This is a genomic window from Halalkalibacter sp. AB-rgal2 (assembly GCF_041821005.1).
Classification (GTDB): Bacteria; Bacillota; Bacilli; order Bacillales; family Bacillaceae_D; genus Halalkalibacter.
In genome coordinates, this window is the sequence record NZ_JBGUAV010000030.1 from 1 (window position 1) to 52,464 (window position 52,464).

Below are 52,464 nucleotides of genomic sequence, written 5' to 3' on the forward strand. Positions count from 1 at the left end.
TGGTTTTTACCTTTTCCCTTTAAGCAATGTGCGAAACCGTTGCCTGTTTTGAGAAGATTGATTGAGTGGGTTTCTCGTATCAATCGAGCAACGAGTGAAGCCATTGCTTATCAAATCAAAGGTACTGAAAAAGTTGATTTCTACTTTTTCAATGGCCTCAGGGAAGGGCAGGTTGAAATCCACCGGCGCAGCTGGTTAGTTCAACGCCCGCCTGCGGAAAGCGTGCCCCCCATCCCAGGAGCGCGGACAAAGCTCCCTTTCAAGTCCGAAGTAAACGAGCGCTTTTTCAGTGGCCTCCTTTTCATCCGCCACGTTCGCACCTTGTTCGGATACTCAACTAAACACTTTCATTATCACCCAGCATCGTTTGAATATAATTTATTGTACAATACTATAGAACAAAGATAGAGCTTTCTTGCCGATTAAGAAAGTCCCAATCGCATACGCTTCAGCTTCTTCTCGTAATTGAATTCTTGTATTCGTCGCACCATCAAATACTTGAAATTGATACATACTTTCAGTAGAAGTATCTGTCGTTCTTAGAAATAAAGCCGCTTCTGCTAAAGCATGATTACCTCTATACATGACTTCATAAAATGAAACAAAGCCATGCATCACACCGTTATAACGATAATTGACGACAGGAACTCCACTTTCAGCGAGCCTTCTTGCATATTCTTCTCCTTCATCACGCAAAGGATCAAATTCTGCGGTAATAACGATCGCTGGAGGCAACCCTTCCAAATCAGCATTGAGTGGAGAGGTATATGCATGGCTCCATAGCGATTCTTGAGGTGTGTATGTGTCCCGCGCTCTTAACATCACACTTCTTGATAACAAATAGTAACCGCTATCATATTTATAACGCGAATCGAAATCAACATCTTGAAACGTGGTTAACGGATAAAACAATGCCTGAGACTGTATATCTGGTCCATTACGATCACGGGACATCAATGATACAACCGTGGCTATATTTCCCCCTGCACTATCACCTGCTACTGAAATATGATTTGGATCACCGCCAATAGAAAACGCATTCATATAAGCCCAATTTAAAGCGTCATAACTGTCTTCAATGGCTGTTGGAAACGGATATGTTGGTGCAACTCGATATCCTACAGCAATCACAATGCTATTTGTTCTTGTTGCCAAAGCTCGAACAATGTTATCATGAGTTTCAATATCGCCATAGCCTTCCATAAATGCTCCACCGTGATAGTAAAGAATTATCGGGTGAGAATCGCCTTCTATCGGTCGATACATTTTACTCGTAATTGTACTGCCATCAGCTACAGGAATTTCGACGTATTCGCGTGTAAATCGAGCCGAACCCGAGGACGTTAAAAACTGAGGCGCTTTCATATCAGTTGTTACTAAATTTTCGTTAATCGCCTGTAAAACAACGGCTGTTTTCGGAGGTACTCGTCCTGCCTCTGTATGGGTCCAATAGTGAACAATCAAAACAACTGAAAGAGCACATACGATCAATGTTAGAGAAGATATCATGACAAAGATGCGCATTCTGTGTAAGTTTCGTTTCATCATATCCACTCCTCTCTCTTTAGTATTAGTATATCAGAAACTATCCATAATAGTGAGTTTTTTTCTCATATTTTTTCATACTTTCACATATTATTAGAACCTTTATATACTTCTACTACGTTTTTACGACAAAAAAATCACGGAAGAAGACCATTATCTTCTCCAGTGACTCTTCTGTTCGATTCAATTTCCCCAATTTTCTTTTATAAATATATCCCTACCTGATTGTTCGCGATCAGCCTTATATTCTTCTGGCTTTTTTTTATAAAAATCTTGATGATTACCTTCTGCTAAATAAAATATTTTAGCTGGTAATATCTGTGTAACAATTGGTTTGTTGAACCGTTTACTCTTCTCAATCTCTTCTTTCGTTTGTTGCGCTAAATTCTTTTGCTCATTTGTATGATAAAAGATCGCCGTTCGATATTGCGAGCCTCGATCATGAAATTGTCCAGTAGGATCAGTAGGATCAATTTGTGGCCAATAAAGATCCAATAGCTGTTCATAAGAAAACAATGTCGGATCATACGTAATTTGAACAACTTCATAATGCCCAGTTGTTCCTGTTTTCACCTGTTCATAGGTTGGATTCTGCACAACTCCACCCATATAACCAGACTCAACACTAATAATGCCTGGTAGCTCATCAAAGGGCTTAACCATGCACCAAAAACAACCACCTGCAAAAGTAGCTTTCTCCATAAATATTCCTGCTTTCTCGTTAAATTATTCTTACTTATAGGCAAATGCCTAACCAACATCACGGCGAATGACTAGGGTGCTAGTGACTGTTAACATAAAGGAAGGTCGGTAATGTCCTCATAGAGAGCCTTACTGCCTCTTTATTTTTGTTCATACACAAATTCAATTTCTTCGTTTTTTCGACTATATTTCACCTTAAGATGATGACCATCAAAATACCATAAATCTTCCTCTTCAATATAAAATGTTATACCTTCAACCTCTGTTTTTTCTCCAACCTTCTCTGGACTTTCCTTACTTATCCCTAACGAAAAACCACTTTGTAATGACCCACACCCTCCATATCTCGCAAAAATACGAATAAACGAATGCTCTTCATTATTTAAATCGAATTCATCCTTGAACCACTGGATAGCAGGTTTTGTTATTTCAATATTCAATGATCTCACTCCCTACTTCACTTTCCATACATCATAACAATGATCGTTCTTGTTTGTCTAATCAAGCGCCTATAAAGTTTCCTGAAGGAAACTTTATTTCCTTTGGACATATTATAAAGAAAAAGGAGTTTTAATATGAGCACAAAACAAAAAACAGTCTATTGTGCACATCTATTCACCAAACTAGGCCTTATAAATGAACAACAAAAAAAAGATATTTTAAAAACATTACACCAAAAAACTCACTAATACGTTCCGCACGTATGAGTGCTATAACGATGAAAGGTGACTGTAGAAGAAAGTTACTCCTTTCTACAGTCACCTATTATTTACGCTAATTAAGCAGCTCGTCGAGCGTTTCAACTAGCTTCACAATCTCTGGTTTACTAATTTGTGCAGATGCACCTACACTTTCACCTTTATGATACAGATCATTTGTAATTAATGATGAAAAAATAATAATCGGCAAGTGTTTAAGAGACTGAGTTTCTTTAATTCTTTTTGCTAAATGATGACCATCCATTTGCGGCATCTCAATATCTGTAATAACAGCGTTAATTCGTCGGTCAATATCACTTTCATTTTCTTTTGCTAACAACTCTAAATATTCCCAAGCCATCTTTCCATTTTCAAAAAATTGTATACTATCATAACCCGCTTCAAACAATGTGTCATGCAACAATTTTCTAAGAGTAGGAGAATCTTCTGCAACTAATATTTTTTTCTGAGAACGCATTCTCGGTCCCATTGACTTTACTTGTTCGACACTCAAGCCTGATTCTGGATTAATATCAACGACAATTTTTTCAAAATCGAGTAATAAAGGCATTTCATTTTCCATCTTAACGATTCCGATTGTTTGCGTAATCCCTTGAGATAATTCACTTGGCTTCTCAATTTGTTCCCAAGAAATACGATGAATTCTTGAAACACTATGTACATGAAAAGCAACTTTTAATTGATTTAACTCAGCAATGACGAATTTATCTTCATTAAGACTTTCTGAAGGTGGAGCATTTAATACTTTTGCTAAATCGATTACAGGAATAACCTCTTCTCGTAACCTTATTACACCTTCAACATGTTCATGCTCATTAGGAGTCTCTGTAATCGGTAAAGGGTTAATAATCTCTCTTACCTTTAGGACATTTATACCAAATGTTCCTTTTCCGACTTTAAAAAGGATAATTTCTAGTTCGTTCGTTCCTGTCTCAAGCAAAATATTGCTCTTTTCCATATCCATTCCTCCATTTACCGAAACTAATTTCCTACTTATAGTTTATAGGAGAATAGATAGAATCAGCAACAATAATTTTCAAAAATTTAAACGAATTAATACAGGTTGCATATGGACATGAAAAAAATGCCCTGAAAGCTAAGCTTCCAAGACACTTTTATCTTAAACAAAACGGTCAATTTCACTTTCTTCTTTTAAATCTTTAATGATTAAATTAAGTTCTTCTTGTTCCTTCTGGCTTTTCAGGTATTGTTCAATATCCTCACGATACTCATCTAGTGTAGGAGCCTCTTCACCAGTATTAGCTACTAGCTCTTCATAAGTAGCTTCAATTTCATCCTCAGTAATGTCTGGAGTTGAAATCTCTTCGTCAATAAATTTAGCTCTAAGAACAAGATCAATAAAATCTTCACGCACATCATCCATTGATAAGCCTTGCGCATCTAACATCTCATTCAGCTCTGTCTCTTCAATTTGCATACTATCTAAGTACATCGCAATTTCTGCATCCACTTCTTCCTCAGTTGCTGTTATTCCTCGTTCTTCAGCTACTTGAATAATGAGTTCTTCATCTACTAATTTCTCTAAATATTCTCGCTTTGCATCGTTCATATAATTCTGTGCTTCTTCAGTACCCATATCAACGCCCTGCATTAATAGGTTGTTTGCTTCTTGTTGCAATAAAGCAATATATAGATCACGATCTAGTTCCTGACCATTTACCGTAGCAATTACCTCAGGAATATCCTCTTCATTAAACCCTAAATCTATATCCTGCTCAATTTCTCCATTATCTCCATTTACATCTCCCTCAACTTGTTCAGGTTCATCACCACCACAAGCAACTAATGTTAAAGCTAGTACTGTTGAAAAAATGACTGTATAAAATTTCTTCATGTAACTTCATCCCTTCTTAAAATTCTATCGCAAGTGTAACATACGTCATCATATGGTTTCATACTTGTTCAACTGTAATTATTCTTCTGAGATCAAAAATTGAAAAAAACTATAACATTTCCTTGCCGATAAACGCGATCAAACCAATATTGACGATAACTAACATGTAGACGTTTCAAAAAGTATGTAAAAATAAGGTTCAATGATTAAATCATCATTGAACCTTATTTACACTCAATGTCTATCCTACGTTATAAGAAAATGTTTAATATTCTTATAAAATAATTTCTCCAAAAAAGAAGAGGAAAATTTTTTTTCAAGCTCTTCACCTAGTTGGTAAAAGTGACCACTATGTTCTAAACCACTAACATAAGAAGGAATCCCATCAAAATCAGATCCAAATCCTATATGATTCGCTGCACCGAGCGAGCAAAAATAATCAATCTGTTCGATAATATGTGAAATTGATGCATGCCCATTATCTGCTAAAAATAAAGGGTGAAATACAATCCCAATATATCCATCCTTTTTTATTAATGCTTTAATCTGATCATCAGCTAAATTCCGTCTATGATTGCACAATCGTTTTGCATTTGAATGACTTGCAATCGGCTTATGAGCCAACTCAATAACATCCCAAAACCCTGCTACACTCAAATGAGAAACGTCTGTTAACATTTGATTTTCATTAACAAAGTGTACAATTTCTTTGCCAAAGCTCGTTATTCCAGCCCCACGATCTTCGCCAATTCCATCAGCTGCTAAGTTGGCCTGATTCCAAGTTAAACCGACAGATAAAACACCGAGGTGTCGCAATATCGATAACTTGTTTAGATCATCTCCAATGGCATCAACACCTTCTAATGTCAATACCGCTCCGATCTCATTTGGTTGGATATCATTTATTTCCTGCCAACTTTTTATATGCTTCATTCTTGGTTGAGTTAATACTTGATTGTAAAAATGATCAACCTGCTCTAAAACCACTTGAAATTTCTGATCTTGTTTGATCCACGGTTCAACAAATATCGCAAAAAATTGTACCTTCACATTCCCTTGTATTAATCTTTCATAGTTCGCATCGATCTCTTTTGAGTGTTGAAAGTTTCGCAATGGTTGTTCCCATAGCTTTAATAAAGCATCACAATGACTATCAGCCACTACGTATTTCATAACTTACCCCCACCTTTCCTTTTATGAAACAATCACCTTTCGTAAAATGACACATACATATAAAAGTAGCTACTACTCAACAATGAGGTGAACACCATGTCTGAAAATCATCCTTGGATCAAGAAGCTTCCACAAGGATACCAAGACTTTTTACAATCAATTGATGACTTTTTCCAACAAACCTCCTCTACTTTGCCAGATCACTCTATATTTCAACCAACATTTCCCGTTTATATATCTGAAGAAAATCAGCAATGGCGTGCGGATGTTGAATTACCCGGTGTAAAGAAAAATCAAATTAACTTAGACATATACAACCAATCGATTCGGATTCAAGTAATTGAACAAGAACAAACCGTGATCAATGATGAGCAAGCCGGTCGTACCGAACAGTATGCAACTAAGAGTGTACGTGAACGCATTCTTTATGTTCCATTCACATTTCACGAAAAGGATGTAAAAGCATCCTATCAGAACGGTCTACTTACTATCAAAATCCCACACAATCGAAAACAAATTACGATTGAATAGGAGGAATACTTGTATGTTTCATATGAAATCACCTTATTACGAGCAGCAACCTAGACCTTATCACCCTGTTAATCATCCCTTCCCACAGCATATGACAAACGGACGGGTACCATTTCAACATAGACGACAACCTTTTCAACAGCCCTATCATCAACATATACAGCACCAGCCAAGCTCTTCACCCAAAAAACCGTCGTTCGTAAAATCGATATTTATGAATGAGGAAGGTAAGTTTGATATGAACCGTACCGTTCAAACCGTTGATCAAGTGGTCAAGACCGTCAACCAAGTGAGTCCGATTATCAAGCAAGTCAGCGGTCTCTTTCTAAAGAAGTAACGAAATAAACGAAAGTGCACGGAAAAAGTTTGATTTTTAACTTTTTTGGTGTCATCAAACAAACCACCTACGTTAGTAAAAAACTTTTCGTAGGTGGTGTTATAAAAAGAAGTACTTCACACTGATTTTAACGATAAACCATATGCTAATGTTTGATTTGTATTGACCATTTTCAAGCCTTGAGAAGGGACATAATCAACCTTAATATAGTTCCCAATTTCATCTATCGCCTTCGTATTATAAATAAAAGGAAGACCCTTTAAAGAAACTTCAAGATCATCTTCACTTTTTTTATCTAACACAATATCATAGGCAACCATCGTACTGCACTCAAATGTATCGTAAGCACGTACTCGAATTTTTTTACCTTCTAACGACGTTTGTTTGAAAAAGTCAACTGCAGATGGTGTTACTTGTATATCCAACAACAAAACCCCCTTATATCGTTATGAAACTATTTCTTTATTGATTTCTACGCTAGCATCATAAAACCGTTTAAATACAATTAATGAGCAAGTTCCAAATAATGCACTAATGGACATGAAGACGTAAAGCTGATTCATTGACGTTATATCAATGAGGTGTCCACCTAATAGCGAGCCAATAATACCAGAAAGCCCAAAGACAATTGTAATGAATAAAACGTGTCCAGTCGCTTGTAAATGCTTCGGAATCAAGAAGTTTACAAATTGGAATGCAGTTAAATACAGTAAACCAAAGGTAACACCATGTAATGCTTGAAGTGGTAGTAATATCCACGGCTCACTCAGTAAGCTTAACATAAACCAGCGACACGCATAAATAAAACCTGCAATGATGACAAAGGTTAATGGTGACCACTTTCTAAACCAATAGGCACTTGTAGCAAAAACGATCGCTTCTGTTGAGACTCCAATAAACCACGCCCAGCCAATCATCGCCTCTGGCCCACCAAGTTCAACAATGTACAAACCTAAATACGTATCATTTGCACGGTGAGTAACCGAAATGAAGAGAACACAGCCTAAAAACAGCAGAAGGGCAGGGTTCATGCTTAACTTAAAAGCATCAATGACTGTAACGGGTTTGTTCGTTTGCGGAGCATCTTGAATGTTTAAAGCAAAGAAAAACGATATAATAGCCATTGTCAACATTGGGTACATAATATTTTCAACACCAACGATGCTTAATAAATAGCCCGTAAGTAAAGAAGTAATTCCAAACCCTAACGAACCCCACATGCGAATTCGACCAAAACTAATTCGTTGTACATGGGCCGTTTGCTGTGCCAAAGAGTCACCTAATGCTGTTGTCGGTGAAATAAAAAGAAAAAGAACAAACATTAAAACCATAAAACCTAAAAAAGAATCAATAAACAGAAACATTATAGACGATATAATTACACCTATAATAGCAACAAGAAGCATCCGTTTAATGCTTTTATATTTATCACTCATATATCCCCAAAACGGTTGGGCTATAATAGTCGCTAAAGGACCAATGGCCATTAATAATCCAACCTGAGAACTAGATAAACCCTCCGCTTGAAAATAAACCGGAATATAACCAACAATAATCGTCATCGTGGAATGAATAAAGAATAAATAGGCCATTAAACGATGCGCTGATTTCTCATGCAAAAAAAACTCTCCCCTCTTACCAAGACACAAAAAAAGTAACTTTTTTTGTGTCCATCCTCTTACCCACAGCAACTCAAGCCTTTTTCATTTGAATGGACTTTTTTAAATTCTGTCTTACTCACAAAAAAGAAAGAGCCGACCTTAGGTTACAAGGACTGACTACAACAACCCTTCCTGTTCAAATAAATAGTCATAAGGGATATCTAAAAATAAATACAAATCGCCTGAAATTGGAAAGGAATACGTCCTTATCCGTTCATCTCGTTCGATATCCGTATACAAATCTGATAATATACCTTTTTTCTCAATACTCATACGAACAATATTTTCCAAAAAGTATGGCCGCCAGCTCCAGTTTTTGTAGCGCCCTTCTTCTATTAGTCCCCATGCATTCTCCTTATCTTTTTCTGCGTTCGATGACTGTTGGAACCCTTCAGCATCACATATGTAAAGACGGAATGCGTATCGGTCACACTCTTTCGCTGCTTTCATTAACATTTCATCAAATGTATCTTTTGTTGTCATTAGTTTCAGAGATTCACGCAAAATAAGATTCAATTCATTTGTTAACGAAACTTGTGCTTCTATTTTTTTTCGCTCGAATGTCATGAAATGGGTAAAACTCTTTCTTAAGCGTACTGTACTACAATCTAAAGGGACGAGGGAAGTACGAGGGCTTTGAATAAACTCTCCTTGATAATAACGTCCCCCATTACGCCATGCATAATTCAATTGGTTGAAATTCGATATTCCTTCAAATAATAACGTAGCTCCTATTTTCCTTGAGAGCATCGACAATGTTTGATGAACTTCTCCAAACATATGAGGTAATTCCTCTTCATCAATAAATGAAACTTTTGCTTTTAAAACATTCGGCTTCAACATGACAATATGATCAAGTCGGCTAGTCGATTGCCCAATCTCCGTAATAACAATTCGAAATCCTAAACTTTGCAAATAAAAAAAGAAGTGCTTATATTCATTAGCCTTATCAACTAATTCATCACTATGAAATTGCAAGGCAACCTGATTATAATTTAACCCTTGCTGTTCCAATTGCTCCATTCTTTTCAAAAAAGTTTCACCATTATCTTTAATTAGTAGTTCAATATCATATTGAAAATACATGATGGCCGATTGCTGCTCAGCTTGTAATTCTTTTAGCACAAGTCTGTGAATATAATCGTGTAACTCCAATCGGTATTCATCAGGGATGTTAGAATCACGAAAAAACCAATCTAAAGGTATGAAATCCTTCCCATTCTGAAATTGAGGGATTACTTCATATCCAATCACTAATTGCTTATCCGCACTTACAACTGCTTGAAAGTAAGGAGTAATATTATCTTTATTCATGATAATATCTAATGGATCCATACAACTACCTCCTTGAAATACGGCAAACATAAACGATACTATAATTATAGCATACGTTATGATAAATCGCTTTTTTGCACAGTTTTCTCATTTTCAATAAATGTAAAAATAAGTTTTGTCACTTGATCTGGTTTCTCTTCTGGTACTAAATGACCCGTTTTCTTTATTGAAGTAAATACAGCATTAGGTAAGTCAACGCTTAATCTTCTTCCAATACGAATCGGAATAACTTGATCTTCCTCTCCCCATATGAGTAGAATTGGATGATCTATATGATTTAAATCTTCTCTTGAAAGGTCTCCTTCACGATGCCGCATTAAACCAAGTAATGCATCAAAAAATTGGGTTTCAGAGAATGGCCTCGTGTACTCTGTGATCGTTTCTTGGTCAATCAGCTTTTTGTTATACACAACTTGCAGCAATGATTGTTTATAATCCTTTCCTTCAATCCAGCGTCTCATAACAGATTTAGCAAACGGTAAATATGAGGCATACACGAGTGGCTTTCGCACCCTTTTTAAATAACCTGAGCTAGACATAAGAATCATTTTCGAGACCAAATTGGGCTCTTGTAGAGCAGTATATAAAGCGACCTGTCCCCCCATAGAATGACCAACTAGCATCACATTCGTTAATCGAAATAAGTGACAGAAGGAAATAATGACATTAGCATAGTTATGAAATGAATATTCAAAGTCTTTTCGTTTACCACTTCGGCCAAAGCCAGGTAGATCAATCGCGTAGACGTCATAATGTTTTTGTAAGCTCGGTATGATTTTTCGAAAGCAATAACACGATGAAACAAACCCATGAATTAAAATGAGCGTTCCTTTTGAATCACCTTTCGCTTCACCAAATTGATAATAAACGTCCGTTTCATTAAGAAACACTGTTGATTGAATGACTTCTTTCTCCACTTGTACACCCCATTTCATACTTACCACCATTCACCTATATCCTAGTTTGCCTAAAACAAAAGGAACGTATGCTTTTGACTCTTTATTCTCATTCAAGCAGAATTGAAGGATGGAATAAATCATCTGGCAACCGTTCCTTTAAAATATAGGTTCCATTATTCACCATTTAAATCAAATGGCGTTTCTTGATACACGTAATAATTAAGCCAATTCGAAAACAGTAAATTGGAATGAGCACGCCACCGTAATCGAGGGAGCTTTTCACTATCATTGTTAGGGAAGTAATTTTCAGGCACATGGATGTCTAAACCCTTTTGACGATCTCGCTCATATTCATCTCTTAACGTACATACATCATACTCTGAGTGACCTGTTACAAAAATTTGCTTACCATTCTTTGACGCGACAATATATACTCCTGCTTTATCAGATAAGCTTAATATATCTAAATCTGGAACCTTCTCAATATCTTCTTTTCTCACGTCAGTATGTCTTGAATGAGGTGCCAAAAATTCATCATCAAACCCTCTAAGAAGCTTCACATTTTGCTTTTCAATCGAATGAGTGTATATACCAAATACTTTTTCGTTTAAATGATATTTTTGGACATCATAATGATAATATAAGCCTGCTTGCGCTCCCCAACATATATGAAGAGTTGACGTCACATTATTTTTACTCCAGTCCATTATCTTCGTCAATTCTTCCCAATAATTCACCTCTTCATATTCAAGCATCTCAACTGGAGCACCTGTAATAATCATACCGTCATACTTCTTCATCTTAATATCATCAAATGTCTTATAAAACGCTTGTAAATGTTCATGTGACGTATTTTTTGAGACATGAGTACTCGGAAATAAAAACGAAACCTCCACTTGAAGTGGTGTATTTCCTAATAAGCGAAGTAATTGTGTTTCCGTTGTTTCTTTTATCGGCATTAAATTTAATATGACAATTTTCAAGGGACGAATATCTTGACTATATGCGCGACTATCATTCATCACAAAAATATTCTCATTATTTAATATTTCTTTAGCTGGTAAATGATCTGGAATTTTAATTGGCATTGACACTTACTCCTTTAGCTTTACTTCATATGTATGAGTTGATTCAATTATTTTCATACTACTTACAATAAGACATAAATAAAAAATAGATTATTTCGATAATTCACCTTATCATGAAAGAGAAGATTATGCAATTCTTACCATCCTTAAAAGGAAGTGATAATATGAACGTAAAAATTGAATGGACATATCGTATGAAAAAAAAGAAATACCAATACATGATGACATCAGAGTGGTTGACGATTAAAGATGCTTATCATCTATTGATAGATCTTGAGCAATCAGGTCGAATGGTTTCTTATAAAGCAATTGATCAATACGATACTTCATGGACTTTGAAAGATTTCAAGAAATATTTACAACAGGAACAAACCATGCCACATACCGTTCAAGTATATATAGATGGAGGCTTCGATCCACATACAAAGAAAGCGGGAATTGGCTGGGTGATTTATTATGAGCAACATGGAAGCAGCTGGCGCCATCGCCAAAACGACCGATTAGAATTACTAGAGGACAACAATGAAGCGGAATATGCGGCTCTTTATCGCTGTCTCCAAACATGTGAATTCCTTACGATAACAAACCAAGCTATTGTGATCTATTCTGATTCTTTGACAGTCGTCAAACAAGCATCAGGTGAATGGCCTTGCTATGAAGAACATTTTCGTCAATGGTTAGACCGTACTGATGAGCTAGCTCAACAATTAGGAGTCCAGCTTGACTATGTTCTAGTTGAAAGAAACAAAAATAAAGAAGCCCATAAACTCGCTACACAAGCATTGAATGATATATTAATCGAAAGCAAGCAAGAACAAACCTAATGATCGGTTCATTCTTGCTCTGTTTTTCTACCTTTAAAATTTCCACCATTCATCATACACAGTTACTGGTAGCTGACGCTTGTGTTCTGTTTTTCTGTAACGTTCTTCAATTTGTTTCTTTATTGTTTCAGGCACTGACTTGCCTTCTAGATAGTCATCCAACTGATCATAACTCATTCCTAATGCCACTTCATCTGGTAATCCTGGCTTATCATCTTCCAAATCAGCAGTAGGTGCCTTTAAATATAAATGCTCAGGTGCTCCTAGCTCTTTTAACAATGCTTTTCCTTGTCGTTTATTTAAACCGAAAATAGGAGTAACATCACAAGCCCCATCACCGTGCTTTGTAAAAAAACCAGTAATCGCTTCAGCTGCATGATCGGTTCCTATGACAAGACATCCAAAATGCGCAGCCAAATCGTACTGAACTTTCATTCGCTCTCTTGCCTTCGTGTTTCCTTTATTAAAATCGGATAATGGCTCACCAGTTGCAAGTTCAAATGCTTCTATCGATGCGTCTACAGCAGCTTTTATATTAACCGTAATCGCCTTTGTCGGTCGGATAAAACGAATAGCATCTTGTGCATCCTCTTCATCTTGCTGAACACCATATGGTAATCTCGTCGCATAAAATGCATATTCCTTTGAAGCTTCCCGATTTAACTCATCAATAGCCATTTGAGCTAGCTTTCCAGTTAACGTGGAGTCTTGTCCTCCCGATATGCCTAAAACGAATCCATTTGCACCTGTATGTATTAAATAGTCCTTCAAAAACTTTACCCTTCTTTGAATTTCTTCCTTCGGTTCAATAGTTGGTTTTGTTTGTAAATCAGACATAACGATTTGTTGCTGAGTCGTCATTAATCTCATCCTTTCCATTCAATAATCGGTGTAGTTGATCAATCTGTCCTTCCTTCAAAAGAACGTCTTTCTGAACAGTTCCGACTAAATCAAAATGAGGGTATACATCTCTTTGATGAATCCATTCTTGCTTTAAACCATATTGCCTACCCCATTCAATCAAAGCTTGTCTATTTGAGCAAGCGACTTTCGTTACCGTCGTACAATTCGGAAAACGGTCATCCAGCCAATAATGAGTCAAAAAAGCAATCTCACCGTTACTCGCTTTTTCTTTCCATTCCATTAATTTCGTACGTGAAATCCCAAAAGCCATTTTCTTCCCCTTTGATTTCTATTTATTTCAATAGTATAGCATAAGAGTAAGAATACTGTCTTATTTGAACAATAGAAAAAGCGTGTATCGCATTGTCTACGATACACGCCATAAAGGGTTATGAATTACTCATTTTTATATCCAGTTTGTCTAGCCCGCTTTTCATCTTCCATCTCTGCTTCAAATGCTTCAATGCTTTCTTCTCGACGTTCGTTTTTAGCGCGTACATCTTGTTTTTGTTCATTTGACATGTTCGTTTCAGCAATTGCCTCCTCAGCCGCTTCAATATTATGCTGAGTATTTCGTTTCATTTCTTGTAACTTTTCTACATTATCATTTCGGTTATCCGGCTTAGCCATTCCTTTCTCCCTCTTTCCTATGAGAATTTATTACACAATTAGTATGGAAAAAAGAGTAAAGATTATACGAAGGCCCATGAAAAAGTTGTGGTTTTATTTTTTCAGTTCTTCATACTTACTAAACCATTCGGGGAAAGCTTTCTTAAATGCAACAGGCTTGAAGTTTTCTTTCTTCACTACGATGTGTGTCGTTTGACCCTCAACACAAAGTTCTCCTTTTCCATTCACAATACTGTAGCCATAAATCGTTTTAATTCCATCATTCAATTCAATCCAAGTATGAACATAGGCCCGATCACCATAACGAATTGGCTTCTTGTATGTAGCTTGGACATCATATACTGGTGCAAAATATCCACTTTTCTCCATCTCTATATAACTATACCCCACCTCAGCTATGAGACTCGCTCGACCTAATTCAAAATACTTTAAATAGTTAGCATGATAAATGACACCCATCATATCTGTATCTGCATACAAAATTTGAATTTCCTTTTTAGAAATATACAAAAATATCGTCCTTCCTTTATTTAAATATCTTCTTCCGTAATAGTCATTAATGCTTCTTTCGTTAACAATTGTGACGCACTTAATCGAACGGATTGAGACTGAACCGCTTGTTTAAATCGATCTACCGCAAAGCGTGCTTGCCCCGTATGAGCCTCATCCAATAGAGCTCTCATTTTCTTTTTTGCTTCTTCTGTTAAGATATATCCAGCTTTTTTTGCGCTTTTTTCAACAATTTCCATTAATTCATTTGCTGTGTACGGATGAAAATGTACAGTTTTTTTGAAGCGTGAGCGAAGCCCTGGATTACTCTCAAGTAATTCGTTCATTTCTCGTTCATATCCAGCAATGATGACAACGAGATTTTCTTCATGCTCCGTCATCTCTTGAACGAGTGTTTGAATCACTTCTTTACCGTAGTCTCCTTGTCCACCACTTAACAGACTATACGCTTCATCGATAAATAACACTCCGCCTAATGCGTCTTTAATTTTTTCTTTCGTTTTCTCTGACGTTTGACCAACATAACCAGCAACTAGGTCAGCTCGACTAACGACAACTACATGACCTCGCTTTAATAAATCTAATTCATTTAATGCTTTAGAGAACAGCTTAGCTACTGTTGTCTTACCCGTTCCTGGTTCACCCGTAAAAACAGAATGTAGTTCGAGTGGTAGCGTTTGAAGCCCTTCTTCACGACGCCTTTGTTGGATACGGACGAACGAAGCGAGAGAATGAATTTCTTCCTTAACATGATCTAAACCAACCATATCATTCAGTTCATCTAACGCCCTTTTCTCCTCAGTTCGTTTCTCATCTGTTTGGAAATCTTCTGCATGAAGCAAAACAAAATCATCAGCTTCTGCAGATGGAATTGATACTTTCGCTCCTTTTTGAAAGATTGCTTCGAGAATGAATGATTTTGTCGTACGGGCATTTCCAAATGAGTCATCTACCTTCGCTTTTTCTAATCTCTTTTGCAACTCATACGTTGCTTGAGTTGTAAGAAGAAAATCATTTTCAACTGCAATCATCTCGCCAATTTCTAGCAGTTCATCTATCGTATAATCATCAATATGAATCATGTTATGTTCAGGAAAACGGCTTCTTAAACCTGGATTCGCTCGCAAAAAAGCTCTCATTTCTACTGGGTAACCGGCTAACACAACTGCAAATGACCCTGCCATTGGTCCTGTCATTGCTGCTACTATTGTATCTATTGCCGTTTGTCCATAATCATTAGCTGAAGCTCCTGATCGTTTTAAGCTGTATGCCTCATCAATAAATAAAACACCACCTTTTGCTTGTTCAATCAGCTTCATCGTCTGCTCTTCTGTTTGACCAACATAGGCACCCACTAGCTGAGAACGGTCGACCTCTAATACATCTGGTCTTTGCAAAAGACCTAATTCATAATAAATTTTGGCGATTAAACGAGCAAGGTGTGTTTTACCAGTACCTGGATTACCGGTTAAAATCATATGTAGATTTAGTCCATCCTTCGATTGATACCCTTTCTTTATTCGTTCTTGCTGGTAATCTAAATATTGATAAAGCTTCTTAATTCGCTTCTTAACTTCTTCTAATCCAACCATTTTTTCCAATTCATTAATTGCAGTTATATGTTGTTCCTCATTAACGTTACTCATTAAATCATGCCACTTTTGACTAGTCGTTTCAATTTGCTTAATCATGTTCAATAGCTCACCATAAAGCTGGACAGAATGATAGATGCCTTGTAATGAATCCAAATACCTTTTTGTCGTTTTCTTAAGCCTATTAAGCATTTCTGCTAGTACATCAACTTGCTCCTTAATCATTCTTACTTGCTCTATACGTGAATCTTCAGAATGACTTATCATTCGATCCGAAATCTTATTCCATACGTTCTTAATGTCATGCAATTGATGCTCAAAGTCAGCAATCATTTTAAAGTAGCTACTGGCCGTCTCCTTCTTTGTTACACTATTATCTGTCTCTCGAATTGGTGGAAAGCGAGTTGGTATCGGTAATTTTTGCAGCATCGAGAAAAGCTGTTCAACGTACATCTCTAATACTTCTTGACTAGTCGGATCTATTTTATTCACATTTTCTAGCCATTCATTCGTCATTGCATCGACAAAACCGATACGCTCAAATCGAGACTTAGCTAACAATATGTACAATGTAGACAACATATCGGATGGAAAATCATCATACTTCTCTGCTTGATTCATTAATTGCCATATGTCCGCTTCACGTAGATTCTCATTTCCCGATTGTAAACTCTGTATGATATGAATAATCTCTTCCTTTGACCCTTTCTCCCGTAGCAACTGTATCACCTACTTTGTTGTTGTATTATTTTGACTAATACGTGATTCCTCTAAAATCATTAAAACAGTTTTTATGTCATTTGTTAAGACAAATGCGCTGCCTGTATTGCTTATAGAAAAGAGTGCCTGCCTCCTTAATGGCAGTACACTCCTTCTTCCATAACATTACGTGCATATGTCTCAATTACTGTACCATCCTCCGCTAAAAAGTCAATTGGATGTTGATCATCCCAAGTGTCATTCGTTGAAGTGACATTTAAAAAAACTTCATTTTCTAACTGAGCAATATACGATCCGCCTTCATAATGAATTTGAACACGTGCGACATCTTCCGGTTCTTGAATCATTCCAAATGTCACATACGTATAAGCAAAGTCATCATCATGCCAATTCCCACTCTGAACACGGAATGTTCGAATTTTTTGTTCTTCCTCTCTAACAGAAGTCCCTCCAATGGTTAACATCGCAACCGGAAGACGCTGGTAACCGTCTTCAACTTTGACTAAACGTTCTACCACTAAATCATCGTCATTTACGGTGTAAACAACATAACGTTCATTTTCAACTTCCATTTCTTTAAGTACGGCCAACTCCGTCGACTCTTCGTAGTTTTGCATAAGTGCTTGTTTTAAAGTAGGATAAACCGTTTCATCAATCTGATTGTCTCCAACCTCAACGAACATCATAAAGCTAAAATAAACCCCGATCATTGCAATCACAAACGATATAACCGATCGATTGTTTGTTTGTTTTTTAAACAATTGATATAGACCATATAAAAATAATAGACAGCTTAATACAAGGATGATAATGGCGATGCTCGAAACAGTTAAATGAATTATCCCTATTTGAACTGCATCCCCTATAAAAAGCTGCATCAAAGGTGTAATAGATTCTGTTTGCAAGGTCCTCACTACTTCATGTGGAGGTGTCTGTTCAGTCATAATACCTGAAATGAGTAAAATAACAAAAGCTAGAACAGACTCGATTTTAAATGACTGTTTTGTTAAGCCGGTTTTCGTGATCTCCGCCTTCATCCCAAGCACTAGATGGTGGAAACCAAAAGCAAGCAATGGCAAGAAAATTAAATGCTTAATCAGTAACAGTTGACCATATGTTAGAAGCCACGATTGAACGTACTCCGGAACAATAGCCCCCATTAGCAGAAACCCTGAGAGGATAATCGCAGAAACTGAAAACGCCGCAGTAAGTGAATACCATTTAAAGAAAGACGAAGGAATTTTATCATCATCTGAAAACCACGAAACTACGGCTAATATGCCAATCCATATGGTAACAGCTAAGAAATGAATATAATTCCCCATAAATCCGCCCCAGCCTGCAATGGAAGCTGCATGAGACGACCAGCTAGCTACTCCAACAAGTAAAACCGCTAAAATAACTTGTTGCCAACCATTTTTTTTATTCTTCAATAGGATTAAGATGAAAACAATCATAATCGATAGGAACCACGCTTGACCTACTGAATATTCAAATAAAACGGTTTGAATACTTTCTAGCCAAGAAAGGCCAAATTGACTTGACAACACCCATACGACTCTACCTACAGGAACTGCTAACAGTAAAGGTGTAATAGATATAGAAATAAAATATACCTTATCTCCGACAATTTTGGGTCTTCGTTTTTGCGAAATCGCCTGTAAAATTGCATATCCGACTACAAATGATAAACAAACATACAAAAGCCAGTTTGCAATGGATTCAATCATTTATCGTCTCTTCTTTCTTAATAGAAAAATAATCGTTAGAATAATGATCACACTAACAATAACAATAGGTAAGACAACCGAATTTTGATCATCATCTCTATCATTTTCTTCTTCCATAATCTCTTCGCTTTCTTCAATCACTTGCCCTGTCTCAGCCTCATCCTCAACAGAAGGAGTTTGCTCTTCTGATATCTCTTCCAATTCCTCATCTATCTCTTCTTCTAACGGTGCATCAACGACGAATGAAAAAGATCCTTCCGTTGTATGAGTATCTTCACCTAAAGCTTGCCATTGCACTTCATACTCTCCCGATGGAAGCATGTCATCTAAGTAAATGGTTAGCACAGGACTTTCCACTTCTACGGTGCCTTCAACTTCACCTTCTTCACCAATAACGGTTGCTGTACTAACATTCTCAATTCCAGCATTAAATGTTAAGACAATTTCCTCCACTATTTCTACCTTCTCACCTTCACTTGGCTCTGACTCTTCTACGTACGAATGCCCAGATGCAATGGTTGGTAGTAGTAATATCACGCTGAGACAAATCAATGTTAGTACATAACTTTTTCTTTTCATTTTAAGCACTTCCTTACTTTATATTTCTTAAAATTTTCATTTGTTTACTATACAATTAGTTTTGTTACATAATAAAATGATTGATTTTCGACACCATACGAACATTATTTCAAACGTACAGACAAAACTATGCAAACGTGAGAAAATAGTTACGTTACACTTTGTAGAGAGGAAGAGATATGTGAAAAAGCTCATTATCTTAATTGGATACATCATCATCGGTTTTCTAATTTACCAATATGGCGAATCTCTACTCCATTGGATTCGCACTGGAGGAACAGATTATGTCTTCCTGACCATTATACTAGCAACGCTTTTTTCCTTATTCCCTATCATACCTTACCCGATCATTGGCGGCATCCTAGGGGCTGCGTACGGTCCGATTATTGGTAGTAGCATAACATGGATAGGCTCATCTCTTGCTTCTATTTTGATGTTTAGCTTTGTACGTTATGGTTATCGTGACTGGGGAAAAAAATGGTTATACCATAATGACTATGTCGCAAAACTAACGGTCTTATTTGAACGAAATGCCTTTATGACCATATTTCTAACACGACTGATCCCGATTATTCCATCGATTATCGTGAATATTTATTCTGCATTAAGTAAAGTGTCCTTTGTTCGTTATACCATTGCTTCCTCTTTAGGTAAAATGCCTTCAATGATTCTGTTTGCTGTTGTTGGTAATACGATTGTAAACGAACCAAAAGATCTATTATTTATTGCTGTATTTTATGGAACATTCTTAGCAGTCGTATACTTCTTCTTTCGCCTATTCAAAAGAAGAGAACAAATCGGCTAGAGACTACTACTCATAAAAACAATGATACGTTTTCTTAAACTGTACAATATCGAAAAAGCCACGTAACCTATTAATACACCGAGAGTATTTAAAATAACATCATCTATATTGGCTACACGATGTGTAAATACGAACTGGCTAACTTCTATACTTATTGACGTTAAACATCCTAAAACCATTACAATAATTATCTTTCGTAATCGTGAAAATAAAGCTGGTACTAAAAAGCCAAAAGGCAGGAAAAGAACGATGTTCCCAATTAATATGCGAATTGGATCGATCATGCTTGGACTAAATAAACCGATTCGGTATATACTTCGAAACGGTATTATATTATAATTGCGGCCACCTGGACCTGCAGGACCGAGGGAGGCTCCATAGTTCCATGCTAGCAATGTAATGTATAATAAACTAATGATATAAATAATAAAGATAAATGTTAGAATTTGATGACGCTTCAACTTCCTCCCCCTTTTCACATACTCGTCCTAATATGTTTTTATGCAATAGCCGTATGATTCAGACGCATCAAATTAACATTTTACCATATAGGCTTCATATTAACATGCATTTTTGAAGAAAGTGTGAAATAAGGAAAATACGACAGAAGGGCGCTTTTAAACAATGCGCAAAACCGTTGAATGAAGGGCATTGAAAAAGTCGATATATACTTTTTCAGTGGCTTCCGCGACAGCGTCTTTTCTTTAAACCGACGTTCGGAGTCGTTACAGCGGTTTTCAGTTTTTCTGAAAGTGGGGTTCTTTCAGAAAACATCTAACGAATGAAGCCGTCACTCTCCTTTGAGTTTGCCGACACCAGCTATGCTTTTCCACATTTTTTTCATCGAATTTTATAAATTCTTATTCTGTGAACAAAAATAAAGGTCTGCCTTAAAAGATTCAATGCATCTTTTAAGACAGACCTTTCATTTATTAACCTTTAGGAGGTATATAGTTAGGCTGCTTCGAACTTTTTGTATTCATTTTTTTTCCATTATTTCGGTTCGATTTGACAGGTTGAGTCCCTGGATGGTCGGGACGGAATTGGGCAAAATTTGATTTTGTAGACGTACTTTTCATACAGATCCCTCCTCATTAATAGCATTACTCCAAGTAGGAATCCTTATGCCACCCTTATATATCCAAGTGATTAAGAGCCCTTTTCTCTTCCCAACGCTTCTCTATACGCTCTAATTCCTTTGGATTATTTAAAAGCTGCAATCGATTTTCATAAATTAAAGTAGCTAATGATGGTTTTTTCCTTCTTTTCATAAATGTCACCTCTTCCTTTTTCTACCCATTTTTTACGAAGAGGTTTTTTTTATACATTCATTGAAATATTTTTAGGACTAATATATGTTTGCCCTGCTTCATCAATCGTCATAACGAAAATGTCCTTTGGGTTTGCATACCCTTGCTTATGAATCTCATTACGCAACCATTCAATCGTTCCAACTTTTTTCACATTAGCCTCTATAATTTCACCATCTTCAATTAACACGGTTGAATACCCTTTTGAAACAGTATTCTTATTCATATCTCGTAAAGTTACACTTTCATAACTTGACTTCTTTATAACGCTGATTTGCCCATTCATTTCTAATATCGCGTAATCAATCTCAGTTAAATCACTAGCACTACTTAAACGCAAATCCATCATAAACGCTTCTAACGTAATTTTTGCCTTTCTTAGCTCTTCGTATAGAATAACACCATGTCTCATTAAAATAATTGGTTCGTCCTCAATGACACGTCTGAAACGTGGGGCCTTCAAGGCAAAATAGGATAGTCCGAGATGCAAAGCTGCAATCGTTGCTGCTGCACCAACAGGGCCTCCTAATGGTAAAGAACCATCTGTCAACGGTTCCCCTAAAATGTCCCCAATGACGACACCGAAAATGAAATCAAGTGCATCAATAGAGCTCATTGAACGCTGGCCTAACACTTTTACAATAAGAAAGATATAAACATAGACGACTATTGCACGTATCACAAAGCCCCACACGGGCATTGCTTCGCCTCCGGTCCAAAATTCGAACAATGGAAATCCCCCGTTACTGGCTATTTTTGATTATTATCCATCTTTCGCGCTTCCATTTCAGCATAAGAAGCAAATTTATTTTCTGAATCATTTTCCTTACCATACTTTTTTGCATTATTATTACGTTGTGCATTCGCATTTCCTTTTTTTTGTTTACCCACTTCTCAACTCACTCCTTATATTTAATAATCTTAGTTTGCACACCGTTTGAAATCTTATGTGCCACAACATAAAAAGGATGACCGAAAGAATTTGTGTTCACTCTTCTTTCGATCATCCTAATATGGATTCATTCATTCAGTTGTTAATAGTTATTATGCTTTGGCATCAACAAGCTTGTTGCGAAGTACCATTTGTAAAATACCACCATGACGATAGTAATCCATCTCTACTTCACTATCGAAACGAACGACTACTTCAAATTCAGTTGTTGCACCATCCTTAGCTGTTGCAATAACTTTCACAACATCACGTGGTCTCACATCATTCGTAATTTGAACATCAATCGCTTCTTCGCCTGTTAAGCCTAATGTTTCCGCACTTTCACCTTCCTTGAATTGTAACGGCAATACACCCATTAGAACAAGGTTACTTCGGTGAATTCGCTCATAACTTTCAGCAATAACCGTCTTAATACCTAGAAGATTTGTTCCTTTAGCTGCCCAGTCACGTGAACTTCCCATTCCGTAATCCTTACCAGCTAAAATCGCAAGACCGGTTTCTTCTTCTTTGTATTTCATTGCTGCATCATAAATCGCCATTACTTCTCCAGTTGGCCAATAAGTTGTATAGCCACCCTCAGTACCCGGAGCAATTTGGTTACGAATACGGATGTTCGCGAACGTACCTCTCATCATCACATCGTGGTTACCACGTCTTGATCCATATGAATTGAAATCTTTTGGCTCAACGCCTTTAGAAATCAAGTACTTTCCTGCTGGCGTATCTTTTCCAATCGCACCTGCTGGCGAAATATGGTCAGTAGTAACCGTATCACCAAACTTACCGATCACACGTAGTGAAGATAGTGGCTTAATATCTTCTGGATCAGGAGATAAATCTTCAAAGAACGGTGGATTAGCAATATAAGTAGAATCATGATTCCACTTATAAAGCGCATCGTCCGTTGTTTTAATTTCATTCCAGCTTTCATTACTATCAAAGACATCATTATATTCGCGACGGAATAAGTCAGGAGTGACTGTTTCTTTAACAACTTCGGCAATTTCTTCAGCTGATGGCCAAATATCATTAAAATAAACATCCTTGCCATCTTGGTCTTTTCCTAAAGAATCGTTGCGTAAATCAATGTCCACTGTTCCAGCTAGTGCATATGCAACAACTAAAGGTGGTGACGCAAGGTAATTCGCCTTCACTAATGGATGAATACGACCTTCGAAGTTTCGGTTACCTGAAAGAACAGATGTAATCGTTAAATCATTTGCAGCAACCGCTTCTTCGATCTCATCAGCGAGCGGACCTGAGTTCCCAATACATGTCGTACAGCCATAACCAACAATGTTAAACCCTAACTTCTCCATGTATGGAAGTAGACCCGAATCAGTTAGATAGCCTGTAACAACTTTCGAACCCGGAGCTAAAGAGGTTTTGACGAAATCAGGTACTTCAAGACCTTTTTCAACTGCTTTCTTCGCAACAAGCCCCGCACCAATTAGTACGTATGGATTTGATGTGTTCGTACAGCTTGTAATGGCTGCAATCGCAATTGAACCAGTCTCCATAGTCGTCTTATGACCATCATTAAATGTCACTTCAACTTTTTTATCGAATTCAGATTCTGATAAGCCAAGTCCTTGTGTTCCTTGAGGTGCAACAACCGCATCACGGAATGACTTTTGCATATCATTCAGCTCAATTAAATCTTGTGGACGCTTTGGACCCGAAAGGTTCGCTTCAATCGTACTTAATTCAATTTCAACAATGTTTGTGTATTGCGGATCAGGCGTCTCACCTGGAACATAGAATAAATCGTTTGCTTTACTATATTCTTTTACAAGCTTAATCTGCTCTTCAGAACGACCTGTTAAACGCATGTAATTTAACGCTTCTTCATCTACTGGGAAGAAACCACATGTTGCCCCGTACTCAGGTGCCATATTGGAAATAGTCGCACGGTCAGCAAGCGGCATTACTGCTAATCCAGGACCAAAGAATTCAACAAACTTCCCAACAACCTTCTTTTCACGTAGTACTTGTGTAACCTTTAACGCAACATCAGTTGCAGTCGTTCCACTTGGAAGCGTGCCTGTAAACTTAACACCAATGACTTCTGGTACAGGGAAATAAGAAGGCTGACCAAGCATTCCTGCCTCAGCTTCAATACCTCCAACACCCCAACCAAGTACACCAATACCGTTAATCATTGTCGTATGAGAGTCCGTTCCGACTAGAGTATCAGGAAAAGCAACTGTTTCTCCATCTTCTTCAACAGAGTGTACAACATTAGCCAAATACTCCAAGTTAACTTGGTGAACAATACCTGTAGCTGGTGGTACTGCACGGTAATTATCGAATGCCTTTTTTGCCCAGCTCAAAAATTCGTAACGCTCTTGGTTACGTTGGAATTCAAGGAACATATTATGTTCTAATGAATCATCTGTTCCAGCTCTATCAACTTGAACAGAATGGTCAATAACGAGATCAACCGGAATTTCAGGATTAATTTGATCAGGGTCTCCACCCATGTCTGCCATTGCTTTTCTTAGTGAGGCTAAGTCAACAACAGCTGGAACCCCAGTGAAGTCTTGAAGAATAACTCGAGATGGCTTAAATGGTACATCAATATCTTTTAATTTGTCACTTCCCCAATTTGCCAGGTTTTCAACATGTTCTTTCTTGATAACATAACCATCATATTGACGAAGTACAGATTCGAGCAAAACTCTTACCGAATAAGGTAAACTTGAAACGTTTCCAATCCCCGCATCTTCTAAGGCTTTTAAAGAATAATAGTTAATTGTCTTTCCATCCAGAGAAAAGGATGAACGTGCCTTAAATACATCATTTTTTTGCGACATATGTATGCCCCTCCTTTACAAAACTATCATACATCAACTTTTTTCTCTTGTCTAAATATCTGGACTTACTAGTTAATGAAGCGCTTTAATCATTAACTTGCAAATAACCCTATTTAAGAATATCAAAAGTTAAGGCAAGAATAAACGTCTTTTTGCATTTTTTCTCAAACATCGTCAAATTATGTAGTCACTTTGAGCTAATCCACTGGAAAACCACCTAAAACTTTACACATCAAACATGAATATTCACTTACTAAAAACAAAAACTACTAATGGAGGTGACAACCTTGGTTAAAAAGAAATCCAAACATCAAGTGACATCGATGACTGCTAAAAGTGCCCAAGGGAAAGATGCTGGTATAAATAGTGGGTTCATGCAGGAGTCAGCTGGAGAGCCCTTAACGGAAATGCAGAAACAACATAATAAAAAAACAAAAAAACGCCAGTAAGAGGTGATATGCACAATGACAGAGCATAATACGTATTCAGAACAAAGAAGAAACGCCCAAAAAAATCATCAATCCAATAGTCAGCCAGGTCCGTTAAGTGGGTCAAAAAAGGTGAAAAAACACAACCATACCCATCAAGCACACGCTGGAAGAAATTAAATAGCATAAGCTGTCCAAAAATTATTCATGAATGAGAGATTAAAAACATGGCGGTGCACATCAGCTACTCCAGAAACAAACTTCGCTTACCACAGGAAGTTCCTCGTACTACGTGAGGGCACTGAAAAGTAAGCTCCAAAATAATATAAACTTTATCTAAATCTAAAAAGAGAAAATCGACGCTGTCGGGATAGGGCGCTCTCCTGCAGGCGGGCGCTGAACGAACTGGCCACGCCAGTAGATTTCAGCTTATCCTTTCCTGAGGCCATTGAAAAAGTCCTTTCTAGTAACTCAAGGAAGAGTAATGGCTCCGCTCGTTGCGCGCCTTGCTATGAGAAAACCACTCATTGCAATGCTTTCAAAATCGGGCAACGGCTACGCACATTACTTCAAAGCCACTGAAAAAGTTAAAACCAAACTTTTTCAGTGGCCTTTCCTTTCCTCCTGCTGGAGTCGGCAACCCATCCCGTCCGCTTGAGATTCATTTCACATCTGTTTTCCCCGCGTCTCATCATAAAAGAACACTTTGAAATATTACAATAAAGTCGTTTAAAACTCTCAGTTTTCTTCTACAATCGCGCACGGTTCTATTGAATAGTATCGTGTAGTAAGAGTAAATGGCTTTGTTGCTTTTCTTATTTCTCCTTCAATATAAGCACCCGTTCGTTTATGTACATTTTTTCGCATTCTTTTTATAACATTAATAAATTTTCCTTTGAAACCCAACCATTATACGTTCAAGTGGTACCCATCCAATAAACCTTGGTTTTTCCCACCCTGGAGCAGTGGTTAACTTTTCTACATCAAGATAATGATTAATCCTTACCTTATCCCAAGCATGAATAACCTCTCCATTACCAATAGATAAGCCTACATGCCCCCAATTTTTTCGTTCACTATTAATAACTCCTACGCAATCATAAAAAACAAAGGTTCCTTTTGGAGGTATACCTGTTTGCTTATTTGCTTCATATAAATCTGCGGATTCTTTTGCAAAATCTCCACCAAAGATTTCAATTTCATTACTTCTTTCTAATGCATCCTCTACAAAAGCCAAACAAATAAAACAATATTCTTTAGAATTCAGATGACCTTTAGCCCACTCAATTGCATTGTCACTATACTCAGCATAATTTTTATCCATTTTATTGTCTCCTCTAATTCATCATTTTAAGGTAATAAATTCAACAAAAAGAGCTTCACTCCCTGCAATGTAATAAATCAATCTGAGCATTGCTTCTTTAACTAACCTTCCCAGTTACTTCAACAACGGTATGAACTGTTGCAATGGTAGCTCCTCAACTAATGCCCCGTGAACAAAAAGGATATACTCCTTATAGAAGTAAATACTCTCTTAATATTAGACACTTTACAAGGTAAACTTTGCTAACTGTTCACCCCAAGATGATAATTCAGTTTCAATAAATCCAGCCTTTTTATAAGCTAATTTAGCTGATATATTATAAGAATTATACCCAATCATGATTAATGGAATATTACTATCATTAATGCGTCTTATCTCATCAATAACTTGTTTTATTGCTTGTACACCTAACCCTAGAGGTTTTCCTTTAAAAATCCTAAAGAAGTATAAAATTTATCAGCCTGTTCCGTATCTGTATGAAGCACCAAAATGTTATAATATCTTTTTGCTTCGTCGATCATCTTTTTTACCAAAAGACTCCCTACACCGTTTCTTCTATACTCCTTACTAACATAAAATCTTCTCAACCTACCAATAGATTTTTCATTTGAATATGGGTCTTTATTTAATCCACCAATAGCAACAAGGACATCGGAAAATACTTATGGATAAATTGATGTGCTGCTTCAATTGGGATTAACCTATTTAAATTCCCCAGTGTCTTCACCCCTGATTAAAGAAATTTCTAATACTTATTTTCTATTTTAAAGAGAAAAATACCTTTAAAAACCCCTTTCCTCTACCCAAAATGCCTTGTTAAACAATCTGGACGTCGTTTGAAGACCCTGTTAATTTAAGTGTTACTTAACAACTCGCCTAATACGTTAAATCCACTTGTATCAGGCTTTTCAAAATAGGAAAAGATTACGCACATTGCTTAAAGGGCACTGAAAAAGTTAAAAACCATACTTTTCCAGTACCCTTCTTCTCATTACGCAGGAGTCTACCTAAATTTCATTCACTACGTTCTCGTCACGCTTAAATTCACAGCTAAACCGTTTCATTATATCCTAGACTCTAGCCATACACTTACTCTTCCTTCTCCCTTTGCTTTCGTTCCTCACGCCGTTGCTTTCGCAATTTGTGACGCTCAATCGCTCCTTTATATTGCCACTTCTCTTCTTCCGTTTCCGGTATAACCGGTGGAACAAGCGCAGGCTTTCCAGATTCATCTAAAGCGACAAATGTTAAATAAGATGTAGCTGTTAACCGCCTCTCTCCCGTCAATAAATTTTCGGCTTCCACTTTCACATAGACTTCCATTGATGTTTTATGTGTATAAGTCACAAAGCCCTCTAAACAAATCGCTTCACCAGCATGAATCGGTGAAATAAAATCCAAGCTGTCACTAGAAGCTGTAACAACCATTGAGCGAGCATGTCGCATAGCACAAATACAAGCGACTTTATCAATGTACGCCATTACATTACCACCAAATATAGAACCTAAAAAATTCGTATCCGGGGGTAAAACAAGATCTGTCATCACAGCCTTTGATTGTGACGCTTTCTTTCCTTTCTTTCCTTTCGTTCCTTTCATCCAATCACCTACTTCAATTAAATATTCTTTTGCTACTATTCGTTCTTAATCATACAGTAGTTACATACAAATTGCCTAAATCACAGTCAATTACATGCTATAATCCATGTCTTCGTTGCAAAAAAATATTGAGAAGCTTCCCGGAAAAAGCAGCTAACGTTTGCTGAAATAATGTTCCAATGACAATCGGAACCGAAACCTGTGCTGGAAAATACAAAATAGCAATCGTTGCTCCTACACTAATATTACGCATTCCACTATTAAATAAAAGACTAATGGTTACTTCATCACTAAGACGAGCCCATTGCGCCAAAATAACGCCTATTACATAACCAAGCATCGCTAACACCAAGACACTAATTCCAACTTTAACTAAATGCCAGCTTAATTGAAAGGCTGGAGCAGCAACAGAGCTATTAACAGCAATTACAACAAATAAACCTATTTTTGAAAAAGGAGATAAATAGCCTTTTATTTCCCTTCCTTTCTCTAGTGTGAACTCACTCAAAACAATCCCTAGCAAAGAAGGAACGACAATCATCCAAAATAGGCTTGTCATGATTTGCCATGTATTCATTTCAATATGAGCCCCAACCAAAACCTGTAAGGAGAATGGAACGAGTATGGGCGACATAAGCGTATTCATTAGAACAATCAATAATGATATCGATAAATCACCTTTATAAATCGATACCCACATTAAACTAATAACACCTGTTGGAATAATAAACGCAATTACGATTCCTACTAACGTATAGTGATCATGAGCAAAAAAAATATGCCCAAAGCCATAAGCCATAATCGGCATAATGATTTGTAATACGAAAAGAGTTAATAGAATGGGTAGCGGACGAGCTAGTGATTTTTTTAATTGATAACTATTTATCCCGATACTACTAACAAATGTAATAAAGGCAAAAATCCACGGGACAAGCATGACGAGCATTTGAAGCCAGCTCGTAAATATGAGTCCAATGAGAACCGCTATGGGTGTCAAATAGAACATTCTCTTTTCCAAAAAAGAATTTATTTGTTTCAGCATTTCCTCACACCTATCTTCTTAACAACTATAGAACAACATCTTATCAATCATACTCTATTCTGTTATAATTAGTAAATATAACAACGTTTTCAATAATGGAGGATTAAATGAGCGTAACGATAAAAGACATTGCCAAAAAAGCCGGAGTGAGCTATTCAACCGTTTCAAAGGCTTTAAGAAATAGTCCCTTAGTAAAAAAACCAACTAAAATAAAGATTAAGGAAATTGCTGAACAACTAGGTTATCAGCCAAACGCTGCAGCACGAAGCTTAGTACAAAAAAAATCCTATACAGTAGGTGTCATATGGCCTACAGTTGAACGTGTTGCTCCTTCTATATTAATCACTAAATTAAATGAGCTACTCGAAGAACATTCATACACAACTTTACTGTCCATTAACAAAGTCGACCAAGCGATTGCAACCTTCAATCGATTCCAAGTAGATGCTATTATTGTCTTTGGAGAACTTGATAACGTTCAAGAGTTATCACTAGCATCAACGGTTCCGATTTTACACTACGGCGTTCAGACCTTGAAAGATGCTCTGACAATTGATGTGAATCGGCAATATGCGATCAAGCTTGGTGTTACACACCTCAAGGAGTTAGGACATGAACATATTGCGTTTATCGGAGACCAATCAAAAGAAAACACATTGCAACGCGCAAAATTAGTCGGTTTTCTTGAAGGTATGGGTCTAAATGAGAAGTCAGAAATAGAAAAGCTCGTGATACCAACAAACGGATTAGAGCTACACGATGGATATATGGCAGCAAAGCAACTCTTTGAAAGACAAAGTAACATTTCTGCTGTTATTAGCGGTAGTTATGATTTAACACGTGGCATCTTACGAGCAGCTAATGAGTTTGAGTATAATGTACCTAAACATTTTTCTATCGTTAGCTATGATAACATTCCGCAATCAGAGGACTTACATATCGAATTAACGACAGTCGGGGTTCCTATTTCCCGAATTGCAAGTGAAATTACGAAGTGTGTTTTAACGATGATCGAGAGTAAAGAACCTACTCGTTCCGTTGTTTTAGAACCAGAAATTAATATAAATGAATCGACGAGAAAAATCTAAGCTAGAGACACAACAAAAACGAGATGTTCGTAAGTGCGACTATAAAATAAATTTTCAAAAAATAAGAGATGGAGTGCGCTAAGATCCATTTCTGCCAAGATCATCTTATCCCTACATCTCATCGCAAGAAACTCAAAATAACCATCCATCATGATTTTTTCAGATGGATGGTTATTTACTTTTATTCTACATGTAACCTGAATCATTTGAGACCAAGACATGTATATGTTCAATCGTTCTAGCTTTTAATAGATTTCGAGATTTGGTAGGTCGGTCAGTATTTTCATAAAGTACTAACAGAAATCAATCCCATTCACTTGTGCTATCGGACAGGCTTAAATAACCGCAACTGCGAACGGAACTATCATCACTTCGATCCTGACGTTTTTTACAACTACTTCAGATCTTCCATCTTAACGAAGTCCATATCTTTAAATGTATAATTCTCTCCAGCCATTGCCCAAATAAACGTATAGTTATTTGTACCAACACCTGAGTGAATCGACCATGGTGGTGAAATAATCGCTTGCTCATTTTTCACTACTAGATGACGTGTTTCGCTTGGCTCACCCATAAAGTGGAAGACTCTTGATTCATCCTCCATATCGAAATATAAATAAACCTCCATGCGTCGATCATGCACGTGTGCTGGCATCGTATTCCACATATTATTAGGCTCAAGGAGTGTCATTCCCATCATTAACTGACAACTTTGTAACCCATCACCATGAATATACTTATAAATGGTTCGATTATTTGATTCACTATCAGATCCTAGCTTTGTCGGCTCAGCATCAGCGATAGGAAGAACCTTCGTTGGGTACTGTTTATGAGCAGGTGATGATACTAAATAAAATCGAGCTGGATTAGAGGCATCCTCACTTGATAATGTCACTTCTTTATTTCCTAAACCGACATATAGGCAATCACGCTTTTTTAAATCATATGATTGTCCGTCAACCGTTACCGTTCCATTTGGTCCTATATTAACAATTCCTACTTCTCGTCTCTCAAGGAAATAATCTGTACGTAGTGCATCTCCAGCATCTAATTTCAGATCTTCTCCAGTAGGAATCGCTCCTCCAATAACAACACGATCATGATGTGAATAGAATAAATTGATCTTCCCCTCTTCAAATAACGATTCAATCAAAAACTCTTCTCTTAATTTTTCTGTTGTATATTTTTTTGTATCCGTTGGGTTTGCTGCATATCTAATTTCCATCACTAATTTCTCCTTTCAAATTTTAATAGATTAAGAACTCATCCATCCACCATCAACACAAAGTACATGACCATTTACATAACTTGACGCATCAGAAGCCAAAAAGACTACAGGACCTTTTAAATCAGCAGGTGTTCCCCACTCGCCCTTTGGTATTCTTGATGTAATATAAGCATTTCGAGCTTCATCGTTACGAAGCGCCTCTGTATTATCTGTCGCCATATAACCAGGAGCGATAGCGTTTACATTAATGCCTTTGCTTACCCATTCATTTGCCAATGACTTTGTTAAGCCAGCAACCGCATGCTTACTTGCTGTATACGCTGGAACTCTTAAACCACCTTGAAAAGAGAGCATTGAAGCTATGTTAATAATTTTTCCGGAACCTTGCTTAATCATTTGCTTTCCAACCTCACGTGTTAGTCGAAAAACAGAGTTTAAATTTACGTTAATGACCGCATCCCAATCCTCATCAGAAAACTGTTCCGATTCATTTCGACGTATAATGCCCGCATTATTAACCAAAATATCAATCTTATCCACCTTTTTCAAAGCGTCATCGACTAATTGCAAGGCAGCACCTTCTTGACTTAAATCAGCATTAATTTCATAAAATGACTGACCTAGTGCCTCGATTTTGCGACGAGTATCAGACATATCACTAATCCCTGCGCCGATTACATCTGCTCCAGCTTCAGCTAATCCAACTGCCATGCCTTGTCCCAGTCCACGGCTAGCTCCTGTGATGAGAGCTACTTTACCATTTAAAGAGAAGGGCGTTTGCACCATACCAAAACCTCCCAATACCGAACGTCATAGCGTTCATTTATGTTCGTTACAGTTCGATTATAACACCTACATCACAAGAGTTCAACTTAAAACAAAAACAAACTCACTTAATTCCCTACTAAAACAGGAACGCCTAAATGCTCGATTTCTTTTCTAATATGAACATCCAATTGATTATCCGTTACGATCCCATTTACATCATTGATATGAGCAAATTGAATTAATCCTACCTTTTCGAATTTGGTTGAATCAGCTACTAATGTCACTTGATCTGCACATTGCAAAATTTGCCTTTTCCACTCAATATGAAAGCTATTTAGTACAGTTAGTCCATGTTCGACTGAAACCCCTGTTGCTCCTACGAATAACCGGTTAACACGGATACGTTTAAGTAGATCAGACGCTTGAACACCGAACAAGGAGCTTGATGTTCCAATCCGAGTTCCACCTAATACCATTAATTGGACAAGCTCTTTATTCATTAATTCATAGGCGATTGTAATATCATTTGTAATGACCGTAACTGGAAAATCCCCTAACAAGTTCGCTAACTGACGTGTTGTCGATCCCCCATCTAATAATATCGTTTCATTCGGTTTGATTAATGTAAGTGCAGCCTCTGACAAATTCAATTTTCGTTCATTATATTTAGATTTTCGTTCATTAATGGGGAAAAGACTCCCGCTTTCCTCCTGCAATACTGCTCCACCATGAATTCGTTTCAATAATCCTTTTTCCTCTAACGTGACTAAATCAATTCGAATCGTCTTTTCTGTTACCCCAAGCAAATGGCTCAGTTCAGATACTTTTACAATTTTCTTTTTTTCTAATTCATGTAATATGGCTTCAAAGCGTTCTACTGAGTGCATAAAATCCTCCATCGATAACAAAACTATTTTTGTCTTTCTATTATCGAACGTAAATGAACATTTGTAAACATGAAATATGAAAAACGTGACAGCGTCTTTTCTTTAAGTTTGCCAACAACCTTTATGCTATTCCCATGTTTTCTTCCTCGATTTTTTTAAGTTCTTATACTGTAAAAAAGCTTTATTTCTCTTTAACTTACTTCATTTACATAGAAAAAATCACTCATGAACGCGGTCATAAGTGATTTTTTCATTTAATTATTTTAGGGCATAGGCCATAGTCGACATAAGCGCTAATTCTGGTTGAGTTGAATCAAGTCGGCTATATTGAACGATAATCGGTTCATCGCTTTCGATTTCTATCGCATAAGGAACGCCTACTGGAATTTTTTCACCGTCTAATGATAGCTCACTAGTCCGAATATGCTTTGTCCGTTTTGCTGGTACTTCATAAGCGATTTGTTCTAAAGGTGGACGATCCTCGAAATAAATCGTTATGGCTAGTTGTGCCTTTCTCTCTTGACAGTTTAAAACACAAATCGATTCATGACTCAATAATTCATTTGTACTCTCTGGAGGAATATATCCATCCGGAATATACCAAATTTTTTCGCCTTTTTGCATGTTACATCTTCCTTTCTATTGAGGCTCTATTGATTAACTGGCCTTCTTTGAATTAAATCAGTAGGTGTTAAACCAGTAAATTTTTTAAACGTTGTCGTGAAGTAAGCAGGGTTTCCAAATCCAACCTTCTCAGATACTTCATAGATTAAATAATTTCCCTCTTGAAGCATTTTCTTGGCCCGCTCCATCCGTATTCGAGTAATATAATTTTTAAACGATTCTCCTACAATATTTTTAAAAATTTGTCCGAGATAATTACGGGAAATATACAATTCATTCGCAATATCTTGTAACGTAATGTTCTCACTTAAATGTTCATTCACATACTCAACAATTTGTTCAACTAACTGCCTATGTTTCTTATTTTCATCCCAGCTTTGATGGATACAAATTTGCTTTGTTTTTCCCTCTATAAATTGTTGTAGTTCAGTCCAATTTGTTAACAGTGATAAATCATAGATTAAATCTTTATTCTCGGGCAAAATTTCCGATAAATTCATACCAATATCATGTAATGAATACGTCATAATGGTCCACATTTCAATTCCAAGTCTTACCGCAGCAGCTTGATGGTAAGGTTGATCTTTAAGCTTATCAAAAAATGGTGAAATAACATGACGGGCTGCTGTTTCATCGGCATGTCGAATTGCTTCAGAAAGCTTTTGACTGACTTCCATACCATTTGTCCATAGTTCATTCGTGACAATTGCTTTTTCACTTAGTGGTGAGACAGTAGTCGGTATGACTGTACGTTCCAGTGCCACTTTCATTGAGTCTTGTAGCTGCTCCCAATTAGAAAGAATAGAACCAATGCTTACATTCACCTTCACTTGTAGAAAAGACTGAATGCTATTTTTAATTTTATTTGCTATATTGTGTAAGCTGTCCATAAATAATTCTGAATCTTGTTCACTATGAATTGTTAAAATCCCTTGAAACAAATGAACTTCAAAATATTGATAATCATTAAATAGTTCTTCGGTAAGATCATTAATAATATTGTTACAAGCAAATCGAAATAAATTCCAATCTGAATGGTAAAATGAAGTGTTTTGCAACGGTTCATCATACGTAATAGCTAGAACGGCATGATTTTTATACTTCCATTTTGCGATATAATGTTGAATGCTTTTCGGAACATTTAACACATTCGCAGTACCTGTAACAACCGATTTAACCCATTCTTTTTCAACTAATGATTCATAAACAACTACCTTATTCTCTAATTCCTTCATTTGCTTTTGCTCGGTTCTCTCATCTTGTAATTGACTGATCATTCTTTCTAACACTTCTGTTATCGTATCTAGGGAAGCGGGTTTAGACAAATAGTCGGCAACGTTCAACCTCATTGCCTGTCGTGCATATTCAAAATCATTGTAACCGCTTAAAATAATGACTTTACAATTCAAGCAATCCTCTTTCAATTCTTGGATCATTTCTAACCCATTTAAAATAGGCATATAAATATCTGTAATCACGATATCTGGCTTCACACGCCTTATTAATTCTTTACCATCCTGACCATTTTTAGCTTCACCAGCCCATTGACAATTTAAGCGCTCCCAAGGAATCACTTTTTTCATTCCTCTTAGAACTTTTTGATCGTCATCAATAATGACCACTTGCCACATATAAAGACCCCCTTTATGATGTTTCATGCATTTGACCATCTTCATCCTTTTGTTTAGGTAATTGAATCGTAACAATCACACCACCTTGATCACGGTTCTTAACAGAAACATTCGCCTCATCACCATAATACACATCCAGCCTCTCACGAACATTTCTTATGCCATATCCCCCAGTAGGTAACCTTTCATGCTTTACCGGCTTATTTACAAGCCCTATTCCATTATCTACAATTTGTATGGTAATATGGTGGTCGTGCTCTTGAATATCGATAGTAATGTAGCCTTTTCGACCATCTTGAAAACCGTGAATAATCGCATTCTCAACAAATGGTTGAAGCGTTAATTTTGGTATTAAGTAGAAACGGACTTGGTCACTCACATTCATTTCATAATCTAGTCGATCTTCTAGTTGAATTTTTTGCAGTTGTAAATAATAATCCAAATAACTTAATTCATTTTCAATTGTAATTATACTAGCCCCTTTTGAAAGACCTATCCTTAACATCTTTCCTAATAATTCGAGCATTTTGCTCATGTCATGATCGCCACGCTCCATCGCTATCCAATTCAATTGGTCTAACGTATTATAGAGAAAATGCGGATTAATATTTGCTTGAAGCGCTTTAATTTCAGCCTCGCGTTGCCTTTTATTTTGTTCATCCAATGATTCGTAAAGAATTTTAGAGCGATTCATCAAATCTTGAAAGCCATTAAACAACTGCCCAAATTCATTTTTATAATCTTTCGGTAATCTTGGGATTGGCTGGGTCACTTCATAACGTTTCATTACATTAGCTAAGTGTAAGATTGGCTTCGTAAAGCTCCTAGTTAACAATAGTGTATAAACTAACGCTATGAGTAATGCAACGACACCAATTAAAATCAAAAATTTCATCATTTCTCTACTTGGCGCAATAATTTGTTCGTATGGAGTCGTTTCCATAAGTGTCCAATTAACAGGTTTGATCGAAGTAGCTACAATATATTGGCCATCATGCCTGATTTGAAATGTTACTTCACCTTCATCGATTTGTTCCTTCGCTTTTTCTAGTTTTGAGTAAACCTTTTCATCTAGTGAGATCTCACTTGTACTCGCTAATATTACTCCATTCTGATCTAATAGAGAGATTGGTTCTCCTTCACTATAACCAAACAACCAGCCTTGAACGGTATATGGATCTAAATTAATGATTATGACAGATTGAAGTTCCCCTCGAGATGTATTAATTTTTCGGCCATAGCTTATAACAGAGGTTTCGCCACCTACCATCTCAACTTGTCTTGGCCCTAACCATGCTGAACTAATATCTTGAATATGCGTGTACCAACTTTCTTCTTCTATTACACTCAAATCATGGTATCGTACAGGGTATTGAATATTATCTATAGGTGGTGACGTTAAATAAATTTCGATTGAATGAATAGCTGGAATACTATAAATAATATTTGAAAAATCCTGTGTTACTGGTGAAGTTGAACTTGTAAACCAATGCTGATCCGCTATCATATCACGAAAGTTTTTTTGCCGTGATAGAACGACAGAATAATCCTCAAACGTCCCTATTTTACTAGTTAAATCATCACTCATTAATTTCAGTTGGCTTTCTTGATACTCATTTGTTGTTTGCAAAAGTCCTGATACAGAATACTGATAACTGACGTAAATAATAATGAACAGTAATAGAAGAATGAATAAGAAGAAGCTCCCAAACAATAATTGACGAATTCGGTATTTTTTTAATAACATCGAGCTATTCCCCCAGCCCAAAAGCACCAATCATAGATTTAAACGATTATATAGTCATAGTAACAAAAATCATTATACGTATATTGTGATACAGCTAATAATTCACCTGTTCTTGTTGTTGTCCTTGCCTTTCCTCCATTTTTGCAAAGGCATTTAAAGAAACAACGCAGACGAGTGAAATGACAAGACTAGCGCCATAGAAAATGAGTAATCCTGGGAATGCATAAATCAAAACTGTTATGATCGCCATCCCAAATAAGAGAAAAAGACAATAATGCACATGTGCAATTCCGATCATTAAAGAATAATGAAGGCATTTCTTTAAAGGGATATCGTAATGTACGTATACAGGGAATATAAATAGAGCCATTACGAAAAGTAGCACAGCAAAAATTGACACGACTACACCAAAGAACGTCAATTCAAACCCTGTCATAAATGCAAGCATTTGTGTGCTCACAAACAATGTCATCACACCTAAAAGCAGCAATAACCCAATCATATTAGCCTTCCAAAAATCTTTTTTGTAATGATATATAAATCTATTCATTAAAGAAGAGTCTTCTTCATGCAACAACCGACGACGTAAAACAGCAAACATCGCAACTGTCGCAGGAGCCCACCCGAATACACCTAACCCTAAAATCGTAAATAGGATCCATAAGGCATTTAATAGAGCCAGCCTCATTAACCATTCAAAGAACGTATTAAATCCACTTGAAAACCCTGAAAAGTTCATAGACTAGCAACTCCTCGCTTTTAATATTGTAATCGCTTACAGTATAGTATACTGGATATTGTCGATTATACAAAGATAAAAAATGTTAAATTACTATAAAAAAACAACAGACCTAACAATAGTCTGTTGTTTAAGATTCTATTAATTTATATTTCGGTGCTTTAGAAGTGAAGCAAAAAATACAAGAGCAAGACCTTGCCCCCAGCCTTGGACACGCTTATCTGGGACATCTTTGTAGCCTTGTGCATCATTCATAACAGCCGTACCCGCAGATACATTCAATACTGATCCATCTTCCTTAACCTTCTGTAATAGACCATCAATTGATTTCTGAATATATTTATTATAAAGCTTCCCTCTCACTAACAAAGACGCTGCAATCCCTGCACTTCCAGAAACCTCATACGGTGAAGTAGGGTCTTGGACAATCGTATGCCATAATCCGTTATCTGCTTGTAAACGAACGAGCGCGCTTTGTTGATCTCGAAGCGATCCGTCAATAATCATATAAGAAGGGTGCTGAACTTCAACAAGTTCAAGAGCTCTTGCCATCGTAATAGCAGCCCAACTATTCCCTCTCGCCCAAAAAATACTCGACATGTTGTTTCCAGCTATATGATCCCATCCGTGATAATATAGGTCTGTATCATCTGATTGTAAAAATTTCTCATGACCATGATACTGTTTTAATCCAAACTCAAAATAATCGTTTCGATCTAACAATTTCCCAATTCGCAACAGGAAGTAGCCGGCCATAAACATCGTATCCACCCATGCTTGCTCAGGGAATTGATATTTCTCACCATTTACAGTATGCTGCAAAATACTATCATCAAAACGTTCTGCATCGTTTACAAGGTATTCAGCCATTTCAGTAGCTACCTCTAAATACTTATCTTCCTTTTTCACCTCGTATAATGTCAATAAAATATGACCGATCGACGATGCATTGACCGTTAATTTAGGAAGACCATCCTCTAACTCTTCATCAATCCACTCTTTAACTAAATCAATATATTTTTCTTCTCCCGTTACTTCATATGCTTCCGTTACTCCATAGAAAGCCACTCCACCAGGCCAATCCCAACTAAAATCCATTTTAAACGTCCGATCAACGATTCTGTCAATAACCTCTACTACTTGCTGTTCATCAAAACTTAATTGTGGCATTCTATCCCCTCCTCATAAACATCTTACTAAGGTGGATGAATCTTTCGTTTAAAGGTCCAACCACCCTCCGTTTCTCCTATTACCCTTCCAACCTGCATACATCTCTCTTTATTTCAAGCCTGTCGTCGCTATTCCTTGAACTAAATACTTCTGGAAAAAAGCGAATAAAATAAATTGTGGAACTAATGATAGGGAGGACATGGCAAGTAAAGGTCCCCAGTTTGTATTACCATCGGTATCCATAAAATTCCGCAATCCGATTGTGACCGTATGCAAATCAGCACTATTTAAATAAATTAATGGAGCTAAGAAATCATCCCAAGTCCACATAAAGGCAAATAGCGCAACTGTAACGAGCGCAGGTTTAAGCAACGGCAAAATAATTCTCCAGAAAACACCAAATGTTGAGCAGCCATCGACAATTGCCGCTTCATCTAATTCTCTTGGAATACCACGGATAAACTGAATTAAAAGGAATATAAAAAATGGTGTTCCTCCCAAAAAGGCTGGTACAATAAGCGGATAAAAGGTATTAACCCATCCAATATTATGAAACATCACGTATTGTGGAATCAACGTTACTTGTACTGGTAACATAATCGTCCCCATCAAACAAGCAAATAAAATTCCTTTGAATTTAAAGTTCAGTCTCGCAAATCCATAAGCAACGATACTACTAGAGCATATAGCACCAACTACAACAAGCGATGTGACAATCGCTGAGTTTCGAAAGAACACATCAAACCCTGTACGTCCGAATCCTTCCCATCCTATAGGATAGTTTTCCCACATAAATACGCTAGGAAGAAGCGAAATAGCATTGTTAAAAATTTCCTCTGCTGGTTTTAATGAGCTTGCAAACATCCACAAAATTGGATAGATCATTAGAAAGCCAAAAGCAGTGACAAAGACATAATAGATGACATCTTTTAGAAGACGCTTATTTTCCATGATTAACGCCCTCCTTCCGATTCATAATAAACCCAATATTTAGACGTTTTAAATAAAATTAACGTAATAATCCCGATCACAACTAACAAAATCCAGGCCATTGCAGATGCATAACCCATACGTAAATATTCAAATGCTACTTCATATAGGTACAATGCATAAAACAAGGTTGAATCCATTGGACCACCGTTTGTGATGAGATACGCTTGTGTAAATGTCATGAACCCACCAATCGTTTGCATCACTAAGTTAAAGAATATAACAGGTGTTAACATTGGAAGTGTTATTTTCCAAAAACGAACAAATGAATTAGCTCCATCGACACTCGCTGCCTCATAAAGCTCTTGTGGAATTTGTCTTAAGCCTGCTAAGAAAATAATTAAAGGTGAACCAAATTGCCAAACAACAAGTATAATAAGCACAGATAACGCTGTATCTGGATTACCGATCCAGTTTGTTCCTGCAAAACCTAACGATTGTACAAACTCATTGATTGCCCCATTACGTCCAAATAATTGTCTCCAAACGACCGCAATAGCTACACTTCCTCCGATGATCGAAGGTATATAATAAATCGTTGTAAACAACCCTGTCCCTTTTCGACCAGTATTAAATAGCAACGCGAGCAAAAGGGCAAAAATTAATTTTAACGGAACTGAAACAAATACAAAAATAAATGTCACTTCCATTGATGTACGGAAACGCGGATCACTTGTTAGAACGTTAATGTAATTTTGAATGCCAATCCAATCTGGACTTGAAAGTAAATCATAATTAGTGAATGATAAATAGAGAGAAACGATCATTGGTCCTAAAATTAAAACAATAAACCCGATTAACCAAGGAGAAATAATCGCATAACCTGTTAATGTGTTTTTTAAAGCTTTCCTTTTTTCTAGTTTTTTTGTATGCTCGGCCAGCTCATTTGAGCTTAGCTCCGCCTTTGTTACCTCTTCAGGCTTAGCCATGATCGCTCATACCTCCTCTTCTAAGAAAAGGGAGAGCTCAAAAAGGAACGAGCCCTCCCCCACTTCCTTTAATTCAATACATTCTCAGCTTCTTGCATAAATTGTACAGCTGCTTCCTCAGGTGTAATTCGATCGTATTTCAATGTTTCGATAACACGTAAGAATGAACCACGAACCTCAGTTTCACCTGGAGGAGATAATGGGTCTGCAGGGCTTGTATAATCAGCTACAAGCTCTAAGAACTCAAATGTCTCTTGTACTGGTCCATCAACCATTGGCGCTAAGTGATCACGTACTGCTGAAGAAATCGGCACACCCCGATCAGCTTGTAAAATCTCATTTGCTTCTAAACTATTTGTAAAGAAGTCAATAAATAACGCTGCAGCTTCTTGCTCCTGAGAATGTGTAGCAATTGAAAAAGACATACTTGGACGAATCCAATTTCCGTGTTGTCCTCCATCGAGAGATGGTAATATCGTTAACCCTAATTCATTATCAGTAGTTTGAGAAACACCGATGATTTGATTACTTGCAGCCATCTGCATAGCGGCTGAATTGTCAGCTAACATCGCATTTCCACCATCAATATAATCCATCGTAATATCATGTGATGGTGCTGCACCTTCATTAACCATATCTTGTATTAGTGTAAAGAAATCGACTAACACGTCTTCCTCAAACCCAAGTCCAGTACCTTCTTCATTGAAGACAGATTGTCCATGCTGACGCGCATAAGTAAAGAACATTTCAAATTCTGCATTCGCTAAGTCAAATCCATAAAAATCTCCATCAGCGTTTTCTACCATTTCTAGCATTGCATCAACCATTTCTTCATACGTATAACCAGGATCAAGTGTAATCCCATGTTCTTCAAACATATCACGATTGTAAATCGTCGCTAGTGCGTTGGCACCTAGAGAAACCGCTAACACTCGATCACCATCATGATTAATCTCTTGGTAAACCTCATCGACGTCATCTAAATTAATTGTTCCATCTTCAATAAATGGAGCTAGATCGACTAATAAATCACGACTAATATACTCATTTAATTGCGAGTTGTCCATATTAATAACGTCAGGTAAGTTAGAACCAGCCGCTTGTGTATTTAATCTCTCCCAATACCCGTCCCAGCCCGTATACTCAGGCTCTACCGTAATATGAGGATACTCTTCTTCAAATAAATCAATCGCTTCAAGTGTCATATCGTGGCGTTCTTGTCCACCCCACCAAGCAACTCGAATCGTCACATCTCCTTGATCACCGTCATTTGTTGCTGAATCATCGCCGTCATCTGCTGGCGTTTCCTCTGCACCGTCATCACCAGCATCATCGCCACCAGTGTCAGAGCTACATCCAACGACAACAAGTAACATAGCCAAGATCATTAGCAATAGGAATTTCGACATTTTCATCTTCATTTTTGTTACCCCCTATTTCAAATTTGTAAGTGCTTACATTTACTATTATAGAGTTTTCGTTTTCGAGATGATAGATAACAAACGTTAAATATATTTTGAAAATCAACAAAGTTTAGGAACAATAATGACCGTTTTAAAAACTCACATTAAGAATAACTTCTTAATGTTTGGTCGCATTACGACACATTCCTCCTTTCATAAATATAAAAAGTCGACAAAGATTTGCACTTTGACGACTCTTCTTATCTCTTACATAATGGTAGTTATCATGACAAATGACTTGATACATCCAATTCAAATAACAGCTTCTCTCGTCTAGCGCTGCTATAAACAAATATAACATTTGCTTTTGTCTCAACGACCGGTGCTTCTTCCCAGCTATATTCGGTTGATTTTGGTTCCCCATACACGGCATTAATAAATATACTGTTTCCTTTGTCACATTGTGCTATTGCAGTTGGAATAACGGTACGTGAATGGATCACATTCGTATTAGAATGAGGATGCACAAGTTTTGTGTGACCATTTCCACTCAAATGTTTGATCCCGCTCAATCCTAATGTCGTTTTGGCTAATACCTCATTTCGACTTTCTTCAATAGCTAGCTGTTCTTTCCCATAAGGCTCAAATGGTTTTCCTAATGCAAAACCACCATCGGCGACATCTAAATCCCGATTACTATTAATAACATGAATACGAACGTGCCAAGGTGCTCCTACAACGAGCCATGTTTTTATGACAACATCGTCCCAAGGCTTCCATTTCGTATAGATATAATTTTCTTCAAGCTCCCATTCTTCACTCTTTCTTTTTACACGATAAAGGTTATCTCTTTCACTTACTGCAAGCATCGAGTCAAATGCCCCTTGCTCTAATCCCCATTCAGCTCTCGGTACACTAAATCCAAAGTAGTTAGAATACACAAATTTTTCATATTTAGCAGAAGTATGTGTATGTTCATTTGTTGAGTGATGACCACTATTAAAGGCTAATACGTGACCTACTTCATCCTGGCGACAAATCGTTAAATGTGCGGATCTTTGTAATAATGTTTGCTTTAAACTTGGAAGAGATTGTTCCTCAGCCTTCCAAAAGAGATGATCATGATCAAGTGCTAAAATTAAAAAGGCTTTCAAGCCCCAATACGGAGAGCCTGGAGAATTGTAGTTCTCCGCCATAATTAAGTTCGGGTACGTATATCCAATACTTAACGTACCATCTGCAAGTAAAATCGCTTGATCTAACCACCACCGTATGTGCCTAAGGATGATTCCTTTCATCACACTAATCGAAAAAGCATCGACCTCTGCAAAGACCATAGCACTCCAAAACGACACCTGAGCAAATCGATATGTTAAGCTACGACCATAAGGTAGGGCAGAGCCGTCATTTGAAAACCAATGAATGAAATCTTTTGCAAATAAACGAGCTCTTTCTTTATACTTATGTGAACGTGTAGGATCTTCCTTCTCCATCAATTTCGCATAGAGCAAACAATAATAATGAATGGCAAATGAAGTATAATAGTCACAATGACCACCGACACCATCGGAATACCAGCCATTATGAAGATAATAGTCTTCTATTCGGTCTAAATGCCGCTCCATCTGGTCTTCGTCATACGATACTCCAATCCTTTTCAAACCAAGATTTACGACAACTAAAAAGAGAAGCCAATTACAATCATGAGCTTTATAAGAATGGATTTGTGAAAGCCAATTCACAAGGTTTCTTTTTTCCTCCTTATTTAATGGATCGTATAATTTTTCTGGTGCAATCGCTAATGTTAAACCATAAGCGGCCATCTCTACAATTTTTTGATCGTAATCAGTCAAACATCCCCAGAATTCCTCATGATCAGGGTTTGTGCCATTTTTAACACCTTGGAGAATAGAATCCCAATGCTCATACTCTCCACCTCCAGCTACTAAAGGAGCAATTCCCCACAATGGCCTTGAAAACCCTTCCATAAATGCTGTTGATTGAGAATAACTTGCGCTCGTGTTTCCTATATGAACATGCGCAAAGGCTGGACTGCTTTTCTCCATTAAAGGCTCGCATAATTGCTTGACTGCTTGTTGGATATCAGCTCTTGTTTTAAGTGAGTTATCATGGATGTCTAAAGGGAATTTTCTCATTTAATCATTCCTTTCGTTTATGTAATATAGAAACTTATTAACTATGAAACCCATTTCATTTATTCAATCTTATAAGATTGAACATTCTAACGTCAACTAGTTTTGTCATTTTTTAAAAAGCTAATAATATGTTAGGAAATGTTGGCTTCATTGTACCATTTCATTTAAACTATATGAGATGGCTTAATTGGAAGGTGGAAGTATAAATTGAAGGTTCAATGGGAAAATGTTGTTGCAATCGGAATCGGGGCAGCAATTGGGACAATAAGTCGATACGGGCTAAACTTATTCACATTGGAGACAGGCTATCCTTTTGGAACGCTTATTGAAAATCTATTCGGAAGCTTTCTTTTAGGTTTTTTAACGGCGTGGTTCTTACTTTTTATCCCAAAGGAATGGGTTAAGCTCGGGTTAGGAGTTGGCTTGTGTGGCGGTTTTACAACGATGTCAACATTAGCAGCAGATGCAACATTTCTTTCTACTACTTTTACTGCTTTTGATGCGATCATTTACATATTTGGTTCAATGGTAGGAGGTATCCTATTTGCCCTACTCGGATTCGAACTAGCAAGAAGAGTTTCCGGTAAATGGATTCGATTTAAAAAGCATGAGGTGAACGGCGGATGAACTTGATTTTATTAGCCATTGGTGGCGCATTAGGAGCTATTTCACGTTATTTAGTAGGTTTATACATGATGGAGCGCTTTCCGAATCCCCCTGTCCCGATTGCTATGTTGTTTGTAAATGTACTCGGATCTTTTAGTCTTGGATGCTTCTTTTCATTGTATTTTAAACAAGTACCAATCGGTGCCTATGAGGACCCTTATTACCTTTTTTTCGGAATCGGTTACTTTGGTGCTTTTACAACCTTTTCTACATATAGTGTTGAAGCGATGCAATTATTTAAGCAAAAGAAATGGAAGGAATTTGGGTTTTATGTTTCAATGAGTATTTTCGGCTCCATCCTCTTTTTCCTTATTGGGTTTACAATATTTCGTCTTTGAGGCTTGGATATCTTACTCCTATCCTTGCCTCAAACTTCTTTACCCTAAGACTGCCTCAATCCACTCTTTCATCATTAGCATGTCGCCTAATGAATTCATATGTACACCATCAGTTGTTAATGGCTGTTCATTTTGTGCTTCTAAATAAGTAACAAACGCTTGGTGAGTACGGACGACGATTGCTTCAAACTCCTCAGCAACTTCATGGACAACTTGAACATAGGCTTTTAACAGTTGATTGCCTTTTGCTAGTAAGTCTTCTTCAATTATGGTTGGCTCCATTAAGATGATCGTCGCATTGGTGTTTTCTTTTACTTCCTCTAGAATTCTGATATAAATTTCTTTATATTGATCAGGAAATACTTGCTCCATTTCAGGATGATCAAGCTGTCGCCACACATCATTAACTCCTATTGATACAGAAAGATAATCAGGATTGAGATCAATCACATCTACTTTCCATCGAGCCTCTAAATCCGATATTCGATTCCCACTTACACCTTTATTCAATACGTGAAGGGATTTATTAGGATTCGTAATATGTAAATAATCTCTTATTAACCTTACATATCCCCACCCAATCATTTCATTATCCTCTTTTCGGCCTGAATCTGTGATACTGTCACCAATAAATAATATACGGTCTTTATTATTAAATTGCATACTCCTCCTCCTCAATCTATAACGCTACATACTTACGATCATTAGCATAATCGGAACGGTGACGATACTTAATACCGTTGTTACCAATGTACTAAATGAAACAAGGTCTGGCTCCGTGTCAAATTGTAAGGCAAACATGGTCGTATTTGCTGCTGAAGGCATCGCTGCTAATACAATAAGTATACTTGCTAATGGTTGATCAATTGGCAATAATAAAATAATTCCATAAGCAACGACAGGAGAAATAATCGTTCTCATCACAATGATGAAGCTCAATTCCTTCATAGCTACTTGCTTACGTTTGATTAGTGCCAACTGCATGCCAAGTACAATCATGATCGTAGGTATCGTTGCATCTGCAATCATATCAATGGATTGATACAATTGAATTGGGATATTTAATTGCATCAATTGGCATGCTAAACCGAGTAATGCACCATAAATTAATGGCATACGTATGACTTTAATAAAAGCTTGCTTCATCGTATTTCCTTCGCGGCTCCCTCTAGCTGCATAATATAATCCGATTGTACTCATTAGAAAAGATTGAATGACCATCATGATAACCGCATAGTCAAATCCAACCGTTCCATATGCAAACAATATAATAGGGACTCCATAATTCCCACTATTCATAAATACTCCAGTAAGAACCATAGCTGATACTTGAGATTCGCTCGATTTCATGATCTTCCCTGCAACAAAGGAAACAACAATTAATCCAAGACAAAGAAGTAAGCAAAAGGCGAAAATATAAAAATAGTTGATCGTTACAGGATTCATATAAAAGGTACGAAAAGCTAAAAACGGTGACATTAAATAAATCGCTAGTACAGATATCGGTTTCGGATCAAATCCAATCATCTTTTGTCCAAGAAATCCAACAGCAAATATTAAAAAAGCAGGTAATACAATTAATAAAAAACTCATTCAAAGGACCCCTATACTAAGTAACTCAATACGTTGTTTATTATAACTCAAATTCCCCCACTAAAAAAAGAGGAGACTATATTTGAATCATAAGCCTCCTCTTTCCTACGAAGGTCACAGAAAAAGTTTATTTTTTACTTATATTGTGACCTCTGATTTTCACCTTCATCAGTGACTTCCATTTTTAGCGTTCTAATTGTTTAAATAACGCATCATATGCGTTGGATGTCTTATCCCAAAGCTGTTCTGGTTCTTGATCTTCAGGGATTTGAGTGAGAACTTCTTGCGTTATAGAACCTTGGTAACCGATAGACTGTAGTTGTTTTAAAAATTCAACAAGATTGATAACCCCTTCCCCAGGGTATAAACGATCATTATCTAACACTTCTGATACAGGAATACTTTTTGCGTCATTTATATGAACATGGACAATTTTCTCCACATCGAGCTGATTTAATTCGGCAAAATCAATCCCAGTTGTGTAACAATGATAAGCATCAATTAACAAGCCAACATTCGCCTTACCTATCGCTTCAATTAAATCGATTGTTTCAGACATCGTCCAAATAAATGGATATTTCCACGCAGTACGAAGATGGTGAGGGCCAACAAATTCTAATCCAAGTTTCATATCGTACTCATTTAAGATAACTGCACACGTACGAAAACGTCGAACCGCTCTAGCCATAAATGCTGCTGGTGGATAATCAGTAGACGGTAATATATACGTTACACATGAGCGGCAACCTAAGGCCGACGCAACTTCAGCTTCTCGAATAAATGGCTCTAAACCTGTTTTAAACTCCTCTTCCTCACGTCTCCACTCTACTGATAATCCAATTGCTCCGATTTGAATGTTATACTTTCTTAAAAACGCTCGTGCTTCTTCTAACCCAATTTGTTCAACCCAGCAAACGAGCTCATTTCCACTCGTATCAACTGATTCAAATCCATACTTAGACGCGTTTATAATAAATTCTTCAATTGTTCCAACATCGCCTAAACCAGCATTGGTGACTCCTTTTAACATATTATTCACCTTCAATATCCCAATTTAATTGCACTTCACGTCCGGTTTGAGAAGACTCATAAATTGCACTTAAAATTAAATTATTCGTATAGCCTGTTAATGCATTAGAAATCGGTTCTTTTCCTTCACGAATACATTCAAGAAAATGTTGGCTTAAACGAAGTCGCTCCCCTTCTTCTTCTTCCGCTGCTTCTAAATCGACGTCAATTGTCTCATCAAACCTTTCAGTTAGAAACTTACCCTTATTCCCACGAATCGACGCTCCACCTTCACTTCCTAATACATGAACAAATGGTTGACTATCTGTATCCATATGAACAGCCCAACTTACATCTAATGTAAGAGTACTACCATCCTCCATTTTAATAAAGGCAGATGCTAAATCCTCTACATCATACGTTCCATCCCAATTCGGCTTCCCCCATGTACCAATTCCTTTCTTTCTTGGACCGAACTCAGCATAGGTCGAACCGAATACCGAAATTGGTTTAGGATTGCCCATCAAATACAAAGACAGATCTAATAAGTGCACACCGATGTCAATAAGTGGACCTCCACCAGATTCATTCTTCTGTGTGAACCACGTTCCCCACCCTGGTATTCCTTTACGTCTAAACCAGCCTGCTTTCGCATGGTAGATCGATCCCAGTTCACCACGATTAATTTGATCCTTCACTTGTAGAGCAATCGATTCCCATCTCATTTGGTGAGGAATCATGACTACTTTACCTGTTTGACGTTGAGTAAGTAGGATTTCTTTTGCATCACGTTCATTAATCGCCATTGGCTTCTCTAACATGACATGCTTACCTGCTTTTAATGCCTGGATTGCAAGAGAAGCATGATATTTATTTGGAACGGCTACAATGATTGCGTCTAAGTCCTCATCGGCAATTAATTCCTCTGCTGTTTCATAAACACTCTCAATCCCATACTCCTCAGCCCTTGATTGAGCCATTGGGAGAAAGACATCAGTAATCGCTTTCAATTCAACCTCTTGTTTAAGTCGATCGAATACGCGTAAGTGAACATTGCCAATATTCCCTGCTCCAATTACGCCTAATGTTAATTTAGTTGTCATTATAATAAACCTCCTTAATATCATTCTACTACTTATTTTAATATGAACCTAGAAAGAAGTCTCGTTATTTTTTTCACTTATCTTTTTTACAATAACTAATGATTACATTTCATTTAATGCAAATGATTTCTTCTCCATTTCCTCCACGAACACCCAATCACCCTTTACCTTAAGTACATATATTGATACTGAAATCAGGTTAAAGGAGGCTAATAACATGAGTCATTATGGCGGTGGGTTTGCGCTACTAGTCGTATTGTTCATTTTACTTGTTATTGTTGGAGCAGCTTATATTTGCTAAGGTCTTCAATAATAAGTTAGGGATGAGCGTTATAAGTTCATCCCTTTTAACGTTTATTTAGTCCAATTTGGTTCATATGTGTAAATCGTTTCTCCACCATGCTGAGCATTCCCTCGAAAGTTAATCGCATCTTCCTGCTTAACTAATACTTCACGAAATTGTAAAAAATCCGCTCGCTTAACCCGATATTGTGTCAATTCTTTACTACGTAATTGCTCCAAAATCACTTTCGCCTCATTTTCTTCCATGTTCATCCCCATTTCATTAAGAAAGTGAATCCAATGTTTCTTCAGCAGCCTTATAGGCAAGCTGCAAATCATCCGCTACAGCCTTATAGGTTATGCTACCACCAGCTACGTTTAAACCTAATAATAGTGCACCGTTTCGAAGCACAGCATCTCTTATTCCTAGTTTTGCAATTTGTAAAATGTAAGGAAGTGTTACATTCGTCAAGGCAATTGTTGATGTTCGTGGAACAGCACCAGGCATATTGGCAACTGCATAATGAACAACTCCATGTTTCGTATAAGTTGGTTGATCATGAGTTGTAACCTTATCAATGGTTTCAAATATTCCACCTTGATCAATGGCAACATCGACAATAACAGAACCATCTCTCATCGCTTTAATCATCTCTTCACTGACGAGTTTCGGTGCTTTAGCTCCTGGTATTAAGACTGCGCCAATAACTAAATCAGACTTAGCAACATACTCTGCTATATTTAATGGATTAGACATCATTGTTTGGACTTTGTAACCAAATAAATCATCTAGCTCTCTTAACCGATTCGGATTTAAGTCAATAATCGTCACATTTGCACCTAAGCCTATAGCTATTTTCGCTGCATTTGTCCCTACAATTCCGCCTCCGATAATCGTTACAGTCCCTCTACTTACACCAGGGACGCCAGAGAGTAATATGCCTGTTCCGCCTTTAGGCTTCTCTAGAAACTGTGCACCTACTTGTGTTGCCATACGTCCAGCTACTTCACTCATCGGTGTTAATAAAGGAAGTGTATTTCCAATTTGAACCGTTTCATATGCAATCGCAATGACGCCACTTTTCATAAGTTCTTCTGCCAATTCACGAACGGCGGCCAAATGTAAATATGTAAATAAAATAAGACCTTGACGAAAATATTGATATTCAGAAGGGAGAGGTTCTTTAACCTTGACAATCATCTCAGCTCGTCTCCAAACTGTCTCTGCTTCATTCATTAATTCTGCTCCAACATCTTCATAATACTGATCAAAAAAGCCACTTCCCTCACCTGCTCCTTGTTCGACCAAAACACGATGACCTAATTGAATTAAGGTAGAGACACTGGCTGGTGTCATCGCAACACGATTCTCATTGTTTTTCACCTCTCGAGGAACTCCAATAATCATTTGTCACCCTCCTATACATTTTTTCTTATATAGTATGAACGATCATGACATAATTATTGTACAAAATCGAGAATTAAACGTAGCGCAATAGCTTCAAAGCAAACATAAGGACCGTAATAATCATCAATACAAGGCTAGCTCGTCTTAACTTACTAACATCATCATAAGATTTCAAGGCTGAATGCTGTTCGATTTGTTCTAGAACAAGCCTAACATATTTCGCTGTGATCCCTAAATAAGCACTTAATACGAGCCATACAACTAAAACAGCCAAGAACCAAAAATTAAGCCAACTAGTAGCTAAATAAACTCCCGTCAACAACGAAACAATGACTCCGATATGTGCAATAAATAAGATCGGCTTATAAAAACGCAATAGCCTTTGTAAAGCTACTACATTTCTTTCTAATAAGCTCCCTTTAATAAGCCAAACGAACGGAATTAATAAAAAGAAAAATAAGGAAAAAACTAAATGAATTCCATAAAAAATGATCTCTAGCATTACTCTCACCCCAGATACTCATCATATCAAATATTCACGAAATCGAACAGGATTCAGTCGCAAAGAATATCAATCATATGATAGGATAGGATGGAAGATAAGTTGAGGTGAATAAGATGCCTAATGAAGGATTCATGTGGTTTATTGTTGGTTGGACTGTCTTTTTAATAACCATTATGTTTATCGGCGGATACTTCATGTTTCGGAAATTCCTGAAACGTTTGCCGAAAGAAGATGGAAAGTCAATATTAGACTGGCAAGACTATTATATCGAACAAACACTCCATTTATGGAATGACGAACAGAAGGAATTACTAAATGATTTAGTAGAGCCTGTACCTGAATTATTCCGCGATGTTGCAAAAGGAAAGATTGCAGGAAAAATTGGTGAATTAGCACTAAAAGATCAAATTGACGTCTTAACCGAAGATTATATTATTAAAGGTTACATTATCGCCACACCAAAACGAGACCATAAGTTTCTTATCAAGAAATTAAAGGAAAGAAAGATTGATATGACACCGTACAAAGAATTATTAGAAAGCTCATGATCACAGAAACAATGAAAGACACCATTTCTCAGTGAAATGGTGTC

The 52,464-nt window shown here is 37.0% G+C and carries 58 protein-coding genes and 2 pseudogenes; 12 read left to right on the top strand and 48 right to left on the bottom strand.

The features are described 5' to 3' along the window. The coding region (locus ACERJO_RS17970) for a hypothetical protein (protein WP_373648398.1) at window positions 1–408 on the top strand (408 nt) is incomplete at its 5' end. On the opposite strand, the gene ACERJO_RS17975 is transcribed toward ACERJO_RS17970, so the two are convergent. The 6 genes from ACERJO_RS17975 to ACERJO_RS18000 all read right to left on the bottom strand — a co-directional run bounded on the left by ACERJO_RS17975 (window position 379) and on the right by ACERJO_RS18000 (window position 5,994). After that, window positions 379–1,545: an alpha/beta hydrolase gene (locus ACERJO_RS17975; RefSeq protein ID WP_373648400.1), complete on the bottom strand. Its 1,167-nt coding sequence runs from the start codon at window positions 1,543–1,545 to the stop codon at window positions 379–381. The two genes, ACERJO_RS17970 and ACERJO_RS17975, sit on opposite strands and share 30 nt — an antisense overlap. A 183-nt stretch (window positions 1,546–1,728) precedes the next feature. Beyond that, entirely contained in the window at window positions 1,729–2,247 is a 519-nt protein-coding gene (gene msrA / locus ACERJO_RS17980) for a peptide-methionine (S)-S-oxide reductase MsrA (protein WP_247105389.1), read from the bottom strand. Window positions 2,248–2,387: 140 nt separating this feature from the next. Then, window positions 2,388–2,687 carry a HesB/YadR/YfhF family protein gene (locus ACERJO_RS17985; RefSeq protein ID WP_247105388.1) on the bottom strand — a complete coding sequence of 100 codons (300 nt, stop codon included), beginning with the start codon at window positions 2,685–2,687 and terminating at the stop codon, window positions 2,388–2,390. Between the two features lie 334 nt (window positions 2,688–3,021). Next, entirely contained in the window at window positions 3,022–3,930 is a 909-nt protein-coding gene (locus ACERJO_RS17990; protein WP_373648402.1) for a chemotaxis protein, read from the bottom strand. A 156-nt stretch (window positions 3,931–4,086) separates the two neighbouring features. Beyond that, complete coding sequence (locus tag ACERJO_RS17995) at window positions 4,087–4,821, bottom strand: SurA N-terminal domain-containing protein (RefSeq protein WP_373648404.1); 735 nt, start codon at window positions 4,819–4,821, stop codon at window positions 4,087–4,089. A gap of 246 nt (window positions 4,822–5,067) precedes the next feature. Continuing rightward, window positions 5,068–5,994 (bottom strand): dipeptidase, encoded by a 927-nt coding sequence (locus ACERJO_RS18000; protein ID WP_373648406.1) that lies wholly within the window; start codon window positions 5,992–5,994, stop codon window positions 5,068–5,070. 96 nt (window positions 5,995–6,090) lie between these two features. Here ACERJO_RS18000 and ACERJO_RS18005 point away from each other — a divergent pair, with 96 nt between their 5' ends. Together ACERJO_RS18005 and ACERJO_RS18010 are read left to right on the top strand one after the other, a co-directional pair. Continuing rightward, entirely contained in the window at window positions 6,091–6,525 is a 435-nt protein-coding gene (locus ACERJO_RS18005; RefSeq protein WP_247105384.1) for an Hsp20/alpha crystallin family protein, read from the top strand. A gap of 13 nt (window positions 6,526–6,538) precedes the next feature. Beyond that, a complete protein-coding gene (locus ACERJO_RS18010; RefSeq protein ID WP_247105383.1) occupies window positions 6,539–6,862 on the top strand; it encodes a YppG family protein in 324 nt (107 codons plus the stop codon). A 116-nt stretch (window positions 6,863–6,978) separates the two neighbouring features. Here ACERJO_RS18010 and ACERJO_RS18015 read toward each other — a convergent pair whose 3' ends face one another. The 5 genes from ACERJO_RS18015 to metA form a co-directional block, all read right to left on the bottom strand. Beyond that, a complete protein-coding gene (locus ACERJO_RS18015) occupies window positions 6,979–7,287 on the bottom strand; it encodes an iron-sulfur cluster biosynthesis family protein (protein ID WP_247105382.1) in 309 nt (102 codons plus the stop codon). Between the two features lie 21 nt (window positions 7,288–7,308). Then, the gene (locus ACERJO_RS18020) at window positions 7,309–8,481 is read right to left on the bottom strand and encodes an MFS transporter (RefSeq protein WP_373648408.1); all 1,173 of its coding nucleotides are present in this window, start codon (window positions 8,479–8,481) and stop codon (window positions 7,309–7,311) included. A gap of 159 nt (window positions 8,482–8,640) precedes the next feature. After that, window positions 8,641–9,858 carry an EAL-associated domain-containing protein gene (locus tag ACERJO_RS18025; protein WP_373648409.1) on the bottom strand — a complete coding sequence of 406 codons (1,218 nt, stop codon included), beginning with the start codon at window positions 9,856–9,858 and terminating at the stop codon, window positions 8,641–8,643. A gap of 56 nt (window positions 9,859–9,914) precedes the next feature. Next, window positions 9,915–10,793 carry an alpha/beta hydrolase gene (locus ACERJO_RS18030; RefSeq protein ID WP_373648410.1) on the bottom strand — a complete coding sequence of 293 codons (879 nt, stop codon included), beginning with the start codon at window positions 10,791–10,793 and terminating at the stop codon, window positions 9,915–9,917. Between the two features lie 137 nt (window positions 10,794–10,930). After that, window positions 10,931–11,845, bottom strand: coding sequence for a homoserine O-acetyltransferase MetA (gene metA / locus ACERJO_RS18035; protein WP_247105378.1), 915 nt, complete (start codon window positions 11,843–11,845; stop codon window positions 10,931–10,933). A 164-nt stretch (window positions 11,846–12,009) separates the two neighbouring features. Between metA and ACERJO_RS18040 the strand changes: the two genes are divergently transcribed. Further along, entirely contained in the window at window positions 12,010–12,669 is a 660-nt protein-coding gene (locus ACERJO_RS18040; protein WP_247105377.1) for a reverse transcriptase-like protein, read from the top strand. A gap of 33 nt (window positions 12,670–12,702) precedes the next feature. Here the strand turns inward: ACERJO_RS18040 and nadE are convergent, their stop codons facing one another. The 7 genes from nadE to ACERJO_RS18075 all read right to left on the bottom strand — a co-directional run bounded on the left by nadE (window position 12,703) and on the right by ACERJO_RS18075 (window position 19,333). Further along, window positions 12,703–13,530 carry an ammonia-dependent NAD(+) synthetase gene (nadE, locus tag ACERJO_RS18045; protein ID WP_373648411.1) on the bottom strand — a complete coding sequence of 276 codons (828 nt, stop codon included), beginning with the start codon at window positions 13,528–13,530 and terminating at the stop codon, window positions 12,703–12,705. Continuing rightward, on the bottom strand, window positions 13,499–13,843 hold the full coding sequence (locus ACERJO_RS18050) for a hypothetical protein (RefSeq protein WP_373648413.1): 345 nt from the start codon (window positions 13,841–13,843) through the stop codon (window positions 13,499–13,501). The genes nadE and ACERJO_RS18050 overlap by 32 nt, the downstream gene beginning before the upstream one ends. A 125-nt stretch (window positions 13,844–13,968) precedes the next feature. After that, window positions 13,969–14,202: a small acid-soluble spore protein Tlp gene (gene tlp / locus ACERJO_RS18055; protein ID WP_247105374.1), complete on the bottom strand. Its 234-nt coding sequence runs from the start codon at window positions 14,200–14,202 to the stop codon at window positions 13,969–13,971. 93 nt (window positions 14,203–14,295) lie between these two features. Continuing rightward, a complete protein-coding gene (locus ACERJO_RS18060; RefSeq protein WP_247105373.1) occupies window positions 14,296–14,712 on the bottom strand; it encodes an acyl-CoA thioesterase in 417 nt (138 codons plus the stop codon). A 20-nt stretch (window positions 14,713–14,732) separates the two neighbouring features. Beyond that, window positions 14,733–17,024, bottom strand: coding sequence for an AAA family ATPase (locus tag ACERJO_RS18065; protein WP_247105372.1), 2,292 nt, complete (start codon window positions 17,022–17,024; stop codon window positions 14,733–14,735). 134 nt (window positions 17,025–17,158) lie between these two features. Next, entirely contained in the window at window positions 17,159–18,754 is a 1,596-nt protein-coding gene (locus ACERJO_RS18070) for a copper resistance D family protein (protein ID WP_373648415.1), read from the bottom strand. Beyond that, the gene (locus ACERJO_RS18075; RefSeq protein ID WP_247105370.1) at window positions 18,755–19,333 is read right to left on the bottom strand and encodes a copper resistance CopC family protein; all 579 of its coding nucleotides are present in this window, start codon (window positions 19,331–19,333) and stop codon (window positions 18,755–18,757) included. It abuts the gene before it with no gap. Between the two features lie 181 nt (window positions 19,334–19,514). Between ACERJO_RS18075 and ACERJO_RS18080 the strand changes: the two genes are divergently transcribed. Further along, complete coding sequence (locus ACERJO_RS18080; protein WP_247105369.1) at window positions 19,515–20,138, top strand: TVP38/TMEM64 family protein; 624 nt, start codon at window positions 19,515–19,517, stop codon at window positions 20,136–20,138. Here ACERJO_RS18080 and ACERJO_RS18085 read toward each other — a convergent pair. From ACERJO_RS18085 to acnA, 6 genes are all read right to left on the bottom strand, one after another. Then, complete coding sequence (locus ACERJO_RS18085; RefSeq protein ID WP_247105368.1) at window positions 20,135–20,599, bottom strand: VanZ family protein; 465 nt, start codon at window positions 20,597–20,599, stop codon at window positions 20,135–20,137. The genes ACERJO_RS18080 and ACERJO_RS18085 overlap by 4 nt on opposite strands. A 471-nt stretch (window positions 20,600–21,070) precedes the next feature. Then, window positions 21,071–21,217, bottom strand: coding sequence for an acid-soluble spore protein N (sspN, locus tag ACERJO_RS18090; protein WP_247105367.1), 147 nt, complete (start codon window positions 21,215–21,217; stop codon window positions 21,071–21,073). Between the two features lie 54 nt (window positions 21,218–21,271). Continuing rightward, a complete protein-coding gene (locus tag ACERJO_RS18095) occupies window positions 21,272–21,409 on the bottom strand; it encodes an FbpB family small basic protein (protein WP_247105366.1) in 138 nt (45 codons plus the stop codon). 49 nt (window positions 21,410–21,458) lie between these two features. Beyond that, entirely contained in the window at window positions 21,459–22,178 is a 720-nt protein-coding gene (locus ACERJO_RS18100; RefSeq protein WP_247105365.1) for a DUF421 domain-containing protein, read from the bottom strand. A gap of 20 nt (window positions 22,179–22,198) precedes the next feature. Next, entirely contained in the window at window positions 22,199–22,339 is a 141-nt protein-coding gene (locus ACERJO_RS18105; protein WP_247105364.1) for a hypothetical protein, read from the bottom strand. Between the two features lie 153 nt (window positions 22,340–22,492). Continuing rightward, window positions 22,493–25,216, bottom strand: coding sequence for an aconitate hydratase AcnA (gene acnA, locus ACERJO_RS18110; RefSeq protein WP_373648418.1), 2,724 nt, complete (start codon window positions 25,214–25,216; stop codon window positions 22,493–22,495). Between the two features lie 278 nt (window positions 25,217–25,494). Here acnA and sspO point away from each other — a divergent pair, with 278 nt between their 5' ends. Further along, on the top strand, window positions 25,495–25,665 hold the full coding sequence (gene sspO / locus ACERJO_RS18115) for a small acid-soluble spore protein O (RefSeq protein WP_373648438.1): 171 nt from the start codon (window positions 25,495–25,497) through the stop codon (window positions 25,663–25,665). A 15-nt stretch (window positions 25,666–25,680) separates the two neighbouring features. After that, window positions 25,681–25,824 (top strand): small acid-soluble spore protein P, encoded by a 144-nt coding sequence (locus tag ACERJO_RS18120; RefSeq protein ID WP_373648419.1) that lies wholly within the window; start codon window positions 25,681–25,683, stop codon window positions 25,822–25,824. A gap of 700 nt (window positions 25,825–26,524) precedes the next feature. Here the strand turns inward: ACERJO_RS18120 and ACERJO_RS18125 are convergent. The 5 genes and pseudogenes from ACERJO_RS18125 to ACERJO_RS18145 all read right to left on the bottom strand — a co-directional run bounded on the left by ACERJO_RS18125 (window position 26,525) and on the right by ACERJO_RS18145 (window position 29,609). Further along, window positions 26,525–26,968 carry an NlpC/P60 family protein gene (locus ACERJO_RS18125; protein ID WP_373648421.1) on the bottom strand — a complete coding sequence of 148 codons (444 nt, stop codon included), beginning with the start codon at window positions 26,966–26,968 and terminating at the stop codon, window positions 26,525–26,527. A 225-nt stretch (window positions 26,969–27,193) separates the two neighbouring features. Beyond that, a pseudogene (locus tag ACERJO_RS18130) lies at window positions 27,194–27,400 on the bottom strand (GNAT family N-acetyltransferase); the annotation flags it as partial. Beyond that, window positions 27,382–27,615: pseudogene (locus tag ACERJO_RS18135) on the bottom strand (GNAT family N-acetyltransferase); the annotation flags it as partial. The pseudogenes ACERJO_RS18135 and ACERJO_RS18130, both read right to left, overlap by 19 nt. A 442-nt stretch (window positions 27,616–28,057) precedes the next feature. Continuing rightward, window positions 28,058–28,567: an acyl-CoA thioesterase gene (locus ACERJO_RS18140; protein WP_373648422.1), complete on the bottom strand. Its 510-nt coding sequence runs from the start codon at window positions 28,565–28,567 to the stop codon at window positions 28,058–28,060. Between the two features lie 97 nt (window positions 28,568–28,664). Next, the gene (locus ACERJO_RS18145; protein ID WP_373648424.1) at window positions 28,665–29,609 is read right to left on the bottom strand and encodes a bile acid:sodium symporter family protein; all 945 of its coding nucleotides are present in this window, start codon (window positions 29,607–29,609) and stop codon (window positions 28,665–28,667) included. Window positions 29,610–29,716: 107 nt separating this feature from the next. Here ACERJO_RS18145 and ACERJO_RS18150 point away from each other — a divergent pair, with 107 nt between their 5' ends. Further along, window positions 29,717–30,697 carry a LacI family DNA-binding transcriptional regulator gene (locus ACERJO_RS18150; protein ID WP_373648426.1) on the top strand — a complete coding sequence of 327 codons (981 nt, stop codon included), beginning with the start codon at window positions 29,717–29,719 and terminating at the stop codon, window positions 30,695–30,697. Between the two features lie 394 nt (window positions 30,698–31,091). On the opposite strand, the gene kduI is transcribed toward ACERJO_RS18150, so the two are convergent. The 12 genes from kduI to ACERJO_RS18210 all read right to left on the bottom strand — a co-directional run bounded on the left by kduI (window position 31,092) and on the right by ACERJO_RS18210 (window position 44,969). Next, entirely contained in the window at window positions 31,092–31,922 is an 831-nt protein-coding gene (gene kduI, locus ACERJO_RS18155; RefSeq protein WP_247105344.1) for a 5-dehydro-4-deoxy-D-glucuronate isomerase, read from the bottom strand. Between the two features lie 30 nt (window positions 31,923–31,952). Next, on the bottom strand, window positions 31,953–32,711 hold the full coding sequence (kduD, locus tag ACERJO_RS18160; protein ID WP_373648428.1) for a 2-dehydro-3-deoxy-D-gluconate 5-dehydrogenase KduD: 759 nt from the start codon (window positions 32,709–32,711) through the stop codon (window positions 31,953–31,955). A 107-nt stretch (window positions 32,712–32,818) separates the two neighbouring features. Then, window positions 32,819–33,580 (bottom strand): DeoR/GlpR family DNA-binding transcription regulator, encoded by a 762-nt coding sequence (locus ACERJO_RS18165; protein ID WP_247105343.1) that lies wholly within the window; start codon window positions 33,578–33,580, stop codon window positions 32,819–32,821. A gap of 258 nt (window positions 33,581–33,838) precedes the next feature. After that, window positions 33,839–34,204, bottom strand: coding sequence for a sensory rhodopsin transducer (locus tag ACERJO_RS18170; protein ID WP_373648429.1), 366 nt, complete (start codon window positions 34,202–34,204; stop codon window positions 33,839–33,841). Between the two features lie 26 nt (window positions 34,205–34,230). Next, window positions 34,231–35,835, bottom strand: coding sequence for a response regulator transcription factor (locus ACERJO_RS18175; RefSeq protein ID WP_373648430.1), 1,605 nt, complete (start codon window positions 35,833–35,835; stop codon window positions 34,231–34,233). Window positions 35,836–35,848: 13 nt separating this feature from the next. Beyond that, on the bottom strand, window positions 35,849–37,582 hold the full coding sequence (locus ACERJO_RS18180; protein WP_247105340.1) for a sensor histidine kinase: 1,734 nt from the start codon (window positions 37,580–37,582) through the stop codon (window positions 35,849–35,851). 94 nt (window positions 37,583–37,676) lie between these two features. Further along, window positions 37,677–38,321: a YesL family protein gene (locus ACERJO_RS18185; protein ID WP_373648431.1), complete on the bottom strand. Its 645-nt coding sequence runs from the start codon at window positions 38,319–38,321 to the stop codon at window positions 37,677–37,679. A 141-nt stretch (window positions 38,322–38,462) separates the two neighbouring features. Beyond that, on the bottom strand, window positions 38,463–39,491 hold the full coding sequence (locus tag ACERJO_RS18190; RefSeq protein ID WP_373648432.1) for a glycoside hydrolase family 88/105 protein: 1,029 nt from the start codon (window positions 39,489–39,491) through the stop codon (window positions 38,463–38,465). A gap of 108 nt (window positions 39,492–39,599) precedes the next feature. Then, window positions 39,600–40,442, bottom strand: coding sequence for a carbohydrate ABC transporter permease (locus ACERJO_RS18195; RefSeq protein WP_247105337.1), 843 nt, complete (start codon window positions 40,440–40,442; stop codon window positions 39,600–39,602). Window positions 40,443–40,444: 2 nt separating this feature from the next. After that, entirely contained in the window at window positions 40,445–41,410 is a 966-nt protein-coding gene (locus tag ACERJO_RS18200) for a carbohydrate ABC transporter permease (protein WP_247105336.1), read from the bottom strand. Between the two features lie 68 nt (window positions 41,411–41,478). Next, window positions 41,479–42,831 (bottom strand): ABC transporter substrate-binding protein, encoded by a 1,353-nt coding sequence (locus ACERJO_RS18205; RefSeq protein ID WP_247105335.1) that lies wholly within the window; start codon window positions 42,829–42,831, stop codon window positions 41,479–41,481. Between the two features lie 266 nt (window positions 42,832–43,097). After that, window positions 43,098–44,969, bottom strand: coding sequence for a DUF2264 domain-containing protein (locus ACERJO_RS18210; protein WP_373648433.1), 1,872 nt, complete (start codon window positions 44,967–44,969; stop codon window positions 43,098–43,100). A gap of 207 nt (window positions 44,970–45,176) precedes the next feature. Here ACERJO_RS18210 and ACERJO_RS18215 point away from each other — a divergent pair, with 207 nt between their 5' ends. Next, entirely contained in the window at window positions 45,177–45,596 is a 420-nt protein-coding gene (locus tag ACERJO_RS18215) for a fluoride efflux transporter FluC (protein WP_247105333.1), read from the top strand. Beyond that, window positions 45,593–45,973: a fluoride efflux transporter CrcB gene (gene crcB / locus ACERJO_RS18220; RefSeq protein WP_247105332.1), complete on the top strand. Its 381-nt coding sequence runs from the start codon at window positions 45,593–45,595 to the stop codon at window positions 45,971–45,973. The genes ACERJO_RS18215 and crcB overlap by 4 nt, the downstream gene beginning before the upstream one ends. 39 nt (window positions 45,974–46,012) lie before the next feature. On the opposite strand, the gene ACERJO_RS18225 is transcribed toward crcB, so the two are convergent. The 4 genes from ACERJO_RS18225 to ACERJO_RS18240 form a co-directional block, all read right to left on the bottom strand. After that, window positions 46,013–46,636: an SGNH/GDSL hydrolase family protein gene (locus tag ACERJO_RS18225; RefSeq protein WP_373648434.1), complete on the bottom strand. Its 624-nt coding sequence runs from the start codon at window positions 46,634–46,636 to the stop codon at window positions 46,013–46,015. A gap of 24 nt (window positions 46,637–46,660) precedes the next feature. Continuing rightward, window positions 46,661–47,566 (bottom strand): AEC family transporter, encoded by a 906-nt coding sequence (locus ACERJO_RS18230; RefSeq protein ID WP_247105330.1) that lies wholly within the window; start codon window positions 47,564–47,566, stop codon window positions 46,661–46,663. A gap of 184 nt (window positions 47,567–47,750) precedes the next feature. Continuing rightward, window positions 47,751–48,596 carry a sugar phosphate isomerase/epimerase family protein gene (locus ACERJO_RS18235; RefSeq protein ID WP_247105329.1) on the bottom strand — a complete coding sequence of 282 codons (846 nt, stop codon included), beginning with the start codon at window positions 48,594–48,596 and terminating at the stop codon, window positions 47,751–47,753. Between the two features lies 1 nt (window position 48,597). Continuing rightward, window positions 48,598–49,677 carry a Gfo/Idh/MocA family protein gene (locus tag ACERJO_RS18240; RefSeq protein ID WP_247105328.1) on the bottom strand — a complete coding sequence of 360 codons (1,080 nt, stop codon included), beginning with the start codon at window positions 49,675–49,677 and terminating at the stop codon, window positions 48,598–48,600. A 217-nt stretch (window positions 49,678–49,894) separates the two neighbouring features. Here ACERJO_RS18240 and ACERJO_RS18245 point away from each other — a divergent pair, with 217 nt between their 5' ends. Next, complete coding sequence (locus tag ACERJO_RS18245) at window positions 49,895–49,978, top strand: YjcZ family sporulation protein (protein WP_035343904.1); 84 nt, start codon at window positions 49,895–49,897, stop codon at window positions 49,976–49,978. A gap of 53 nt (window positions 49,979–50,031) precedes the next feature. On the opposite strand, the gene ACERJO_RS18250 is transcribed toward ACERJO_RS18245, so the two are convergent. The 3 genes from ACERJO_RS18250 to ACERJO_RS18260 all read right to left on the bottom strand — a co-directional run bounded on the left by ACERJO_RS18250 (window position 50,032) and on the right by ACERJO_RS18260 (window position 51,869). Continuing rightward, window positions 50,032–50,226 carry a hypothetical protein gene (locus ACERJO_RS18250; protein WP_373648435.1) on the bottom strand — a complete coding sequence of 65 codons (195 nt, stop codon included), beginning with the start codon at window positions 50,224–50,226 and terminating at the stop codon, window positions 50,032–50,034. A 16-nt stretch (window positions 50,227–50,242) separates the two neighbouring features. Continuing rightward, window positions 50,243–51,367, bottom strand: a complete 1,125-nt coding sequence (ald, locus tag ACERJO_RS18255) for an alanine dehydrogenase (RefSeq protein ID WP_373648436.1) — start codon at window positions 51,365–51,367, stop codon at window positions 50,243–50,245. Between the two features lie 73 nt (window positions 51,368–51,440). Then, the gene (locus ACERJO_RS18260) at window positions 51,441–51,869 is read right to left on the bottom strand and encodes a hypothetical protein (RefSeq protein WP_373648437.1); all 429 of its coding nucleotides are present in this window, start codon (window positions 51,867–51,869) and stop codon (window positions 51,441–51,443) included. Between the two features lie 116 nt (window positions 51,870–51,985). On the opposite strand from ACERJO_RS18260, the gene ACERJO_RS18265 reads away from it, so the two are divergent. Further along, window positions 51,986–52,420 (top strand): DUF2621 domain-containing protein, encoded by a 435-nt coding sequence (locus ACERJO_RS18265; RefSeq protein ID WP_247105325.1) that lies wholly within the window; start codon window positions 51,986–51,988, stop codon window positions 52,418–52,420. Window positions 52,421–52,464 lie beyond the last annotated feature (44 nt).

Excerpts from the sequence above, each read along its gene's own strand:
- acnA (WP_373648418.1), bottom strand. The coding sequence starts at position 25,216 with ATGTCGCAAAAAAATGATGTATTTAAGGCACGTTCATCCTTTTCTCTG.
- ACERJO_RS18095 (WP_247105366.1), bottom strand. The coding sequence starts at position 21,409 with ATGAAAAGAAGGAAAAAACCATCATTAGCTACTTTAATTTATGAAAAT.
- ACERJO_RS18165 (WP_247105343.1), bottom strand. The coding sequence starts at position 33,580 with ATGCACTCAGTAGAACGCTTTGAAGCCATATTACATGAATTAGAAAAA.
- ACERJO_RS18145 (WP_373648424.1), bottom strand. The coding sequence starts at position 29,609 with ATGCTGAAACAAATAAATTCTTTTTTGGAAAAGAGAATGTTCTATTTG.
- ACERJO_RS18230 (WP_247105330.1), bottom strand. The coding sequence starts at position 47,566 with ATGAGTTTTTTATTAATTGTATTACCTGCTTTTTTAATATTTGCTGTT.
- ACERJO_RS18180 (WP_247105340.1), bottom strand. The coding sequence starts at position 37,582 with ATGTTATTAAAAAAATACCGAATTCGTCAATTATTGTTTGGGAGCTTC.
- kduI (WP_247105344.1), bottom strand. The coding sequence starts at position 31,922 with ATGGAAATTAGATATGCAGCAAACCCAACGGATACAAAAAAATATACA.
- ACERJO_RS18010 (WP_247105383.1), top strand. The coding sequence starts at position 6,539 with ATGTTTCATATGAAATCACCTTATTACGAGCAGCAACCTAGACCTTAT.
- ACERJO_RS18210 (WP_373648433.1), bottom strand. The coding sequence starts at position 44,969 with ATGAGAAAATTCCCTTTAGACATCCATGATAACTCACTTAAAACAAGA.
- tlp (WP_247105374.1), bottom strand. The coding sequence starts at position 14,202 with ATGGCTAAGCCGGATAACCGAAATGATAATGTAGAAAAGTTACAAGAA.
- ACERJO_RS18200 (WP_247105336.1), bottom strand. The coding sequence starts at position 41,410 with ATGGCTAAGCCTGAAGAGGTAACAAAGGCGGAGCTAAGCTCAAATGAG.
- nadE (WP_373648411.1), bottom strand. The coding sequence starts at position 13,530 with ATGACGACTCAGCAACAAATCGTTATGTCTGATTTACAAACAAAACCA.
- ACERJO_RS18005 (WP_247105384.1), top strand. The coding sequence starts at position 6,091 with ATGTCTGAAAATCATCCTTGGATCAAGAAGCTTCCACAAGGATACCAA.
- ACERJO_RS18245 (WP_035343904.1), top strand. The coding sequence starts at position 49,895 with ATGAGTCATTATGGCGGTGGGTTTGCGCTACTAGTCGTATTGTTCATT.
- ACERJO_RS18140 (WP_373648422.1), bottom strand. The coding sequence starts at position 28,567 with ATGAAAGGAACGAAAGGAAAGAAAGGAAAGAAAGCGTCACAATCAAAG.
- ACERJO_RS18185 (WP_373648431.1), bottom strand. The coding sequence starts at position 38,321 with ATGAACTTTTCAGGGTTTTCAAGTGGATTTAATACGTTCTTTGAATGG.
- ACERJO_RS18120 (WP_373648419.1), top strand. The coding sequence starts at position 25,681 with ATGACAGAGCATAATACGTATTCAGAACAAAGAAGAAACGCCCAAAAA.
- ACERJO_RS18000 (WP_373648406.1), bottom strand. The coding sequence starts at position 5,994 with ATGAAATACGTAGTGGCTGATAGTCATTGTGATGCTTTATTAAAGCTA.
- ACERJO_RS18235 (WP_247105329.1), bottom strand. The coding sequence starts at position 48,596 with ATGTTAAAAGGAGTCACCAATGCTGGTTTAGGCGATGTTGGAACAATT.
- ACERJO_RS17990 (WP_373648402.1), bottom strand. The coding sequence starts at position 3,930 with ATGGATATGGAAAAGAGCAATATTTTGCTTGAGACAGGAACGAACGAA.
- ACERJO_RS18195 (WP_247105337.1), bottom strand. The coding sequence starts at position 40,442 with ATGGAAAATAAGCGTCTTCTAAAAGATGTCATCTATTATGTCTTTGTC.
- ACERJO_RS18025 (WP_373648409.1), bottom strand. The coding sequence starts at position 9,858 with ATGGATCCATTAGATATTATCATGAATAAAGATAATATTACTCCTTAC.
- ald (WP_373648436.1), bottom strand. The coding sequence starts at position 51,367 with ATGATTATTGGAGTTCCTCGAGAGGTGAAAAACAATGAGAATCGTGTT.
- crcB (WP_247105332.1), top strand. The coding sequence starts at position 45,593 with ATGAACTTGATTTTATTAGCCATTGGTGGCGCATTAGGAGCTATTTCA.
- ACERJO_RS18070 (WP_373648415.1), bottom strand. The coding sequence starts at position 18,754 with ATGATTGAATCCATTGCAAACTGGCTTTTGTATGTTTGTTTATCATTT.
- ACERJO_RS18150 (WP_373648426.1), top strand. The coding sequence starts at position 29,717 with ATGAGCGTAACGATAAAAGACATTGCCAAAAAAGCCGGAGTGAGCTAT.
- ACERJO_RS18250 (WP_373648435.1), bottom strand. The coding sequence starts at position 50,226 with ATGGAAGAAAATGAGGCGAAAGTGATTTTGGAGCAATTACGTAGTAAA.
- ACERJO_RS18050 (WP_373648413.1), bottom strand. The coding sequence starts at position 13,843 with ATGGCTTTTGGGATTTCACGTACGAAATTAATGGAATGGAAAGAAAAA.
- ACERJO_RS18030 (WP_373648410.1), bottom strand. The coding sequence starts at position 10,793 with ATGAAATGGGGTGTACAAGTGGAGAAAGAAGTCATTCAATCAACAGTG.
- ACERJO_RS18125 (WP_373648421.1), bottom strand. The coding sequence starts at position 26,968 with ATGGATAAAAATTATGCTGAGTATAGTGACAATGCAATTGAGTGGGCT.
- ACERJO_RS17975 (WP_373648400.1), bottom strand. The coding sequence starts at position 1,545 with ATGAAACGAAACTTACACAGAATGCGCATCTTTGTCATGATATCTTCT.
- ACERJO_RS18175 (WP_373648430.1), bottom strand. The coding sequence starts at position 35,835 with ATGTGGCAAGTGGTCATTATTGATGACGATCAAAAAGTTCTAAGAGGA.
- metA (WP_247105378.1), bottom strand. The coding sequence starts at position 11,845 with ATGCCAATTAAAATTCCAGATCATTTACCAGCTAAAGAAATATTAAAT.
- sspN (WP_247105367.1), bottom strand. The coding sequence starts at position 21,217 with ATGAAAAGTACGTCTACAAAATCAAATTTTGCCCAATTCCGTCCCGAC.
- ACERJO_RS18260 (WP_373648437.1), bottom strand. The coding sequence starts at position 51,869 with ATGCTAGAGATCATTTTTTATGGAATTCATTTAGTTTTTTCCTTATTT.
- kduD (WP_373648428.1), bottom strand. The coding sequence starts at position 32,711 with ATGGTGCAAACGCCCTTCTCTTTAAATGGTAAAGTAGCTCTCATCACA.
- ACERJO_RS18075 (WP_247105370.1), bottom strand. The coding sequence starts at position 19,333 with ATGAAAAGAAAAAGTTATGTACTAACATTGATTTGTCTCAGCGTGATA.
- ACERJO_RS17995 (WP_373648404.1), bottom strand. The coding sequence starts at position 4,821 with ATGAAGAAATTTTATACAGTCATTTTTTCAACAGTACTAGCTTTAACA.
- ACERJO_RS18170 (WP_373648429.1), bottom strand. The coding sequence starts at position 34,204 with ATGCAAAAAGGCGAAAAAATTTGGTATATTCCGGATGGATATATTCCT.
- msrA (WP_247105389.1), bottom strand. The coding sequence starts at position 2,247 with ATGGAGAAAGCTACTTTTGCAGGTGGTTGTTTTTGGTGCATGGTTAAG.
- ACERJO_RS18240 (WP_247105328.1), bottom strand. The coding sequence starts at position 49,677 with ATGACAACTAAATTAACATTAGGCGTAATTGGAGCAGGGAATATTGGC.
- ACERJO_RS18205 (WP_247105335.1), bottom strand. The coding sequence starts at position 42,831 with ATGAAGATGAAAATGTCGAAATTCCTATTGCTAATGATCTTGGCTATG.
- ACERJO_RS18265 (WP_247105325.1), top strand. The coding sequence starts at position 51,986 with ATGCCTAATGAAGGATTCATGTGGTTTATTGTTGGTTGGACTGTCTTT.
- ACERJO_RS18190 (WP_373648432.1), bottom strand. The coding sequence starts at position 39,491 with ATGCCACAATTAAGTTTTGATGAACAGCAAGTAGTAGAGGTTATTGAC.
- ACERJO_RS18040 (WP_247105377.1), top strand. The coding sequence starts at position 12,010 with ATGAACGTAAAAATTGAATGGACATATCGTATGAAAAAAAAGAAATAC.
- ACERJO_RS18225 (WP_373648434.1), bottom strand. The coding sequence starts at position 46,636 with ATGCAATTTAATAATAAAGACCGTATATTATTTATTGGTGACAGTATC.